Genomic DNA, 56,953 nt, shown 5'->3' with positions numbered 1-56,953 from the left:
GCTCATGCAGGGCTTCTTCTTCAAGCACCGCACAGACCTCACCGGTCTCCCGATGGAGGATTCTGAGGTAAGGGTGTGGACGATCCAGCCAGGCGTCGATCAAATAAGTCATGGTTCTCATCTCCATTGAAGGTGTTTGATGAGAATAATTCTTATTATCGAAATAGCAAGCGCCTATTGGCAGATTGTGATTTTTTCCGGGTAAAGATTGCGTAAGGTCAAAACGGCTGGCGTTTGGCTATTGCGTAGATTTATCGAGGTACGGCGGGGGAGGGTGGAACTCCATCCCACGGCTGGCGCGGGATGGATGACAGCAGAATCAGACTTTTCTGACGAACTCGGATTTGAGTTTCATCGGGCCGATGCCGTCGATCTTGCAGTCGATGTCGTGGTCGCCATCGCACAGGCGGATGTTCTTGACCTTGGTGCCGACCTTGACCACCAGCGAGGTGCCCTTGACCTTGAGGTCCTTGATCACGGTGATGGTGTCGCCGTCCTGCAGGACGTTGCCGACCGAATCTTTCTTTACGGTGTCATCGGCGGCCACTTCGGCTTCGCCACTGGCGGACCACTCGTGGGCGCACTCCGGGCATACCAGTTGGGTACCGTCTTCGTAGGTGTATTCGGAATTGCATTTCGGGCAGGGTGGCAACGTGCTCACTAAGGCTCCTTGGGGTGTGGGTCGCTAAAAGTCGCACATTATATAGGGTTTATCCGTTGGTGGCGCCAAAAGCAAAAAATCGCAGCCCGGCAGCCCTTGTAGGAGCTGCCGAAGGCTGCGATCTCTCGATCTTGCTTCAGCGCTATCAGTGCGTACGCGCGACCGCAAACTCACTCAGTTCAACCAGCGCATCCCGATATTCACTGGCCGGCAGCGCCTCAAGGCACTTGATCGCACGGGCCACGTAATCACGGGCCAGTTGCGCGGTGTACTCCAGCGAGCCCGAGGCCTCCACGGCAATGCGGATGCTTTCCAGGTCTTCGATCCCGCCTTTCTGGATCGCCTGGCGCACCAGTGCAGCCTGTTCCGGCGTGCCTTCACGCATGGTGTAGATCAGCGGCAGGGTCGGCTTGCCTTCGGCCAGGTCGTCGCCGACGTTCTTGCCCAGGGTTTCCGCGTCGCCCTTGTAGTCGAGCAGGTCGTCGACCAGCTGGAATGCCACGCCGAGGTGATCACCGAACGTGCGCAGCGCTTCGCTCTGCTCGGCGGTAGCACCGGCCAGCGCCGCAGCACTGTGGGTCGAAGCCTCGAAGAGCATCGCGGTTTTGCCGCGGATGACTTCCATGTAGGTTTCTTCAGTGGTGCTGGCGTCGCGCACCTTGGACAGTTGCAGCACTTCGCCTTCAGCGATGATGCGCGTGGCCTGGGACAGAATCTTCATCACCGGCATCGAGCCCAGTTCGACCATCATTTCGAACGAGCGCGAGTACAGGAAGTCGCCGACCAGCACGCTCGGGGCGTTGCCCCACATGGCGTTGGCGGTCGAGCGGCCACGGCGCATGCCGGACATGTCGACGACGTCGTCATGCAGCAGGGTCGCGGTGTGCAGGAATTCGATGGTGGCGGCCAACAGGCGCATGTCGTCGCCTTCGCGACCCAGTGCCTTGCCACACAACAACACTAATAAAGGACGCAGACGCTTGCCGCCGGCCGAGGTGATGTAATCGCCGATTTTCGATACCAGCGGTACTCGGGAAGTCAGCTGCTTCTTGATGATGCCGTCGACGGCGCTAAAATCGTCCGCCACCGCGCGGTAGAAAGCTTGGGGTTGCATCAGCGAGAGTCGCTCCAGAAGGGTTGCGCGGCATGCTAGGACCCCCATCCGGACCTGTCAAGGCGCGATGGACGGCTACTTGCAAGCCTGCGGCGCCTTGCGTACAATCGCGCACCCTGAACTTCCTGGGCAGCACCTGCCTTACGCAATTGCAACGGGCCTTCCAGCCTTATGCAGCCATGCCAGCCAATACCTCTTCTTATAAAGAGCTGGGTGAGCAGGATTATCGGAGAAATACCATGTCTTATGCAGTAATCGTTACTGGCGGCAAGCAGTACAAAGTCGCCCCAGGTGAATACCTGAAGATCGAAAAACTGGAAATCGCTACCGGCGAATCCGTTACCTTTGATCGCGTTCTGTTGGTTGCCAATGGCGACGACGTGAATATCGGCGCTCCAGTTGTTGCTGGCGCTACCGTTGTGGCTGAAGTGATCTCCCAAGGTCGTCACGATAAAGTCCGCATCATCAAGTTCCGTCGCCGTAAGCACCACATGAAGCGTATGGGCCACCGCCAGTGGTACACCGAGATCAAAATCACCGGTATTCAGGCTTAATTTCAGCCTAATTCCTCACTAGGAGAATTGACTCATGGCACACAAAAAAGCTGGTGGTAGTACCCGTAACGGTCGCGACTCAGAAGCCAAGCGCCTTGGCGTTAAGATGTATGGCGGCCAGAAAATCATTCCGGGCAACATCATCGTGCGTCAGCGCGGCACCCAATTCCACGCTGGCTACGGCGTTGGCATGGGTAAGGATCACACCCTCTTCGCGAAAATCGAAGGCGTGATCAAGTTTGAAGTAAAAGGCGCGTTCAACCGCCGTTACGTGAGCGTTGTCGCAGCTTAATTGCGCGATCGCTGGAAAAGCCCTGTCTCGCGACGGGGCTTTTTCGTTTGTGGGGTGAGTCTCTTGCAAAACTGTTTGTATGGGCTGTCGGCGTGCGATGCAGGTCGTGTTTTGGGGTCGCTGCGCTCATTTTTGCAAGAGTCTTATGTCTTGATTGTTTTTCGGCTCGTCCGTATGGCGAGAGGCGTTGGTTATGAAGTTTGTTGATGAAGTATCGATTCGCGTAAAGGCTGGTGACGGCGGCAATGGCGCCATGAGTTTCCGTCGGGAAAAATTCATCGAAAACGGTGGCCCAAACGGCGGTGATGGCGGTGATGGCGGTTCCATTTACATGATGGCCGACGAAAACCTCAACACCCTGGTCGACTACCGTTACACCCGGCACTTCGATGCCGAGCGTGGTTCCAACGGCGGCAGCACCGACTGCACCGGTAAAAAAGGCGAAGACCTGATCCTGCGCGTGCCGGTCGGCACCACGGTGATCGACTCCGCTACCCAGGAAGTCATCGGTGACCTGACCAAGGCTGGTCAGAAATTGATGGTTGTGCAGGGCGGCTGGCACGGTCTGGGCAACACCCGTTTCAAATCCAGTACCAACCGTGCACCGCGCCAGACCACGCCGGGCAAGCCGGGTGAGCAGCGCGACCTGAAACTGGAAATGAAAGTGCTGGCTGACGTCGGTCTGCTGGGCTTGCCGAACGCCGGTAAAAGTACCTTTATCCGTTCGGTATCGGCCGCCAAGCCGAAAGTTGCCGACTACCCGTTCACCACGTTGGTGCCGAACCTCGGTGTGGTCAGCGTCGACCGCTGGAAGAGCTTCGTCATTGCCGACATTCCGGGTCTGATCGAAGGTGCTTCCGACGGTGCCGGCCTGGGTATCCGCTTCCTCAAGCACTTGGCGCGTACGCGTCTGCTGCTGCATCTCGTCGATATGGCGCCGCTGGATGACACCAGCGCACCGGATGCGGCTGAGGTGATCGTCAACGAGCTGATCAAGTTCAGCCCGTCCCTGGCGGAGCGTGATCGTTGGTTGGTGCTGAACAAGTGCGACCAGATCCTTGAAGAAGAGCACGATGAGCGCGTCAAGGAAATCGTTGATCGCCTGGAATGGACGGGTCCGGTCTACGTGATCTCGGCCATCGCCAAGATCGGTACCGAGCGCCTGTGCCACGACATCATGCGTTACATGGAAGACCGTGCTGATCGCCTGGCCAATGACCCGGCTTACAAGGAAGAGCTGGCCGATCTCGATCAGCGCATCGAAGACGAAGCTCGCGCGCAACTGCAGGCGCTGGATGACAAGCGTGCGCTGCGTCGCAGCGGCGTGAAGTCGGTCCATGACATCGGCGACGATGATTGGGACGAAGAAGATGTGGATGACGAAGACGGTCCGGAAATCATTTACGTGCGTGACTGATTCGTTGCGATAAACTTGAACGCCGCTCAATCGAGCGGCGTTTTAGTATCTGGAAATCGCAAGTCACAAATAACGTCATGGGCGGCGCTGGGTCGCGCTGCCCTCAAGCTAAGGTTGAAGATGATGCGGAGCAAGGTGACAGGTGCGCAGCGTTGGGTCGTGAAGATCGGCAGCGCTTTGCTGACAGCTGATGGCAAAGGGCTGGATCGCGCGGCAATGAGTGTCTGGGTCGAGCAGATGGTGGCCTTGCATGAGGCTGGCGTCGAATTGGTGCTGGTGTCCTCCGGGGCGGTGGCGGCTGGCATGAGCCGTTTGGGCTGGACCGCACGACCCAGTGCGATGCACGAGCTCCAGGCGGCTGCGGCGATCGGCCAGATGGGCTTGGTGCAGGCGTGGGAATCGAGCTTCGCCGAGCATGGCCGGCACACGGCGCAGATTCTCCTGACTCACGACGATCTGTCCGACCGCAAGCGCTACCTCAATGCTCGCAGTACTCTGCGTGCATTGGTCGAGCTGAAAGTCATCCCGGTCATCAACGAAAACGACACCGTGGTCACCGACGAAATCCGTTTCGGCGACAACGATACGCTGGCGGCGCTGGTGGCCAACCTGGTCGAGGCGGATCTGCTGGTAATCCTGACCGACCGCGACGGCATGTTCGATGCTGATCCGCGCAACAACCCTGATGCGCAACTGATTTACGAAGCGCGCGCCGATGATCCGAGCCTGGATGCGGTGGCGGGCGGTACCGGTGGCTCGTTGGGGCGCGGTGGCATGCAGACCAAGCTGCGCGCGGCGCGTCTGGCGGCGCGTTCCGGTGCGCACACCATCATCGTTGGTGGGCGTCTTGAGCGCGTGCTTGATCGCCTGAAAGCGGGCGAGCGCATCGGCACCTTGCTGTCGCCCGAGCGCGGCATGCTCGCGGCGCGCAAGCAGTGGCTGGCCGGGCATCTGCAAACGCGCGGCACGCTGGTGCTGGATGACGGTGCGGTGTCGGCGCTGTCCAAAGGCAACAAAAGTCTGCTGCCGGTGGGTGTGAAGCTGGTGCAGGGCAGTTTCCGTCGCGGTGAAATGGTGGTCTGCGTGGCGCCGGACGGTCGTGAGATCGCCCGAGGCCTGGCCAACTACAGCGCGCTGGAAGCACAAAAAATCATCGGTCAGTCGTCGGATGCGATTGTCGGTTTGCTGGGTTACATGGCTGAGCCTGAGCTGGTTCACCGTGACAACCTGATCCTGGTTTAAGGAAAACTTGATGCGTGTAGCAAAAGGATTGTTGGGCTTGTTGATGGCGTTGCCATTGCTGGCCTCGGCCGAGGAAATCGGTCAAGTGTCGACAGTGTTCAAGCTCGTCGGGCCAAACGACCGGATCGTGGTCGAAGCTTTTGATGACCCCAAGGTCGAGGGCGTGACCTGCTATCTGTCGCGCGCCAAGACTGGCGGCGTGAAAGGTGGCTTGGGTCTGGCCGAAGATCGTGCAGAAGCCTCCATTGCCTGTCGGCAGGTGGGCGAGATCAAGTTCAGGGGTGAGCTGAAGGACGGCGATGAGGTGTTCAAGGAGCGCACATCGCTGGTGTTCAAGACCATGCAGGTGGTGCGTTTCCTCGACAAGAAGCGCAACACCTTGGTTTACCTGGTCTACAGCGATCGCGTGATTGAGGGTAGCCCGCAGAACGCGGTGACGGCGATTCCGATCCTGCCGTGGGTGCCCGTCCAGCAATAACCCCGCGAAACCAACTGTAGGAGTGAGCCTGCTCCGGGCGGCGTTCCGACGATAGCGGTGTAACAGTCAATAATTGCATCGACTGACACACTGCTATCGTCGGATCGCCGCCCGGAGCAGGCTCACTCCTACATTTTTTTTGCGCTGGATTTACTAAATCACAGGCAATAAAAAACCGACCCTAAGGTCGGTTTTTTAATGACTACGTCGATTAAGCAGCTTCTTTCAGCGCTTTGACGTGGCCATTCAGACGGCTCTTATGACGAGCAGCCTTGTTCTTGTGGATGATGCCTTTATCGGCCATACGGTCGATAACTGGCACAGCCAGAACGTATGCAGCTTGAGCTTTTTCAGCGTCTTTTGCGTCAATGGCTTTAACTACATTCTTGATGTAGGTGCGAACCATGGAACGCAGGCTGGCGTTGTGGCTGCGACGCTTCTCAGCCTGTTTTGCACGTTTTTTGGCGGAAGGTGAGTTGGCCACCGTCGAGCTCCTCGAAAGACTTTTTAGGAAATAGCAAACAAAATAGGCCGCGAATCATGCCGATGAGTTGAAGTCTTGTCAAGGGCACTTGAAACGTTCCGCTAAGTGGTAGGTATAAAGAGGCGGGATATTTATTTCCGGCGCTTGACCTGTAAACTCGCGAGCTTTGGCTCTGTGCTGCTGCGGCGCGGAGTATCGCATAAGTAGGCGCTTAATTCGCCTGCTGTTTATCGACAGGCACAAATTCCCTCAATGAATCTGCTCAAATCGTTGGCCGCCGTCAGCTCTATCACGATGCTTTCCCGGATTCTGGGTTTTGTTCGTGACACGCTTATCGCCCGCACATTCGGCGCCGGGATGGCGACAGACGCCTTCTTTATCGCCTTCAAATTGCCCAATCTGCTGCGAAGAATTTTTGCCGAGGGTGCTTTCTCCCAAGCATTCGTGCCGATTCTGGCCGAATACAAAAGTCAGCAGGGCGAAGAGGCGACCCGTACCTTCATTGCCTACGTATCGGGTCTGCTGACCTTGGTACTGGCGATCGTTACCGCGCTGGGCATGATTGCCGCGCCTTGGGTGATCTGGGCCACGGCCCCCGGTTTTACCGATACACCGGAAAAATTCCAGCTCACCTCTGATCTGTTGCGTGTGACGTTCCCTTATATATTGCTGATCTCGCTGTCGTCGCTGGCGGGCGCGATCCTCAATACCTGGAACCGTTTCTCGGTGCCCGCATTTGTGCCGACCTTGCTTAACGTCAGCATGATCGTGTTTTCGCTGTTCCTGACGCCGTACTTCGATCCTCCGGTCATGGCGCTTGGCTGGGCGGTATTGGTCGGTGGTCTGGCGCAACTGCTTTATCAACTGCCGCACCTGAAAAAGATCGGCATGCTGGTGCTGCCGCGTCTGAACCTGCGCGATACCGGCGTGTGGCGGGTGATGAAGCAGATGTTGCCGGCTATCCTCGGCGTCTCGGTCAGCCAGATTTCGCTAATCATCAACACCATCTTCGCCTCGTTTCTGGTCGCAGGCTCGGTGTCGTGGATGTATTACGCCGACCGTTTGATGGAGTTGCCATCCGGCGTGCTTGGTGTGGCGCTGGGCACGATTTTGCTGCCGACGCTGGCAAAAACCTACGCGAGCAAGGATCGCCACGAATATTCGCGGATTCTCGATTGGGGTCTGCGCCTGTGCTTTGTGTTGGTGCTGCCGTGCTCGCTGGCGTTGGGGATTCTCGCCGAGCCGCTGACCGTTTCGCTGTTCCAGTACGGTCAGTTCAGCGGCTTTGACGCCGAGATGACTCAGCGTGCGCTGATTGCTTATTCTGTCGGCCTGCTCGGGATTATCGTGATCAAAGTGTTGGCGCCGGGCTTTTATGCGCAACAGAACATCAGAACCCCGGTAAAAATCGCAATCTTCACGCTGGTGGTTACTCAGCTGTTCAACTTGGTGCTGATCGGCCCACTGGCTCACGCCGGTCTGGCCTTGGCGATCAGTGCCGGTGCCTGCCTGAACGCCGGACTGCTGTTCTATCAACTGCGCAAGCAGCAGATGTACCAGCCGCAACCGGGTTGGGCCAAGTTCGCTTTCAAACTGGTGGTCGCGGTGGCGGTGATGTCCGTGGTGCTGTTGATCGGCATGCATTTCATGCCGCCATGGGATCAAGGGCACATGCTTGAGCGTTTCCTGCGTCTGGGCGCCTTGGTCGCGGCGGGCGTGGTGTCCTATTTCGGTATGTTGTTGCTGCTCGGTTTCCGCCTGCGCGACTTCAATCGCAAGGCCTTGAGCTAAGGTTTTTCTCTTTATGGATGGGCGCGGGCCGGCAGTTTTGTCGGCTCGTTCACTTTGCGTTACGGTGTTGCCTGTCGTCGGCCGTCGGGTGTGGTTATAATCGACCACTTTATGAGCAAGAAGCGCGTTATGCAGCTGGTTCGAGGCCTCCACAACTTGCGCCCCCAGCATCGGGGCTGCGTCGCCACTATTGGCAACTTTGACGGTGTTCACCGTGGTCACCAGGCTATCCTGGCCCGACTGCGTGAGCGTGCGCTCGAGTTGGGCGTACCCAGCTGCGTGGTGATTTTCGAGCCGCAGCCACGGGAGTTCTTTGCCCCCGAGACCGCGCCGGCACGTCTGGCCCGGTTGCGCGACAAGCTGCAACTGTTGGCCGCCGAAGGCGTCGACCGGGTGTTGTGCCTGGCGTTCAACCAGCGCTTGAGCAAGCTCAGCGCCAGTGAATTCGTTGACACCATCCTCGTCGATGGCCTCGGTGTGCAGCATCTGGAAGTCGGTGATGATTTCCGTTTTGGTTGCGACCGCCTCGGCGATTTCGACTTCCTGCTGCAGGCCGGGCAGATGCACGGTTTTACCGTTGAAGCGGCGCAAACCGTCGAGCTGGACGGCATTCGCGTCAGCAGCACGCAAGTGCGCAACGCCTTGGCTGCCGCCGATTTTGCCTTGGCCGAACGTTTGCTCGGCCGCCCGTACCGCATCGCCGGTCGCGTGTTGCACGGGCAGAAACTGGCCCGGCAACTGGGTACGCCCACTGCCAACATTCAACTCAAGCGTCGTCGTGTGCCGTTCACCGGGGTGTACCTGGTGGATGTCGATATCGACGGCAAGACTTGGCCCGGTGTCGCCAATATCGGCGTACGGCCCACGGTACAAGGTGATGGCAAGGCCCACCTTGAAGTCCATCTTTTAGATTTTGCCGGCGATCTGTATGACCGGCGTTTGACGGTGGTTTTCCACCAAAAGCTGCGTGAAGAGCAGCGCTTCGCCTCCCTGGAGGCATTGAAAACGGCGATCAATGCGGATGTCGCCACCGCCCGTGCACTAGCCGCACCTAGCGCCCATCGCTAATGAAGAGCCTTAAATGACCGACTATAAAGCCACGCTTAACCTTCCGGACACCGCCTTCCCAATGAAGGCCGGCCTGCCACAGCGCGAACCGCAGATCCTGCAGCGCTGGGACAGTATTGGCCTGTACGGAAAGTTGCGCGAGATTGGCAAGGATCGTCCGAAGTTCGTTCTGCATGACGGCCCTCCGTATGCCAACGGCACGATCCATATCGGTCACGCACTGAACAAGATTCTCAAGGACATGATCATCCGCTCGAAGACCCTGTCGGGCTTCGACGCGCCATATGTTCCGGGTTGGGACTGCCATGGCCTGCCGATCGAGCACAAGGTTGAAGTGACCCACGGCAAGAACCTGGGCGCGGACAAGACCCGCGAACTGTGCCGTGCCTACGCCACCGAGCAGATCGAAGGGCAGAAGTCCGAATTCATCCGTCTCGGCGTGCTGGGCGACTGGGCCAACCCGTACAAAACCATGGATTTCAAGAACGAGGCCGGTGAAATCCGCGCCCTCGCTGAAATCGTCAAGGGTGGTTTCGTGTTCAAGGGCCTCAAGCCTGTGAACTGGTGCTTCGACTGCGGTTCTGCCCTGGCTGAAGCGGAAGTCGAGTACGAGAACAAGAAATCCTCGACCATCGATGTCGCTTTTCCTATCGCTGACGAAGCCAAACTGGCTGCCGCGTTCGGTCTGCCGTCGCTGAGCAAACCTGCCTCGATCGTGATCTGGACCACCACCCCGTGGACCATCCCGGCCAACCAGGCTTTGAACGTTCACCCGGAATTCAACTACGCGCTGGTGGATGTCGGCGACAAGTTGCTGGTGCTGGCTGAAGAGCTGGTCGAAGCCTGCCTGGCTCGTTACAGCCTGGAAGGTTCGATCATTGCGACCACCACCGGTAAAGAGCTGGAGCTGATCAACTTCCGTCACCCGTTCTACGACCGTCTGTCGCCGGTCTACCTGGCTGACTACGTTGAACTGGGCGCTGGCACCGGCGTGGTTCACTCCGCTCCGGCCTACGGCGTGGACGACTTCGTGACCTGCAAGAAATACGGCATGGTCAACGACGACATCCTCAATCCAGTACAAAGCAACGGCGTTTACGTGCCGTCGCTGGAATTCTTCGGCGGCCAGTTCATCTGGAAGGCCAACCCGGCCATCGTCGACAAGCTGACCGAAGTCGGTGCGCTGATGCACACCACCGTCATCGAACACAGCTACATGCACTGCTGGCGTCACAAGACCCCGCTGATCTACCGCGCGACCGCGCAGTGGTTCATCGGCATGGACAAAGAGCCAACCAGCGGCGACACCCTGCGTGTGCGCTCGCTCAAAGCCATCGAAAACACCAAGTTCGTCCCGGCCTGGGGCCAGGCGCGTCTGCATTCGATGATCGCCAACCGTCCGGACTGGTGCATCTCGCGTCAGCGCAACTGGGGCGTGCCGATCCCGTTCTTCCTGAACAAGGAAAGCGGCGAACTGCACCCACGCACCGTTGAGCTGATGGAAGAGGTCGCCAAACGCGTTGAAGTCGAAGGCATCGAAGCCTGGTTCAAGATGGACGCTGCCGAGTTGCTCGGCGACGAAGCGCCACTGTACGACAAGATCAGCGACACCCTCGACGTCTGGTTCGATTCGGGTACCACGCACTGGCACGTCCTGCGCGGTTCGCACCCGATGGGCCACGAGAGCGGCCCACGCGCCGATCTGTACCTGGAAGGTTCTGACCAACACCGTGGCTGGTTCCACTCGTCGCTACTGACCGGTTGCGCAATCGACAATCACGCGCCGTACCGCGAACTGCTGACGCACGGTTTCACCGTCGACGAAGCCGGCCGCAAGATGTCCAAATCGCTGGGCAATGTGATTGCGCCGCAGAAAGTCAACGACACCCTCGGCGCCGACATCATGCGTCTGTGGGTCGCTTCGACTGACTACTCGGGTGAAATGGCGGTTTCCGACCAGATCCTGCAACGCAGTGCGGACGCCTATCGTCGTATCCGTAACACCGCGCGCTTCCTGCTCTCGAACCTGAGCGGTTTCAACCCGGCCACCGACATCTTGCCGGCTGAAGAAATGCTCGCGCTGGATCGTTGGGCGGTGGACCGCACCTTGCTGCTGCAACGCGAGCTGCAAGAGCACTACGGCGAATACCGTTTCTGGAACGTCTACTCGAAGATCCACAACTTCTGCGTGCAGGAGCTGGGCGGTTTCTACCTCGACATCATCAAGGACCGTCAGTACACCACTGGCGCCAACAGCAAGGCCCGCCGTTCGGCGCAAACCGCGCTGTTCCATATCTCCGAAGCGCTGGTGCGCTGGATCGCGCCGATCCTTGCCTTCACCGCCGACGAATTGTGGGAATACCTGCCGGGCGAGCGTAACGAGTCGGTGATGCTCAACACCTGGTACGAAGGTCTGACCGAACTGCCGGCCGACGTTGAACTGGGTCGCGACTACTGGGAGCGCGTAATGGCGGTCAAAGTAGCGGTGAACAAGGAAATGGAAATCCAGCGCGCGGCGAAAGCCGTCGGTGGCAACCTGCAAGCCGAAGTCACGCTGTACGCCGAAGACGCGCTGAGCGCCGACCTGGCCAAGCTGAGCAACGAACTGCGCTTCGTCTTGATCACCTCGACCGCCAGCGTTGCGCCTTTTGTTCAGGCACCTGCGGATGCGGTAACCACTGAAGTCAGCGGCCTGAAGCTGAAAATCGTCAAGTCGGCCTTCCCGAAATGCGCCCGTTGCTGGCACTGCCGTGAAGACGTTGGCGTGAATCCGGAGCATCCGGAAATCTGCGGTCGTTGCGTCGACAACATCAGCGGCGCTGGCGAGGTTCGTCACTATGCCTAATGCCGTTGGCCGTTATGGACGGTTGAGCTGGCTCTGGTTGAGCTTGCTGGTTCTGGTCATTGACCAGGCCAGCAAGTTCTACTTCGAAGGCAAGCTCGAAATGTTCCAGCAGATTGTGATCATTCCCGATTACTTCAGCTGGACCCTGGCCTACAACACTGGCGCTGCGTTCAGCTTCCTGGCTGACAGCTCCGGCTGGCAGCGCTGGCTGTTCGCCCTGATCGCGATCGTGGTCAGCGCGGTGCTGGTGGTCTGGCTCAAGCGTCTGGGCCGCAACGAAACCTGGCTGGCCGTCGCTTTGGCGCTGGTGCTGGGTGGCGCGCTGGGCAATCTGTATGACCGCATTGCCCTCGGCCATGTGATCGATTTCATTCTGGTGCACTGGCAGAACCGCTGGTACTTCCCGGCGTTCAACTTTGCTGACAGCGCGATTACTGTTGGCGCGGTGATGCTGGCACTGGACATGTTCAAAACCAAGAAAACCGAAGAGGCCGTTCATGACTGAACAGGTATTGGCTGAGCAACGCATCGGCCAGAACACGGAAGTCACTTTGCACTTTGCATTGCGCCTGGAGAACGGCGACACCGTCGACAGTACGTTCGACAAAGCCCCGGCGACCTTCAAGGTCGGCGACGGCAACCTGCTGCCGGGTTTCGAAGCAGCGCTGTTCGGCTTCAAGGCCGGCGACAAGCGCACGCTGACCGTCGAGCCGGAAAACGCTTTCGGCCAGCCGAACCCGCAGAACGTGCAGATCATCCCGCGTTCGCAGTTCGTCGACATGGAGCTGTCACCGGGTTTGCTGGTGATCTTCAACGATGCGGCCAATACTGAACTGCCGGGCGTGGTGAAAGAGTTCGACGACACGCAAGTGACCATCGACTTCAACCACCCGCTGGCGGGCAAGACGCTGTCCTTTGACGTGGAAATCATCTCCGTCAAAGCGCTATAAAAATGTAGGAGTGAGCCTTTGTGGCGAGGGGATTTATCCCCGTTGGGGTGCGAAGCGCCCCCGAACCAGGCACCGCAATTCTGAATGAATGCGCTGAAAGGTCGGCGACTGCTACGCAGCCGAACGGGGATAAATCCCCTCGCCACAGAGAGCTGATCCCTACAATGGTTTTTCATTGTTTTCGCGCGCAAGACACGAGGCACAGCATGCAAATCAAACTCGCCAACCCCCGTGGCTTCTGCGCCGGCGTGGACCGGGCGATCGAAATCGTCAACCGCGCCCTGGAAGTTTTCGGGCCGCCGATCTATGTGCGCCATGAAGTGGTGCACAACAAGTTCGTCGTTGAAGACCTGCGCAGTCGCGGGGCGATCTTTGTCGAAGAATTGGATCAGGTGCCGGACGACGTTATCGTCATTTTCAGTGCCCACGGCGTTTCCCAGGCCGTACGTACCGAAGCCGCTGGCCGTGGCCTGAAAGTCTTCGATGCCACCTGCCCGCTAGTGACCAAGGTGCACATCGAAGTGGCGAAATACAGCCGCGACGGTCGTGAGTGCATTCTCATCGGCCACGCCGGTCACCCGGAAGTCGAAGGCACCATGGGCCAGTACGACGCCAGCAATGGCGGCGCGATCTACCTCGTCGAAGACGAGAAAGACGTCGCCGAGTTGCAGGTGCATAACCCGGACAAACTCGCCTTTGTTACTCAGACCACGCTGTCGATGGACGACACCAGCCGCGTCATCGATGCGCTGCGTTCGCGTTTCCCGGCCATCGGTGGGCCACGCAAGGACGACATCTGCTACGCCACGCAAAACCGTCAGGACGCGGTCAAGCAACTGGCCGACGAATGCGACGTGGTGTTGGTGGTCGGCAGCCCGAACAGCTCCAACTCCAACCGCTTGCGTGAGCTGGCCGAACGCATGGCCACGCCGGCCTACCTGATCGACGGCGCCGAAGACCTGCAAAAGAGCTGGTTCGACGGTGTCGAGCGGATCGGCATCACCGCCGGCGCTTCCGCGCCGGAAGTATTGGTGCGCGGCGTGATTCAGCAACTGCAGGCCTGGGGCGCAACAGGCGCCGATGAGCTGTCTGGACGCGAAGAGAACATTACGTTCTCGATGCCTAAAGAGCTGCGCGTCCGTTCGATCTGAGGTTTTTCCCCTGCTCGCACAGCGCCTGTCCAGCTTCCTGGCTGGCCAGGCGCACGCGACCGCTCGCAGCCAGCACCACCTGGCGCTGGCTGACCGGCTCGCGGGCCGAGCAAATATGTAAAGTCCCTGCCTGAAATGTCCGTCCGGGCATCAGCGGTTGCCCCAGGCTGCTGAACCTGATGTAACGACTGACCGACCAATTGCCGACAATCGGCACCTTCGCCTCGCTCGCACGCTCGACCAGCAGCGGGTTGTTGGCGTCTTCCGGCCCTTTGCCGCTGACGTCCAGAATGATCCGCCAGCCCTGACCCCAATCGCCGTTGATCCCGTGAATCACCACGCTTTGATTGCGCGTGATGGCCAGCGTGCGCGCACTGCGAATACCGTCGAGCAGCCCCTGTGCGGCTTGATCGCGATGGTTCGATTCGCGCAGCGCAGCAAACGTCGGACTGACCAGCAGCAGAACAATCGCGCCAATCGCCAGTCCCATAAGCAGTTCAATCAGGCTGAACCCCTGTTGCGGCATGAAATCTCCCTCCGTGGAGCGTGATGAACGGCGCAATCCGTGCGCCGGGCAGGGCAAATCAACCGACGCCGGCCGGTTGAATGTTCTAGTTTGTAGAAGCAGGTATAGCCGAGGGCAACGGAGGGCACCGATGGATCTTCGTACAAAAGGTTTCACGCTGATCGAGCTGATGGTCGCGCTCGCGGTGTTTCTGATCCTGATCACCCTGGCCGTGCCGACGTTCACGCGTTCGATACAGAGCAGCAAGGCCGATACCGAAATGGGTGACCTGCAACGGGCAATCAATTTCGCTCGTCTGGAGGCGATCGACCGTGGCACCACTATCCGGCTGCGACCCACTGCCGGCGGCAGCGCATGGACCGGCGAGTTGTCGGTCTACGACAGTACTGGCACTCCGGCGAATGTATTGCGGGTTGTTCCGGCGATGAGCAGCGGCGCCAGTCTGGCGCTAACCTTGGGAGTGACCGCGCTGGATTTCAACAGCCTCGGTGGGCTGTCGGCCGCGACGGCGGTGGTGATCACTTACACGCTGGGTACGCAAAGCAGGACGCTGAACGTGTGTTTGAACGGACGAATTCAATTGAGTGGAATGTGCGGATGAGGGCAGGGAGTGGCAGGGCACAGGAGGGCATGACACTGATCGAAGTGCTGGTGGCGTTGCTGATTCTTACGGTCGGGCTGCTGGGCGCGGCGGCGGTGCAACTGAATGCGCTGAAGTACACCGACAGCTCGCGGATGACCAGCCAGGCGAGTTTCATCGCCTACGACATGATGGACCGCATTCGCGCCAACTCAGGCGCCGACTATACCGTCACGCCACCGACTTCGGGCAACCTCAGCGTCGCGCGCGATCAGGACCTTTACGACTTCACCAGCAACATCGTCGGTTTCGGCGGCCCGACTGCCACTGGCAGCATTACCCTCAATCAGCGCGTGTACACCATCACCATTACCTGGAGCGATGCGCGAGCGGCCAACACCGCCAGCGCTCAACGCAGCTTTGTCCTCAGTAGCCGCGCGGCGGTTGATCCGGTGGCCACGCCATGAAGCGTTGTAACCGGGGATTTGGCCTGATCGAATTGTTGATCGCACTGGCGCTTGGGCTGATTGTGGTGCTGGCCGTCGTGCAGATTTTCATCGCTGCAAAAAATACTTATGTCAGCCAGAACAGCGCCGCCGCGATGCAGGAAGACGCGCGTTTCGTGTTGAGCAAGATGATTCAGGAAATCCGTATGGTCGGCATGTTCGGCTGTCTCGGTACGATTACCGATTCCAGTTCGGCAGGGGACTTCAATGCCTCTCAGCTCACGCCGATCAGTTGGGACAACGCCAATCTCAAACTGACCCTGGTCACCGCTGATATCGGCAGCAGTGGCGGTACACCGACCTGGACGGTGGTCTCCGATTGCCGCAACAACGCAACCGCCTATACCGGACTGCGCGCGGCGGCGAGCGGGCAGATTGCCTTTCCGATTCGCCGCCTAATCTACAGCTACAGCAACAACCAGATTCTCATGGGCACCGGCAGCGGCTCGCCCGCGCAGCAGGTGCTGGTCAACAATGTCAGTGCTTTCAGTGTGATGTTCGGCCTCGCCAGTTCCGCAACGGATGTGGCGGCATCGACCTACAGTGCCAACCCCAGCGATCCGGCGCGCATTCGCAGCGTCCGCCTGAGCCTGACCCTCACCGACCCGAACAATCGGGTGGCCAATCAAACCTTCAATGTGGTTGCCGCTTTGCGCAACCGCTTGCAGTGAGGGCGGGCCGATGAGGATTCCACTCCATCACCGGGCGCAGCACGGCATGGCGTTGTTGGTGTGTCTGGTGTTTCTGTTGTTGCTGACCCTGATCGGTCTGTCGTCGATGCAAAGCGCCAACATGCAGGAAAAAATGGCCGGCAGCGTCAGCCTGCGCAACCAGTCGTTCCAGACCGCCGAGGCGGCGCTGCGGGTCGGTGAAAGCGCTGTGCAACTCGACGGTTATTCGCTGGCAGTGTGCAGCGGCACCACGCAATGCGCGCCGCCGGCAGAGTCTTCGGTGGTCAGCGCTGCGGGGTTCAATTCAACCTCGGGCGTGACCTGGATCGCTACCGCCAATGGCTTCTACGGGGTACAGAACATCGGCACCACGCTGACCGCCGTCAACGTGCCGAGCAACACCTCGGCGACGCTGTATCGGGTAACCGCTGTCGGCATCGCCGGCACTTCGCGTAGTGTTGTGGAGAGTGTCTATGCGAAGTATTGAGCACTGCCGGGCGCTGCTGATCGGCCTGCTGGCGTGCCTCTATCTGGCGGCGCCGGCGTATGCGTTCACACCGTCTGACTCGCCCTTGTTGAGTGCGGCCGCAGTGGCACCGAACGTGATGCTGCTGATCGACGACTCGGGGAGTATGAACAGCATCATCTATGCCGCCGGATTCGATCCGGCCGTCGACCGCACCCCGGCCCGGCAATGCAACGCGCTGCTCGGGTTGTGCCTGAGTTCGTCGACGATCACCGGCGATTCGATATTTCTCTCCAGCCTGCCGACATCAGGATGTTCCGGCGGTGCCTATGCTTTCTACAACAACAGCCTCGCGCCGCTGTGTCTGAAACTGCCGGACCCGGTCGGCAGCGGTAACACGCGTTATTCAGGCGATTACATTGCCTACGTCGTCAGCCTGGCCATCAACAATGGCACCCGCGATTTCACCACCGGGGCGATCCCCAATGATTATCGGATTAACGTCGCGCGCAACGTGTCGACAGCGCTGGTCACCAGCAACCGCACCTTGCGCATTGGTCTGTCGACGTTCAATCCGGTCACCAGCAACAACTCCGGTAATGGCGGCTACATTGCCCGCGCGATCAGCGATCTGGCGCCCGTCTCCGGCAGCGTCACTCAGGCGCAGGCTGATACCAACTACAACGCACTGATCTCATCGATCAACGGTTTGAGCGCCGTGGCCAATACGCCGTTGGCGGAAACCTATTACGAGATTACCCGCTACATGCGCGGCATGGCGCCGTACTACAACAGCACGCCCGCGACCTATACCAGCCCGATTCAGTATCGCTGCCAGAAAAATTACGGCGTAGTGATCACCGACGGCTTGCCGACGTTCGACCGCACTTTCCCTAGCAACGATCCGCTGGGTGGCAGTCGCTTGCCGAACTGGGACGGCGTCAACAATGACGGCAACAACCTCAACGGTGACAACGAGGGCGATACTCTTTACCTGGACGACATCGCCAAGTTCGCCTTCGACATCGACATGCGTTCGACCGGTACCGATGCCGCCGGCAAGAGCTGGAACGCAGTGGATTTTCCCAAGCAGAACATGAACACCTACACCGTCGGGTTCACCGCCGCGAACGACATGCTTTCCGACGCCGCCAGCTACGGGCAGGGCAAGTACTACCAAGCGACCGACAGCACCGGGCTCAATGCCGCATTGTCTTCGGCATTGAGCGACATCACCTCCAAGGCCGGCTCTGGCGGCAGCGGCGTGACCAGCGGCACGACACTGGCCAGCGGCACCAGTTACTTTCAGACCAGTTACGATCCCAAGGACTGGCGCGGCACGATTAAATCCTTCGGTTTTACGGCGGCGGGTGCGGTGAATACGTCGGCGGCGCTCTGGACGACGGACACCACCATTGTGCCCGGCGCCACGGCACCGACTTATCAGTCGTGGAACACCACCAGTAACGCCGCAGTCACCTTGGCCTACGGCAACTTTTCCGCTGCGCAGCAGACCACGCTGAGTCAGGGCTTGCCCACAGGCATCAGCGGGATTGATCTGGTGGAGTGGAGCAAAGGCACCAACAAGGCTGGGCTCAAGGTGCGCAGCGTGTTGCTCGGCGACATCATCAATTCGCCACTGGTGCTGGCGTCGCCCACGGACAAGACCGCTTCCGACCTGTCCGGCGACAGCACGTACAGCGCTTACCTGACCACCAAAGCGGCAAACATGAATGCAAGCCTGGTGGTGAATGCCAATGACGGTTTCGTCAACGTGATCAACGCGGCCAATGGCACCCGGCGTTATGCCTACATGCCTTCCAGTGTGTTGCCGTCGTTGCGGTTGATCGCCGATCCGACCTATATCAACGGCGTCAGCCACAAGTTTCTCGTCGACGGTCAGGTCGGCGTGTTTGATGCCCAGCTCAACAGCGCCTGGAAAACCCTGGCCATCGGCGGTACTGGCGCCGGCGGCAAGTCCTTCTACGCGCTGCAACTGTTCGATGCTTCGGCAGGCAACGTATTGCGAGCGCTCTGGGAAGTCAGTGCGCCGGTCAGCGCCAGCACGGCCAACGCTTTCAATGATCTGGGTTATGCCTATGCGCGCCCGGAAGTGGCACGCTTGTCGGACGGTCGCTGGGCGGCGTTCATTGCCAATGGCTACGGCAGCAACTCCGGAGTCGCGGCGTTATACGTACTGGATGTGCGCGACGGTTCGCTGATCAGGAAAATCGTCATCGACAGCACGGAAACCACCAATGGCCTGTCGTCAGTGAAGCTCAAGGTCAATTCGCAGAATGTGGTGCAGGCCGCTTATGGTGGCGATTTGAAGGGGCGTCTGTGGAAGTTTGACCTCAGTGCCACATCGACGGACAGCTGGGGCGTGGCGTTTTCCGGTAAACCCTTGTTCACCACGGCGGGCGGCGCGACTCAGCCGATCACTGCACAACCGTTGTTGGCGGACAATTCACTCGGCGGCAAGCAGATCTTCATCGGCACTGGCAAATTCAACGAAACGGCGGACAAGACCAACAAGGATCTGCAGGCATTTTATTCAGTGTGGGACGCCGACGGCGGCACGGGGCAGATCACTGTCAGCAGTTTGCAGGCGCAGGCGGTCACCGGGGTGTTTTCTGGCAGCTCCGGACAGTTCATCACCACCACGCAAAATGACACGACGTACCCGGCAGAAAAGGGCTGGTATCTGCCACTGGTGTATAACAACGCGCTGACTGGCGAGCGGGTGATCAATCAGGCCAGCCTGGTACTCGGCCGGATCGTTTTCACCACGGCGAGCGTCGACACCACCGATCCGTGTTCCAGCTTCGGCACCGGCAAACTGGTCGAACTCGATGCGTTCAGCGGTAAGATGCTCAACTACGCGGTGCTCGATACCAACGCCGATGGCGTGGTCGACAGCAACGATACGATTTCCAGCGGCGTGGTGTTTACCGGTGGCATTCCGACCCTGAATGCGATCGTCAACGGCGCCACGCGCAAGATTGTCAACGATTCCAGCGGTGGCATTACCACGCTGGTGGAGAAACCCGGCGGCGGCAGCCGTCGTATCATGTGGCGACAAATACAGTAAGCGAGAGTTTGAGGCATGCGCAGATCCAACCGAGGTTTTACCCTGATCGAAATCATGATCGTGATTGCGATCATCGGCATCGTTATCACCATCGGCTATCCGAGCCTCACCGAGTACGTGAAAAAGGGTCGCCGTGCCGAAGTGGTATCGATGCTCTCGGAGCAGGCACAAACCCTCGAACGGTTTTACACCAAGAACAATGTCTACACCGGCATCACTGGGCTCAGCACAGGGAGCGATTTTTACACCATCACCCCGACGATCACTGACCAGACCTATCTGCTGACGGCAACGCGCAAGGCCGGCTCGGCCATGGCCACCGACAAGTGCGGGGATTTCACCCTGACCAATACCGGTGTCCGAAGCATGAACAACGCGACCACCGGGCTGACCACCAAGGATTGCTGGGGCCGCTGAGGCGCTTTCTTTCGGGCGCCTTTTGCGCCCACTGTCTTTTTTACGGTTGGATCAAACATGACCAGGCAACAGCAAGTGGTGATTGTCGGTGGCGGGGTGATTGGCCTGCTGACCGCCTACAATCTCGCCTCCGAAGTGCGCAGCGTGGTGCTGCTCGATCGTTCGAATCTCGGCCAGGAATCGTCCTGGGCGGGTGGCGGTATCGTTTCGCCGTTGTACCCGTGGCGGTATAGCCCGGCCGTTACCGCGCTGGCGCATTGGTCGCAGGATTTTTATCCACAGCTCGGCGCGCGCCTATTTGCCGACACTGGGGTTGATCCAGAAGTGCACACCACCGGCCTGTACTGGCTGGACCTGGACGATGAGGCCGAGGCGCTGGCCTGGGCCGAGCGGGAAAACCGTCCGCTGCGGGCTGTGGATATCTCGGCGGCGCACGATGCGGTGCCAGTGCTCGGCAGTGGATTCTCGCGGGCGATCTACATGGCGGATGTGGCCAATGTACGCAATCCACGCTTGGTGAAATCGCTGAAGGCAGCGCTGCAGGCCTTGCCGAACGTGACCATTCACGAACAGTGCGAAGTCAGCGGGTTTGTCCGCGAGGGCGCGCGGGTGGTCGGTGTGCAGACGTCCACGGGTGTGATCGAGGGCGATCAGGTGGTGCTGACGGCGGGGGCGTGGAGCGGTGATCTGCTCAAGACGCTGGATCTGACGCTGCCGGTCGAACCGGTCAAAGGCCAGATGATTCTCTACAAGTGCGCGGCGGACTTTTTGCCGAGCATGGTATTGGCCAAAGGACGTTATGCGATCCCGCGCCGCGACGGGCATATCCTGATCGGCAGTACGCTGGAGCACGAAGGCTACGACAAGACGCCGACCGAGGTGGCGCTGGAAAGTCTCAAGGCTTCAGCGGTCGAGTTGTTGCCAGCGTTGGCGGATGCAGAAGTCGTCGGGCATTGGGCGGGGTTGCGTCCGGGCTCTCCCGAGGGGATTCCGTACATTGGCCGGGTGCCGGGGTTTGATGGCTTGTGGTTGAATTGCGGGCATTACCGCAATGGATTGGTGCTGGCGCCGGCGTCGTGCCAGTTGTTTGCCGATGTGATGCTGGGCAGGGCGCCGATTATTGATCCGGCGCCGTATGCGCCTGAGGGCCGGATCTAAAGAAAGATCAAAAGATCGCAGCCTTCGGCAGCTCCTACATTGGAGCGCGTTTCCTGTAGGAGCTGCCGAAGGCTGCGATCTTTTGCGATTTAATCCAGGCCGAGTTTTTTCAACCTGTAGCGCATCGACCGAAACGAAAGACTCAACCGCTGCGCGGCCGCCGTACGATTCCAGCGGGTTTCTTCCAGCGCCTGCAGAATCAGTTTGCGTTCGACGTTCTCCAGATAATCTTCCAGGTTATCGATCTGCGTCAGATCGGCAATGCCGCCTTCCGCCGCGCAATTGCCCTCGCTCAAGCGCAAATCCTCTGCCTCGATCGTGCGGTTTTCACACAGGGTATGTGCCCGCTCAAGCACGTTCTCCAGCTCGCGCACATTTCCGGGAAAGCGATAATTCTTCAGCGCTTCCAACGCCTGTGGATGTAGGCGCGCGGCCGCTTGGCCGCTGTCCTTGGCCAAACGCTTGAGCATATGCGCCGCCAGCACTTCGATGTCATCACGGCGCTCACGCAACGACGGCACGCGCAGTTCGATCACGTTCAAGCGGTAATAGAGATCCTGGCGAAAACGCTCGGCCGCCACTTCGGCGTCGAGGTCCTTGTGCGTGGCGCACAAAATCCGCACATCGACCACGCTTTCCTGCTGCCCGCCGACACTGCGCACGGCTTTCTCCTGGATCGCGCGCAGCAGTTTCACCTGCATCGACAGCGGCAAGTCCGCCACTTCATCGAGAAACAACGTGCCGCCGTGCGCGGCCTGGAATAGCCCCGGTTTGTCTTCGACCGCGCCAGTGAAACTGCCTTTGCGGTGGCCGAAGAATTCGCTTTCCATCAGCTCCGAGGGAATCGCCCCGCAGTTCACCGGTACGAACGGTTGGCTGGCACGTGGACCTTGTTCGTGGATCAGCCGAGCGACCAGTTCTTTGCCGCTGCCGGACTCGCCGCTGATGTAAACCGGTGCCTGACTGCGGGCGAGTTTGTCGATCTGTTTGCGCAGGTTACGCATCGGCTGTGAATCGCCCAGCAGCCGTCGATCAATCGAGGTGCAAACCCCGCCCACGGCCGGCATGCGCAGGGCAGCGCCGACCAGTTCGCGCAGGCGCGTGAGGTCCACCGGTTTGGTAAGGAAGTCGAACGCCCCGGCCTTGAGTGCGTTGATCGCCGTTTCCAGGCTGCCGTACGCGGTGATCATCGCCACGGGCAATTGTGGATAACGCTGCTGAATGTGCTGCACCAGTTCCAGCCCCGTGCCGTCGGGCAGGCGCATGTCGGTCAGGCACAGGTCGAATGACTCACGGTGCAACAGCGCTTGAGCCTCCGCCAGATTGCGGGCGCTGTAGGTGTCGAGTTTCATCCGGCCCAGGGTGATTTCCAGGAGTTCGCGGATATCGGGTTCGTCGTCGACGATAAGGATTTTTTGCCGTGGGCTCGTGTTCAACTTTGTTTCCGTCCGTGAGCAAAGGTGATGCGAAAGCAGCCGCCGCCTTGGCGTGATTGAAAGTCTAGGCGCGCTTGGTTGCTTTCGCACAGCTCACGGGACAGATAAAGCCCAAGGCCGGTGCCCTGGTTGCTGGTGGTGAAGAACGGTTCGAACAGATGGGCCTGTTCTGCGGCAGGTACGCCGGGGCCATTGTCCTGCACTTCAAGTACCGCCAACTGGCTGTCGGTATCGACGAACAGGGACAACCAGACCTCAGCCTGATCGTGCAGCAGGGCGCTGTGGCGCCAGCCGTTGCGCAACAGATTGTCGAGAATTTGCGTGAGCTGGTTGGGGTCCATCAGCGTGGCGAATTCACCCGAGTTGATCCGCAGATGGATCTGCTGGCGCTCGGTGGCCTGTTCGCGGCTTTCGACGACGAAGTTTTCCAGCCACGGCTTGAGATCCAGCCGTTGCGGTGCACTTTGCTGACGGCGGGACAGTTGCAGGACGTTTTCGATGACTCGATTCATGCGCTGGGAGTGATCTTGAATGATCTGCGTCAGACGCCGATCGGCGCTGTCGAGTTCCTCGGATTCACCCAATAGCTGCGCGGCATGACTGATGGCGCCCAGTGGATTGCGAATTTCATGGGAGATGCCGGCAGTCAGGCGCCCGAGCGCGGCAAGCTTCAATTGCTGGGCTTGCTGGGCGACTTGCGCGAGGTCTTCGAGGAACACCAGGGTTTGCTGGTTCGGGCTCTGTTCCAGAGCAATGAAGTTCGGTTGCAGTTCGAGGCCGTTACCGGCGATCTTCAGGCTTTGCGGGCGTAGGGTCGGGTTGTTCATCCACAATTGCAGGCGATCGACCAGCGCCGGTGCGTAGTCGTCGATCAAGTGACCCTGAAGGTGCGTTTGCGCGAGCAAGGTCTGGGCGCTGTGGTTGGCCAGTTGCACCCGTCGTTCTGCGTCGAGCACCAGAATGCCGGTGCGCATGCGTTGCAGGATCAGTGCGTTCAGTGCTTCCAGGCCGACCACTTCGCTGGCGCGCTGCTCGGCCAGTGTTTCGCTGACTTCGAGGCGACGGATCAGCCCTTGCACCAGCAGCGATGCGGCAAAGCATAAGGCGCCGAGCGTGCCGGCCTGCAAGTAATCGTTGGCACTCAACGGGTGGCTGAAACCCAGCAGAAAGCTTGAACCGACAATGCCGAGGGCGCCAATGGCGGCGATCAGCAAGCCAATGCGTCGGCGCAGCAGGGTGTTGCTGATCGCGACCGAAACGATCAGCAGGTTGCCAATCGCGCTGGCGACACCGCCGGCGGCGTAGAACAGGCCGCACAGCAGCAAGACATCAACCAGCGCCAGGCTGAACAGCTGCGCCGGGCGCCGGGTGTTCTCGAGAAACACCACCAGCAAAATGTTCAGCACCAGGTACAGCCAACTGCCGCTGCGCAGCAAGTCGTCGTCGATCGACGTCAGCAGGCGGTTGTCCATGTTGCTGGAGATCAGCAACACCAGGGTGATGCCGACGCTTAATCGGTAGAGATGATAAAGGCGCAGCAGCCGCTGCGCCTGTTTGCTGTCGGCGTGAGTGGCCTCAGCGATCACTGGCGCCCGGGCCTTGCTCGAGGTGAGCCTGGCTGCAATACCACTGTTGTTGAACGCCGAGTGCGCGGTCGCGCGGCAAATGCACACCGCAGTGGGCGCAGCGCACCATCGGCGATGCGTCCTGCTCGCAAGGGGCACGATTGGATTGAGAGGGCGCGGCAGGTGCCTTGAATTTACGCCACAGCCAAATGGCGGCGAAGATCACGGCGATCCAGAACAATAAACGAAGCATGATGAGCGGCTTTTCGACTGATGATCCGGCAGTTTAGCCAAGGACCCGAGCAGCGCACAGGGGATTAAAGCGCGGAAATGAAAAAGGGAGATCCGCAGATCTCCCTTTTCTGTACCGGCGGTGTGATCAGTCGAACACGCCGAAGGTCATGTAGCTGAACCACGAACGGTCAGTGTCGCTCGACTCAGGCTCAGGCTCTTCGATCACGTCGCCGTTTTCGTCTTTAGGCTTGAGCTCGTTCGGGATCGCGTCTTTCGCGTCCTGGAACTGCTTCTGCACGTCCTGGTTGGCGCGGGTCTCGCCTGGTGGCAGCGGTGGACGCGACTCGATCAGACCGAGGGTTGCCTTGCTCAGGAACGAACGGTTGTCGGCTTCGGCAACCCGTGGCACGAACTGGCCGTCTTGCAGGTTCGGGTGATTCGGGTAGTTGAGCTTCAGGGTTTCCAGACTGGTGTTGGCCAGTTCGTCCAGGTGCAGACGCTGGTAAGCCTCAGTCATTACCGCCAGGCCGTCACCGACCGATGGGGTTTCCTGGAAGTTTTCCACTACATAGCGGCCACGGTTGGCAGCAGCGACATACGCCTGACGGGTCAGGTAGTAGTCGGCCACGTGGATTTCGTAGGCTGCCAGCAGGTTGCGCAGGTAGATCATGCGCTGCTTGGCGTCCGGCGCGTAGCGGCTGTTCGGGTAGCGGCTGGTCAGCTGGGCGAACTCGTTGTACGAGTCGCGCGCGGCGCCCGGGTCACGCTTGGTCATGTCCAGCGGCAGGAAGCGCGCCAGCAGGCCAACGTCCTGGTCGAAAGAAGTCAGACCTTTCAAGTAGTACGCGTAATCCACGTTCGGGTGCTGCGGATGCAAACGAATGAAACGCTCGGCGGCGGACTTGGCAGCTTCCGGCTCGGCGTTCTTATAGTTGGCGTAGATCAGCTCCAGCTGTGCCTGATCGGCGTAGCGACCGAACGGATAACGCGACTCCAGAGCCTTCAGCTTGGCTGTGGCGCTGGTGTAGCTGTTGTTGTCCAGGTCAGTCTGAGCCTGCTGATACAGCTCGGCTTCGCTGAGGTTTTCGTCTACGACTTCCTTCGATGAGCAAGCAGCGGTCAATGCGAGGATGGCGATCAGCAGCAGGTGTTTCACTTGCATGGCGGCTTGCGTCCCTATGACGGCCGCTGTCTTGGGCGGGGCCGTCCTGTTATGATGAGCGCCCCGTTGAAAAGCCTCGGGGCAAAAGACGCCGTATTTAACCACAAGCGCGCAGCCGAAACCAAAAGCTGTGCCGACGCACAGTCAGAGCATGTCCGATAAAATTGAACTTCGCGCAGAGGTGCCGTCCGAATTGGGCGGCCAACGCCTCGATCAAGTCGCTGCCCAACTCTTCGCTGAGCACTCTCGCTCGCGCCTTTCCGCCTGGATCAAAGAAGGTCGCCTGACTGTGGACGGGGCGGTCATCCGCCCTCGCGACATCGTGCACGGCGGTGCCATCCTTGAGCTGACTGCCGAGCAGGAAGCCCAGGGCGAGTGGATCGCCCAGGACATCGAGCTCGACATCGTCTACGAAGACGACGACATTCTGGTGATCAACAAGCCCGCGGGCCTGGTGGTACACCCGGCTGCCGGTCACGCCGATGGCACGCTGCTCAACGCCTTGCTGCACCACGTGCCGGACATCATCAATGTCCCGCGCGCCGGCATCGTGCATCGCCTGGACAAGGACACCACCGGTCTGATGGTGGTGGCCAAGACCATTCAGGCGCAGACAAAGCTTGTTACTCAATTGCAGAGTCGCAGCGTCAGCCGCATCTATGAGTGCATCGTGATTGGCGTGGTAACGGCTGGTGGCAAGATCAACGCCCCGATCGGTCGCCACGGCCAGCAGCGCCAGCGCATGGCAGTGATGGAAGGCGGCAAGCCTGCCGTCAGCCACTACCGCGTGCTGGAGCGTTTCCGTTCGCACACCCACGTACGGGTGAAGCTGGAAACCGGTCGTACTCACCAGATTCGCGTACACATGTCGCACATCAACTTCCCGTTGGTCGGCGATCCAGCGTACGGCGGTCGTTTCCGCATTCCGCCAGCCGCTAACCCGACCATGGTTGAATCGCTCAAGCATTTCCCGCGTCAGGCCCTGCACGCGCGCTTTCTTGAACTGGATCATCCGACGACCGGTATACGCATGAGCTGGGAATCGCCGCTGCCAGAAGATTTCGTCTGGCTGCTGACCCTGCTCAAACAGGATCGCGAGGCCTTCATCGGATGAACTGGCTGACGCCGGACTGGCCCGCGCCGGCCAGCGTCAAAGCCTGCGTCACCACCCGCGAGGGCGGTGTCAGCGAGGCGCCGTTCGACAGCCTCAATCTGGGCGATCATGTTGATGATCGTCCCGAGGCTGTTGCCGAGAACCGTCGGCGCCTGACCGATCATTTCTCTATACAGCCTGCCTGGTTGCAGCAAGTGCACGGGATTGCCGTGGCGCATGCTGATCCGGGCATTGTTGCGACCGCCGACGCCAGTTGGACGGCAACGCCCGGTATTGCCTGTGCGGCGATGACGGCGGATTGTTTGCCAGCATTGTTCTGCGATCGTGCTGGCACCCGTGTGGCGGCGGCCCATGCCGGTTGGCGTGGTCTGGCGGCGGGTGTACTTGAAGCGACGCTCGACAGCCTTGATGTTCTGCCCAAAGACGTTTTGGTCTGGCTCGGCCCGGCCATCGGCCCGCAAGCCTTTGAAGTTGGCGCGGAAGTGCGCGAAGTCTTCATTAACCAATTGCCCGCAGCGGCAGACGCCTTTGTACCGAGCCCCAATGCCGGCAAGTTCATGGCTGATATTTATAAGCTGGCGCGCCTGCGTCTGGCTGAACGCGGTGTCACTGCTGTTTATGGTGGCGGTTTCTGCACCGTGACCGATCCGCGCTTCTTCTCCTATCGCCGTGCCTCGCGCACCGGTCGCTTCGCCTCCCTCATCTGGCTCACCCGCTAGACTGTCTGATCTGCATCAACTGCCTGACGCTTGAATCTTGCAGAATCGACCGCATCTATAGCGGTATCTGGCAGGTTTCTTTATTCAGGATGGTTTTTAGGTCCGGCCTGCTCAAAAGGAAGGTGACTTATGCGAATAGACCGTTTAACCAGCAAATTACAGTTGGCCTTGTCCGACGCGCAGTCGTTGGCAGTCGGCCACGATCATCCGGCGATTGAGCCGGCGCACTTGATGCAAGCCATGCTTGAACAGCAGGGTGGTTCGATCAAACCTCTGCTGATGCAGGTGGGCTTCGACGTCAACAGCTTGCGCAAAGAGCTGACCAAAGAGCTCGACCAATTACCGAAAATCCAGAACCCGACCGGCGACGTCAACATGTCGCAGGATCTGGCGCGCCTGCTCAATCAGGCCGATCGCCTGGCCCAGCAGAAGGGCGACCAGTTCATCTCCAGCGAACTGGTGCTGCTCGCGGCGATGGACGAGAACAGCAAGCTCGGCAAGTTGCTGCTCGGCCAGGGCGTGAGCAAGAAAGCCCTGGAAAACGCGATCAACAACCTGCGTGGCGGCGAAGCGGTGAATGACGCCAACCACGAGGAGTCGCGTCAGGCGCTGGATAAATACACCGTCGACCTGACCAAGCGCGCCGAAGACGGCAAGCTCGATCCGGTGATCGGCCGTGACGACGAAATTCGTCGCACCATTCAGGTTCTGCAACGGCGCACCAAGAACAACCCGGTGCTGATCGGTGAACCTGGTGTGGGTAAAACCGCGATCGCCGAAGGTCTGGCGCAGCGCATCATCAACGGCGAAGTGCCGGACGGCCTCAAAGGCAAGCGTCTGCTCTCGCTCGATATGGGCGCGCTGATTGCCGGTGCCAAGTATCGCGGTGAGTTCGAAGAGCGCCTGAAATCGCTGCTCAACGAGCTGTCGAAGCAGGAAGGGCAGATCATTCTGTTCATCGACGAATTGCACACCATGGTCGGCGCCGGTAAGGGCGAAGGCTCGATGGACGCCGGCAACATGCTCAAGCCTGCACTGGCGCGCGGCGAGTTGCACTGCGTTGGCGCGACCACGCTCAACGAGTACCGCCAATATATAGAGAAGGACGCGGCGCTCGAACGACGCTTCCAGAAAGTCCTGGTGGATGAACCGAGCGAAGAAGACACCATCGCCATCCTGCGCGGCCTCAAGGAGCGCTACGAGGTTCACCACAAGGTAGCGATCACCGACGGCGCGATCATTGCGGCGGCCAAGCTCAGCCATCGCTACATCACTGACCGGCAGCTGCCGGACAAGGCCATCGACCTGATTGACGAGGCCGCGAGCCGCATCCGCATGGAAATCGACTCCAAGCCGGAAGTGCTCGATCGTCTGGAGCGTCGCCTGATTCAGTTGAAGGTGGAATCCCAGGCGCTGAAGAAAGAAAGCGATGAAGCAGCGATGAAACGTCTGGAGAAACTCCAGGAAGAAATCGTCCGTCTCGAACGCGAGTATTCCGATCTGGAAGAAATCTGGAACTCGGAAAAAGCCGAGGTGCAGGGTTCTGCACAGATTCAGCAGAAGATCGAACAATCGCGTCAGGAACTGGAGGCGGCACGCCGTAAAGGCGACCTGAACCGCATGGCCGAGTTGCAGTACGGGGTGATCCCGGATCTGGAGCGCAGCCTGCAAATGGTCGATCAGCACGGCAAGAGCGAAAACCAGTTGTTGCGCAGCAAGGTGACTGAGGAAGAGATCGCTGAGGTCGTGTCGAAGTGGACCGGCATCCCCGTGTCGAAAATGCTCGAAGGCGAGCGCGACAAGTTGATGAAGATGGAAAGCCTGTTGCACAAACGGGTGATCGGTCAGGAAGAGGCGGTGGTCGCCGTCGCGAACGCAGTACGGCGTTCGCGCGCCGGGTTGTCCGACCCGAATCGCCCAAGCGGCTCGTTCATGTTCCTCGGCCCGACCGGTGTCGGTAAAACCGAGCTGTGCAAGGCGCTGGCCGAATTCCTCTTTGATACTGAAGAGGCGATGGTGCGGATCGACATGTCCGAGTTCATGGAGAAACATTCCGTGGCGCGTCTGATCGGTGCGCCACCGGGATATGTTGGCTATGAAGAGGGTGGTTACCTGACCGAGGCGGTGCGTCGCAAGCCTTATTCGGTGATCCTGCTGGACGAGGTCGAGAAGGCGCACCCGGATGTGTTCAACATCTTGCTGCAAGTGCTTGAGGATGGTCGCCTGACCGACAGCCACGGCCGTACGGTGGACTTCCGCAACACGGTGATCGTGATGACTTCGAACCTGGGGTCGGTACAGATCCAGGAACTGGTCGGTGATCGTGAAGCGCAGCGTGCTGCGGTAATGGATGCACTGACGTCGCACTTCCGTCCGGAGTTCATCAACCGGGTCGACGAAGTGGTGATCTTCGAGCCGCTGGCGCGGGATCAGATCGCAGGCATTACCGAGATCCAGTTGGGTCGTCTACGTACGCGTCTGGCCGAGCGTGAGCTGAAGCTGGAACTGAGCCCGGAAGCGATGGATAAGCTGATTGCGGTGGGCTACGACCCGGTCTATGGCGCACGTCCGTTGAAGCGTGCGATTCAGCGCTGGATCGAAAACCCGCTGGCGCAATTGATCCTCTCGGGTCATTTCATGCCAGGCGACACGGCAACGGGTGTGGTCGAGAACGACGAAATCGTTTTCAACTAAGCCCAAAGGCCAATGAAAATTGGCAGGCCCCACCTTGTGGGGCCTTTTTTTTCGTTAGGCTGTTGAACTCAAAGGAAAAGGCTTGTAAAGTGCGCCCCGCAGTCAGTCGCCAAGACGGTTTCAACTCACTGAGCTGAAATCTGAAATAAGTTGCAAATCATTAACTTGAAAGCAATTTAGGGGGTTGACAGAGGTGTTCTAGGTTGTAGAATAGCGCGCCTCAGACACACGAACGCAGCGATGCGAACGAGTGACTGGAAGCAGTAAGTTTCACCGTTGTAAATTGAAATATGTAGTTCCGTGATAGCTCAGTCGGTAGAGCAAATGACTGTTAATCATTGGGTCCCAGGTTCGAGTCCTGGTCACGGAGCCAATTTCAAGCCGGGGTATAGCGCAGTCCGGTAGCGCGCCTGCTTTGGGAGCAGGATGTCAGGAGTTCGAATCCCCTTACCCCGACCATTTTTGGGTCGTTAGCTCAGTTGGTAGAGCAGTTGGCTTTTAACCAATTGGTCGTAGGTTCGAATCCCACACGACCCACCATTTTTGAAACCAGTTAACGCTGGGATCGAATCTTAAGATCAGAGGCCAAAAGCGCTGATCGAAGAAGGCGATCTTTGAAAGGTCGCCTTTTTTTTACCGGGGTATAGCGCAGTCCGGTAGCGCGCCTGCTTTGGGAGCAGGATGTCAGGAGTTCGAATCCCCTTACCCCGACCATATTAAAAATCCTCGTATCGAAAGATACGGGGATTTTTTTTGCCTGCGAAAAACTGAGGTCTCATACAAAAGCACTCTTACCACCTGCTGGATTGCGACTTGACCGCTCTTTTTTGAAAGAAAGCATGCGTAACGATCAGATCAGATCAGATCAGAGCTATGAGAATGAGCACTTAACGAGCCAAAGTAGCCGAATCGATTACGTCAAATGCTCCAACGGCGAAAACGTCTCAGATAATCAAAGTTCATTTTCGACAGTGTTTGCAGCCAAGGTAAATCGTCGAAACCCATTGAAGCCATTGTTAATAGGTTGGTTCCAGGGCCGGGGTTCAAAGGGGGAGAAATACTCATTGTAACGTCCACATTGGCTTTGCTTAACTGAGAAGGTAAAACTCCCGGTTCCTCGCCTACCCAGATTTTCCTGACTTTTTGGACGTACGCCGTACGAGTCTCATTGGAAAACGAAGGGAGTACCTTGTTGAGTGGGCGTGTATTGCTGCTCACCAGATCATTCATGCGACGTGAGGTGAGCGATAGATTTTTCAGGTCTGACCCTGGTAGATAACGGATGAGGTTTTCCATTGCACCATCCGGCAGTTTGGCGAGATGGTTCGTTGCAGTGCGTCCAGCCAGTCTGGCAGCACCTGAGGATGAACTGGCAAATCTTGGCACCCCGCCAGCGTTTTGAAGGTTATGCTGCCACCGCCCCACAAAACTCCCGACTTTTGTAATCGTCTTTCCCATCGCCGGCGCTAACGCAACCAACGATGCCGCTACTCCCGTCCCCAACGATATCCAGCCCAGGATTTCCGCTGCTTGTTGATTCCCCGTCACCTCCGCGATAGGGGAGGCGAGGCCCGTGGCTGCAGCCACTGTGCCCAAGGTAACTGTCGTCGCAGCAATAATAACGCCTGGCGTTATTGCACCTAGAACGGCACTGACACCTGCTACGCCGGCTGCTATGGCTCCAGTGACACTCCCAGCGGTAACCGCTGCTGTTACCGCCACAAACGCGGAGGTAACCACCGGAGCAAGAACCCCGAACGATGCCACAATTGCGACGGCTCCGAGTACTACACCAAGTGCCGCCCCAAACCAACTCCAGAAACTGTGCCCATCCGGATCCACTCGATTCACCGGGTCCCCTCCGCAGTATGCATACCGATTCAGTCCCCCATCCCCCAGCGGACTGGCGCTATCAGGGGCGAGGAACAGCATCAGTTGCGGATCGTAAGGTCGGTAACTGCCGGGATGGTAAAGACCCGTTACCACGTCGCGCAGCTCTCCGGCATATCCCACTCGACTTTGTGCTGTTCCGTCATCATCACCGTGATCGGAATAACTCAGCAAACGGTTGGCCCCGTTGTTTTCCAGACGCATTGAGCCCTGACCGTCAGTACCGGTCAGCAGAACGCTGCGGATGGACTGACTCAACCGGCTTTCAGCGAACACTGCATCAGTTGAGCGAACCATCGTCAGCATCGCGCCGTTGGGTGCGCGCTCATTGATCATTTGATCGTTGATATAGAACCGTCGCGCAGTACCTTTGGCTGTTTCCTGTTCGCCCAAACGGCCCAATGGATCGTAGCGATAGAGGCTGCTGGCACCGTTCTCGCTGATTTCGCGCACTCGGCCGTTGGCGTCCCAGGCAAGTTTTCGATAAAGCGTTGCGTTGCGCCACTCCTCTATCAGTCGGCCATTGGCGTCCCACTTCAGTTCTATGTCAGTGTCCTGCACACCGCGATGGGTGATCGCGACGGGGCGATCCGGTGCGACCGGATCGTAGCGGAAGGACATAGTGTTGCGAGTGCCATCGACGAAGGTGGTATCGAGTTTTTGATAACCGTCCAAGGCATTCAGCGTGAACATCTGCTGACTGATACGTTTGCCCGTGCGGGTGTCCAGCGGCGCATCAGGGCCGGTCGCGGTACTTTGCAGCAGGCGACCGCGTTCATCATAGGTGTAGCGTTCTTCGCTGTGCAGCAGGCCATCCAGTTCCCAGCGTCGCAAGGCGACTTTATCGCGGCCGGTGAAGGCCAGCGTTTGCACGGTTTTGCCCTCGGCGTTTTGCCATGTGCGACTCAATTCACGGCCAAAGGAGTCGTAGCTCAGCGACTGCTCCAGGCTGCGATTGTTGGTGCTGTCGATGGTGGTAATGGTATGTATACGGCCGAAATCGTCGTAGGAAAAGTGAACGCTGATGGAGCCGGCCTGCTGCACCTTCGTGCGGCCCCACTGGTCATATTCAATCTGATGCACGGTTCCACCGACATCGGTCAGATGGATGGCGCGTCCTATCAGCGACTGGGCGGCGACGGTGGTGGTGTGCGTTTCGCCAGCCACTGTCCATTGTTCCTTGATCGGTCTTCCCGACGCTGAATACTCCTGCGTGATCATCCCCAAACCACCTTGGATCTTGCTGGGAAAACCCTCAGGCGGACGATACGTGCACACATAACCGCTATCGCCCTGTGGCACCGCTGCAATGAGCGCGTTATCCAGTTTTTTTTCATAGCGGAAATCGATCTGTCTACCATCCGCTTGTGTTGCTGAGGCGGGTGGCAACTGACCCTTCAGGTAGTTGAGCGATTCAGTCTGGCCGCCGGCCTGCAGCTGCACGGATCGCCCGAGGCCATCAAATGTCTGGGTGGCCAGCACTTGCGCGCTGCCGTCGGCAGGCGTGAGGCTAACCATCACTGGATGATCGCCGTCGCTATGCATGGCGTATGCCCAATGCACTACGCTGCCGTCCTCGCGAGTGACGCGATGGGTACGGCCGAACACATCGCGTTCGGTTCGAGTCGTGGTCGTCACGCCATCGGCGATGATCTGATGACTGATTGGCCGGTAGAGACCATCGAATGTCCACTTCTCTACCCGCAAAACGGCACCGGGCTGGCCGTCTGCAATGCGCGGCGCGCGCACGGTGACCTGCTCAATCTCTCCTGCACGATTGCGCACCATCTCGGTTTCCGCCCCACGCTCACCTGTCCGACTCTGCTGCCAGTGCCGGCTGATCAGCGTAATCGGGTCCTGGATCGTGTGCTGGCTGGTGCCGTCCGGTTGATGCTGTGCGCTGATCTGCCCCCAGGCATCGAGATCCTTGCGCGTGGTAAGGCGGATAGGGGATGTCAGGCCGGGTAACCAGTCCTGTACGGTTTCACTGAGCAACTCACCGTCATGGCCGTACACGCCGGACCAGACTTCGCGAAACTGCTGGCCGGTGATGTCGCTGTCCTGACGTTCTTCACGAACAGGCCGGCCGCTGCCATCCAGCAACAGACGACGTTTCTGCCCGGTGATGTCGGTTTCCTCGACCGTCACGGCTTTGTCGCGGTTTTTCCCCGCAGTGATGAAACTACAGAAACTGCTGACCTCGTATTCGGTGCCGGCAGATTCAGTGCGCCGGACAACCCGGCCAAGGGTGTCGTAGGCGTAGGTTGTCGCAACGGCGTCTTCACTCAATTCAATCAGGGTCAAGCCCGTCAACGAATGACGTACTGTATTGCTGATGACGGCGAGCCCGTCATGGCCAGTTAGCGTCTGGGTTTCGTGAAGCCCTTCGGCATCGAACGTGCGAGCGAACGTTGTGGTTGTGGCATAGCCGTTGAGCGTATTGATGCTTTGTATCGGTTGACCGAAAAAAGCACTGGCAGGGTTTAAATCCCAGCCTTGTGTGGTTGTGCCGATTAATTGCTCCGTCGGGCTGGCGAGTACTAAGGCTGTTTCCTCATTGGCTATAAGGTTTTGTACATCATCGATTTGGCGCTTTGGCAGCAGCGCATAGCGCCTGCGTGTTTGGGTAGGTGAGACACCGCCAGTGCCACCACCGGGGACCGGCGCCGGCATCAATGTTGTGCTTTTCACCCAGCGTATGAATTCACGACCGTCATCAGGGCAGCCTTCGCTGCCGCCCAGTGGATAAAATTCCGTGGTTTCAATCCGGCCATCGGCAAAGCGCTTTTGCAGGACGTTGCCGTAATCGTCGTAGTCAGTTTCTTCGCGTACTTCGCGCGGCGGCTGTACGCCGTCTTCATAGCGGGTAACTGTTGCGATCGGTAGTTGGCACCACGCTTCCTGCTGTTCCCAGCTTTTGTCTGGATCATCACCGTAAATCGTCTCGAAAGTAATGACCTTCTGTTCTGCCACGCTTACACCGTCTTGCAGGCGAGTGCTGTGGCGCGTGGTGACTTCTTTGGTTTGCAGGTGGAAGCGGTTCCAGGTGCGCTCGGCGGTGGCCAGGGTTTCGCCTTTCTCGTTCAAAACCGTTTCAATGTTGCTGTATCGGTAGGAGGTCATGCGGTAGAGATTGTCGATACCGTCCTGCCAGCCACCCGGAGGTGCAACATCACCGCCAAGGAAGTTCGAGGTACCGATCCATTTGAATTGGCGATGGATGTCCGGCTGACCGGCGCCGGGCGAATGGCGATGACTAACCACCCTGGGCAACCAGGCAAGCGGCGCACCGGGCGGCAATCGGTGCCCCTGATTGCCTGTGGCGTATTGCACGCTATCTTCGCTGCCCAATGGTCCCAGCACGCGGTTGGGGAATAGCAGACCGCTGTCTTTATCCGTCAGATAATCGAACGTCCAGCGGCTGTCTTCATCGGGCAAGATCAGTTGGGTCAGTTTGCCGTTGACTTGCTGCAGGGTAATCTTCGATTCACTGTCGCTGCCCGGGAACAGGGTAAAGACCACGGCTTCTCGACTCATTGCGACCCGCAACAGGGGAAGCTCCGGCCCGCGCTCATCCCAAATGCTGTCCAGGCCGAACTGATTGTTACCGCGCGGCAGCCATCTGAAAAACGCCTGCCGACCTTGCGGCGAACGCATCTGCACAATCATCGCCAGACCGCTGCGCTCTTGAACTTCCAGCCATTCGGTATCGCCGCTTTTGTGCTCGACGCGGAATACGCGCCCGTTGGTACCCATCTGCCGTACTACGAAACTGCGCAACTTTTGATCATGGAATACCAGCAGTCCGCCATCGGAGAAGTCTGATTTGCGTCGATCCAGACGGTATTGATCACCGGTCAGCAGGCTGAGTCGGTCGGTGTTCAGATCCAGCATCGATACGCCCAACTGCCAGCCCAAACCGAAGCCCATGTCGGTGTGAGAGGCGAGCGGGCTGAAGTGCAAAGACAGACTGACGATAGGGCCGGCGAGGTTGTTGGCTTGCAGGCTCGGGAGTTTGGCGGCGAGGGTGAATTGGCCGGTGCGGCGGTCGACGTCGGTGGTGACATGGCCTATGAAGTTACTGGCTTGAGAGTAAAGTCCTGCGGAAGTTAGCCAGTTATTAATAGTCATTTTATGTCGTGGTAAGCTCATCATAATCACCCGTCTTTGAGAGTTGTGATGGTTTAAGAAAAGTCTTAGTGACCATCACGCCACATAACAACGCAGGAAACTTTTCCCTCTATAGGTCTATTGGCCCCGTACCATCTTCTGGCCACAACTCCTGGAACTATTTCCTTGCCCTCTGGGACAGTAAATGCGGCTCCGACGGGTACTCGGGCAGTTGGCTGGCCAGGGATTGGGTCAATAATTTGATACTCTGCTCCTGCCCCGCTACAGCTATGCAAATTAGCGTAGCTTTCAGTAATAGAGAAAATTACTCCCTCGCGCGGATTTTCCACTGAAAAATAATAGGCTTTATCATTTGGACAGGCAGCCCCTGGATAGAAGCTGTAATGACCATAGACGACAAGGAGTCTACAAAGCAAATTGTTATTGGCTCCGTACAACGCAAGTTGCGAGTAGTTTTTTGTTTCCTTCATTTTGGAAACGTAGGGAGTGCATGAAGATGACAACAAGGCTAAAATTACAGATAAGATTATTTTGTAGCTTGTTGTTTTCATTGAAGCACCTTTAGTTTGAGTAGCTTATAGCTATCCATGGGACGGAAGAGGTTGGCATTTGATTTTTGGCCAAGATCCGAGTTAATGGGGAGCCTGTGTTGTTTTGGCGACTTAACCTTTCGATGTTGCTGTCGATTTTTGTTGAATGGCGATTACGTTGTTATATAAAAAATATCTCTTTTTTTTGCTGTTGATACCTGTCAACTCTGACAGGTGTCAAGTAGGTTTGATTGTGTTAGAAGTACCAGTTGTAGCGTATTGGCGCCCGTCTAGAAGCGTCTTATGGTCAGGAATCGGCTGCAATCAACCCTTAATTTCAGGTGTATGCCATGGACTCGAAATCAAGATTTCAATCGGTCAATAATGCTGTGTCGGTTACTTACCTTCTTGTAGAAGTTGAACCTTTTCAAGGGTATGAAAATGCTCAGGCAAGGGTATTCGCCAATGGCGTACAAAAGTGTGTAGCGCTGATTACCCTCCAAGCCCGCAACAGCAATGGAGAGATCGTTTCTCTTGCAGATGATCTGAATGTAAACATCGTTCCCTATACGTCAGCCTCGGGAAGCTGGAACAGTGATCGCAACCCGCCAGTAACAGGAGTTCTGCCTTTTCCTGAGCAGACTATCGCTTCAACCAACTCTCAATCTCTATCCCGAATGGCAGTCGAACATCCTGATAATACTCAGCAGTTTCGACGATACATCAGCTATACAGGTGTGCCCGACGGCACCGTCAACCAGTTCGCGGCCCAAGTGCAGTTGCCCGGCACAAAATATATTAGTAATCACCGCGATGCGCCTTATGGCGGTGCGGGGCAGAATGGTCGTTTCAACAGCAGCTTTCGTTTGAAAGCCTTAGCACCACCTGTGTACGCGTCCTATAACGGTGGTTTATTGCTGAGCGATCCTGTGGAAGTTTTTAGTGGGCCTCTCGAAGGCTACACGGCGAAAGTGCATAACCGTTATCTCAGTTTGCGCCTGCCAGGCACTTCAACGCCTGTGAATATTCACCCTCAGTCGAGTACGCCTGCCGACTCGTCACTTCACGACAATAAGGCCACCGCATTTGGCGACCCAGGCAGTGCCATTGCGAAAAAGAACGTACCCGCAGGCAATCAACTTGGCCTCTCAATGAATCAGGCGCTAGCGGCCATTCGACAGCCGCGGTCAGGCGCAATTGCTATAGCGGTCGGAATGTATTCACGGGTGTCTGAACTCTTCCCCGTACGGCAAGCCTGTTATTACAGTTCCGGGATGGATGTTTATGGCAACCCGCTACGCTTTGCCGCTACGTTGGCTTCCGAATATCCGCTACGCGATCCTTGGCTTTATCAACTCAGTGTCGAATGGGCTGGCGCTGCGAGCCCTCAGCAGGAAAAACCGCCACTCAGCAGTTGGTTGACACAATTGGCTGTGGTGGTGAGTTCTGCTTCTAATCGCGTCTATCCAAATAGCCGTCAGCAATTGGAAGTCACCGTAGGTATCGAGTCGCTGATGAGTCAAACCGTCAAGCCCGAAGAGCTGGCAAGTGTAAAGCTTATGGTGCGTGATGCCTTTGGCCAGTTCACTGCATTGCCAGAAGGTGACGCCGGGGACGGCGCGTGGTTCTTCCGTCGCGAACGCAATGAGTATCTGGAATATCCAGGAGTGGTCAGCGAGCCTTCATCGGTTCCCCCAGCAGCGGTACATACCCGCACATTTTTTGTATCGGCGAGCAAAAGCGGCAATTCCGGCGGTAATCTGGAAAGACTGTATGTGGGGATTACCCGTCATACCAGTGAGGGCAGTTTTGAATACATTACAGATGGGGAGGAATCCGGCTTTGTATCGAACGTGGAAGTTCGTAAAGCAGAAATTCCCGAGTATCTGGTTGACAACTACACGTTCGAGCGCACGCTGATTTCGGGCAACGGTGATTCGGATACGTTTGTCTGGCAATATGCCCTTGCCGGAGGCGGAGTGCAGCAACCATTGGTGAAGTTTTTGTCCGCGAGTATGACGCCGGTCGGAGTGATTCAGTGGGACGATAGAAGTTCGAATGTCACCCGTGCATCGAACGTCGGTTTTTCATCACCCGGTGGCACAATTTTCCAATATAACCCTGCGATCCAACTGGGGAGTGCCTTCACACCGGTCACCCAAGTCAGCAACCCGAAAAATGGTCATGTCATGTTGGTGTTGCAAGGGGCGAACAACATTCCGTATCACAGCCAGAGTGCGATCAATCATAACGGCCCCTGTGTGCTGAATGCCGTCGATGTCTATGGCAATGATCACCGCTTGCAGATCCGCTTCAAAGACGCTTCACCGTTGGGACGACATGAGTTAGTGCTGTTTTGAAGGAGGGGGCAGAAATAAAGAGGGGAGCGAACCTGTTCGCTCCCCTCATCGGTTTAGTGCAGCTTCAAACGCGGCTCAGTCCCGCGACCAATCTTGCTCCCCAGCATCAGCATCGCCGTGCGGAACGGCCCGTACAGCGCCATCTGGTGCATGCGATACAGCGAGACGTAAAACATCCGCGCCAGCCAGCCTTCGAGCATCACGCTGCCGGTCAGGTTGCCCATCAAGTTACCCACAGCCGAGAAACGCGACAGCGAGATCAGCGAGCCGTAGTCGGTGTACTTGTATTCCGGCAGGGTCTTGCCTTCGATGCGCAGCTTCAGCGACTTGGCCAGCAATGACGCCTGTTGGTGCGCCGCTTGTGCACGCGGCGGCACGTTGCGATCGGTGCCCGGTTGCGGGCAGGCCGCGCAGTCACCGAAAGCGAAGATGTTTTCATCGCGAGTGGTTTTCAGCGTCGGCAGCACTTGCAGTTGATTGATGCGGTTGGTTTCCAGGCCGTCGATGTCCTTGAGGAAACCCGGCGCCCGAATACCGGCGGCCCAGACTTTCAGGCTGGCCTTGATCTCGTTGCCGTCGGCAGTAATCAGACTGTCGGCGGTCACTTCGCTGACCGACGCGTTGGTCATCACATTGACTCCGAGTTTCTCCAGGGTCTTGTGTACCGGCCCGCTGATGCGCTCCGGCAGGGCAGGCAGCACCCGTGGCCCGGCTTCGATCAGGGTGATGTGCATGTTTTCCGGTTTGATTCGATCCAGTCCATACGCCGCCAGCTCATGCGCAGCGTTGTGCAGCTCTGCCGCCAGCTCAACGCCAGTGGCGCCCGCGCCGACGATCGCGACGCTGATCTGCTCGACCACATCGGTTTGCCCGGCGTGTGCACGCAGATAGTGATTGAGCAATTGCTGGTGGAAACGCTCGGCCTGTTTGCGGGTGTCGAGGAACAGGCAGTGCTGCGCCGCGCCCTGGGTGCCGAAATCGTTGGTGGTGCTGCCGACGCTGATCACCAGCGAGTCGTACTGCACTTCCCGCGCTGGCACCAGTTCTACGCCGTTTTCGTCGTAGGTGGCGGCCAGCTGGATTTTTTTCTGTGCGCGATCGAGCCCGCTCATGCGCCCCAACTGGAACTCGAAGTGGTTCCATTTGGCTTGGGCAACATAGTTGAGTTCGTCTTCGGAGGAGTTCAGCGAGCCGGCGGCCACTTCGTGCAGCAGCGGTTTCCAGATGTGCGTCAGGTTGGCGTCGACCAGCATCACGCTGGCGGTGCCGCGCTTGCCCAGGGTCTTACCCAGACGGGTAGCCAACTCCAGACCGCCGGCGCCGCCGCCGACAATAACAATACGATGAGACATAGGGATAACTCGCAAGGTTTTTAAAGGAAATCGGTGCGGTTACCCAAGCGAGCGCCAAGCTGCTCATAGCGTCAGGTAACTGATAAATCGGCTCAACAGGCCCAGACCAATGGTCACTGCCAGCACCAGCACGAGGAGCATCCACGGCCGGAAAGGCCGGCGCTCGACTCGGTGTTGGGACAGTTGCAGGTACTCTTCGACATGCTTTTGGTCTTCGGGGTTCAGGCGGCTGGTCATAATGGCCTCGTCAGGTAGACGTTGCTGAATGTGAACAAGCTACAGCGGTTTTTATCCGGGGTTGAACGGAGCATAGCCGCTGTCCGGAACCGGCTCGACAGACACGCCATCATCGAGGCGAATGATCCCGCTTTGTAACACCCGCGCGGTAATTCCGCCATGCCCGCGCACGGCTTGAAACGTGCCGGGGCCGAGGTTGTTCTGCAAGCGTGCGCAGGGCTGACACCAACCGGTGGTTTCGAAGATGGCCTGGCCGATGCGAAAGCGCCGGCCCTTCAGGCTAAACAAATTGATACCGCTGATAACGAGATTGCGCCGCAGATCTTCAGGCCTGACCGGTTGATCGTCGGCACGGCCCATCAACGCGCTGATCACCGCGAGGTGTTCGAACTGAATCAGCGTCACCTGCCGCGCGTTACGCACGCCGGGCCGGGCGTGATCGCCGGTCAGCCCGGCTTCGAGCCGCGCCTCGACGGCGTCCAGCTCGATCATCGGCCCACGGGATTCGGGGCGCACACCGATCCAGCGCACACGGCCGGTCTGCGGTACGTCGGCAATCAGCTGCTGAAGCGACGTCACAGGCTGATCCCGACGTCGAAGACGATGCTGCGGCCGAGGTTGCTGCGCAGAAAATCCGGCGCATCCGGGTGGGCGAACAGCACGCGGGCGAAGGTCGGGCCGACCAGCGACAGCGAGCGCCAGCCCTGACGCAGATATTCGGTGGGCGGCGGGAAGTGGCTGTTCAAGTCGAGCACTTCGCGTTTAAGGCTGGCGAAGGCAATGATGTCCAGTTCGCCCAGATCCATGCCGCGCTCTTTGTAGTTGTGGGCTTTTTTGCGCAAAGTCGGCGCCAGTCGCATAAGGAATTCATTAGCCGGGATGCGCTTGGGCTTGGCTTCACGGCGCACCAGCTGGCTGAGCGAAAAAGCGCTGCGCCGGCGCTGCAGTTCGTCGCGCCATTCGTCGTTGAGGCGACGGCCTTCATCGAGGACGAAAAACACTTCGAAATTGGCATCACGAAACAAAACGTCCGGCGGCTCGCCGGCCGGCGCGAATTCGTCGGCGCGGTAGGGAATGTTCAGGCCTTGCAGCAGGCGCTGGCAGACCCAACGCTCACGCTCCCATTTGCGGGCATTGGACAGGAATGCGTTGGCCTGCTCGGCCGCGATGGTCAGCAGGCGTAAATAATCTGAGTCATCCATAGGCCCAAGCTTAGCGTTCAAATGCGACAAGCAGAAAGCTTTGCTTGCACCGCCCGTTCACCTCGCCCTTGTAGGAGCTGCCGAAGGCTGCGATCTTTTGACTGTAAAAAGAACAAGATCAAAAGATCGCAGCCTTCGGCAGCTCCTACGGGGGGATGTCGATGGAGGGTGAGGGAGTCATGATTGGGGCTGAACTGCTTTCGACGGCAAGTCTGACATTCGGTTGGCTGATTTACTTGCCGGTGCTGCTTTGGGCGGTCGTGCGGGCGCCGTGGGTCGAGCTGTTCAGTGACAGCCGTCGTCAGCATCTTTTGTTCGGCACGGTGTTCGCGTTGTTTCTGCTGTGGCTGGTGCGCAGGGATTTCGACACCGGCGTGTCTTATCACTTCATCGGCATGACCGCCGTGACATTACTGCTGGACTGGCCGTTGGCGATTGTCGGCGGCCTGGTCGCGCAACTCGGTCTGGTGCTGCTCGGGCGTCAGGATCTGCTGGCACTTGGGGTCAACGGTTCGCTGTTTATTCTGTTGCCGGTGCTGATCACCGAGTGCGTGGCGATTCTGGTCGAGCGTGCGCAACCGCGTAATCCTTTCGTTTATATCTTCTGTTCGGGGTTTCTGGCTGCCGCGTTGTCGGCATTGCTTTGCCTGCTGCTGAGCCTGACGTTGCTCTGGTACGACGGCATCTTTGCCATGCCGGAATGGCTGGAGGATTTCATCGGTTACCTGTGGCTGATCATTTTCCCTGAGGCGTTCATCAACGGCATGGTCATCAGCGCGCTGGTGGTGTTCTGCCCGGAATGGCTGGAGACCTTCAATCGCACGCGCTACCTTTCGGCACCGTGGAAGGACGACGATCCCAAGCCTTGATCCACATCAAACCGACCACGCAGACAAAATCTCATGCTCAGCCAAATCCCTTCAGGAGCTGCGGCATGAGTGTGTACGAGTGGGCGAGGCAGGAAACCCGGCAGAGTCTGGACATGGCGCAAGAGGTCGGGTTTGACCCCGGTTTGAGTTTGCGCGCCTTGCTCAGTGCCGTGGTGCAGCAGAGCAAGGCGGTGCGCAATGCCGAAGACCTGGCTGACGAGTTGCGCTTTCTGGCGGAAAACCTCGACGACGAACAGGACTACGGCTTTATGCGGCCCTGACCGCGATCAGTGGCGCGGATCGAAGTCGCCGGAAAACAGTTCGTCTTCCGCATCCGGTGCCACCGGAATCTTATGTTCTTCCGACGCCCAGGCGCCGAGGTCGATCAGTTTGCAGCGATCGGAACAGAACGGGCGAAACTTGTTTTCAGCGGTGAACTCAACGGGCGCGCCGCAGGTTGGGCATTCAACGGTAGGAATCTGGCTCATGCTTGGCCTCCGGATAAAGTCAGGTAAAAGTGATGCAGACGCTCGACTTCGCTGTGCAGCCAGGCGAGGTCGCGGTCGTTGACCACCACGTCGTCGGCGCGGCTCACGCGGTCTTCACGGCTCGACTGGGCCTTGAGGATCGCCTGAACCTGCTGCTCGCTGGTCTGGTCACGTTGCAAGGTACGTTCGATCTGCAATTGTTGCGGGGCGTCGATCACCAGGATGCGCTGGGTCATCGCGTATTGCCCGGATTCGATCAACAGCGGCGACACCAGAATCGCATAAGGCGATTTTGCCAGTGCCAGGTGATGAGCGATTTCCTCGGCGATCAACGGATGCAGCAAGGCTTCGAGCCAACGCCGCTGCTCTGGAATCTCGAAGATCAGTTTGCGCAAGGCCGCACGGTCCAGCGTGCCGTCAGCTTGTAACACGCCGGGGCCGAAATGCTCGGCAATCTTTGCCAGCGCCGGGCGGCCAGGCTCGACCACCCAACGCGCCGCGTGATCGGCATCCACGACATGAATGCCGAGGTCGATAAAGTGCTGGGCGGCTGCGCTCTTGCCGCTGCCGATGCCGCCGGTCAGGCCGAGAATCCAGGGTTTTTCCACAGGGGTATTCATTTCAAACCGACAAACTGCCAATAGAAGTCGGTTATTTGACCACCCCAGAGCAAGGCAATCCAGCCGGCAATTGCCAGATAGGGGCCGAAGGGGATCGGCGTCGAGGTTTCCTGCCTGCGCAAGCGCAACATAATCACCCCGATAATCGCCCCCACCAGCGACGACAGCAGGATGGTCAGCGGCAGAATCTGCCAGCCGCCCCACGCGCCAAGCAATGCCAGCAGCTTGAAGTCACCGTGGCCGATGCCGTCCTTGCCCGTCAGCAACTTGAACAGCCAGAACACCGACCACAGCGCCATGTAGCCGGCCACCGCGCCCCACAGAGCATCGTGCAACGGCACGAACAGCCCGAAACTGTTGACGATCAATCCCAGCCACAGCAACGGCAGCACCAACACATCGGGCAGCAATTGATGCGCGGTGTCGATCAGGCTCATCGCCAGCAAGCCCCAAGTGAGGAAGATCAGCAGGCACGCCGGCCAGCCAAAACCGAAATGCCAGGCGATGAAGGCCGAGAGCAGCCCACACGCCAGCTCGGTCAGCGGGTAACGTTTGCTGATCGGTGCCGCGCACGCCGAACAGCGCCCGCGCAGCCACAGATAACTGAGCAGCGGAATGTTCTCCCACGGGCGGATGCGGTGCGCGCAGTGCGGGCATTCGGAGTGCGGCAGCATCAGGTTGTAGGTCGGTAGCGGCGGTTCGCCGGGCAGGCCGAGCACGTCGTGAGCCTGCTGGCGCCAATCGCGCTCGAGCATTTTCGGCAAGCGCCAGATCAACACATTGAGAAAGCTGCCGACCACCAGCCCCAACAGCAGCGCGGTGCAGACAAAGGCCAGCGGGTACAGGGCAAACAGTTCGTCGATAGGCATGTCAGATCGCTGAGCCGAGTTGGAAGATCGGCAGGTACATGGCCACCACCAGCCCGCCGACGATCACCCCCAGCACGACCATGATGAATGGCTCCATGAGGCTGGTGAGGTTGTCGACCATGTTATCCACTTCTTCCTCATAGAACCCTGCGACCTTGTCGAGCATCTCGTCGAGTGCGCCGGACTCCTCGCCGATGGCGGTCATCTGCACCGCCATGTTCGGGAACACCCCGGTGGTGCGCATGGCGAAATTCAGCTGCATGCCGGTGGCGACATCCTGGCGAATCCGCAGTACCGCGCGTTTGAACACCACATTGCCGGTGGCGCCGGCCACCGAGTCGAGCGCCTCCACCAATGGCACCCCGGCAGCGAAGGTAGTCGACAGGGTCCGGGCGAAACGGGCGACGGCGGACTTGTACATCAGCGTGCCCACCAGCGGCAACTTCAACAGCCAGGTGTCGCGACGATCGCGCAAAGCCTGGGATTTCTTAAGTCCATGGCGGGTGCCAAAAATCACCACCACCATCAGCCCGAGCAGTGCCCACCACCATTGCTGCATGAATTCCGAAAGGCTGATGACCATCAGCGTGAAGGCCGGCAACTCGGCGCCGAAGCCTTTGAACACCGACTGGAACTGCGGCACCACTTTGACCAGCAGAATCCCGGTGACGACTGCTGCCACCAATACCACGGCCGTGGGGTAGGTCATGGCTTTCTTGATCTTGGCCTTGAGCCGTTCGCTTTTTTCCTTATAGGTGGCGACACGCTCCAGCAAGGTATCGAGGGCGCCGGATTGTTCGCCGGCATCGACCAGATTGCAGTACAACTCGTCGAAGTACTGCGGCTTCTTGCGCAGCGCCGTGGCGAAGCTGTTACCGGCAGCGACCTCCTGTTTCACTTCGTCCACCAGTTTGCGCATGGCCGGGTTTTCGAAGCCTTCGCCAATGATGTCGAACGACTGCAACAACGGCACGCCGGCCTTCATCATGGTCGCCATCTGCCGGGTGAACAGGGCGATGTCCTGGGCCTTGATGCGTTTGCCGAGACTCAGCAAGGACACCGATTTCTTGCGCACCTTGCCCGGGTTGATCCCCTGTTTGCGCAGTTGCGCCTTGACCAGTGCGGGGTTCTGCCCGCTCAACTCACCGGTGATTTTGCTGCCTTTCCTGTCCGTGCCTTCCCAGGCATAGACATTCATTTTCGCTGCCTTGACCGCCATGTTCAGTCCTTGGTGACCCGGTTGATTTCTTCAAGGCTGGTGATGCCTTGCATGGCCTTGTGCAGGCCGGAGGTGCGCAGGTCATCAAAGCCGTCGCGGCGCATTTGACTATCGATTTCCAGCGAGTTGCCTTCGGCCATGATCAGCCGTTGCAGCTCAGGTGTGTTTTTCACCACTTCATAAATCCCCACGCGACCCTTGTATCCGCCGTTGCAATGATCGCAACCGACCGGCTCGTAGATCGTGAAATGGCCGATGCGTTCCTCGGGGAAGCCTTCTTTGATCAGGGTTTCCCGGGGGATCTCGATCGGCCTTTTGCAATGGCTGCAGAGTTTGCGCGCCAGCCGTTGGGCAATGATCAGGCTGACCGAAGTGGCGATGTTGAACCCGGGAATGCCCATGTTATGCAAGCGTGTGAGGGTTTCCGCCGCGCTGTTGGTGTGCAGGGTCGAGAGCACGAGGTGACCGGTTTGCGCTGCCTTTATCGCGATCTCGGCGGTCTCCAGATCGCGAATCTCGCCGACCATGATCACGTCCGGGTCCTGTCGCAGAAACGAGCGCAGGGCCTGGGCAAAGTCGAGCCCTTGCTTGGGATTGACGTTGACCTGGTTGATGCCTTCCATGTTGATCTCCACCGGGTCTTCGGCGGTGGAGATATTGATGTCGACGGTGTTGAGGATATTCAGGCCGGTGTACAGCGACACGGTTTTACCCGAGCCCGTGGGGCCGGTGACCAGAATCATGCCCTGCGGCTGCTTGAGCGCGGCCATGTATAAGTCTTTTTGTGCCGGCTCATAACCGAGGGCGTCAATGCCGATCTGCGCGCTGGACGGGTCGAGAATCCGGATCACCACTTTTTCACCCCACAGCGTGGGTAGCGTGTTGACCCGGAAATCGATCGACTTGCTCTTCGACAGACGCATCTTGATCCGCCCGTCCTGGGGCTTGCGCCGTTCCGAGATGTCGAGGCTGGCCATGACTTTCAGGCGTGCGGCGATGCGTCCCGCCAACTGCACCGGTGGCTTGGCCACTTCGCGCAGGATGCCGTCGGTGCGCATTCGCACCCGGTAGTTTTTTTCGTAGGGTTCGAAGTGCAGGTCGGACGAGCCGCTCTTGATCGCATCCAGCAGCATCTTGTGAACGAAGCGCACCACCGGCGCATCGTCGGCGTCGAGTCCGCCGATGGCGTCCTGTTTGCTGTCGTCGATGGATTCGACATCGAGGCCGTCGAGGTCGACATCGGCCATGTCTTCGATGCCGGAGGCGTGGGTGTCGAAGAATTTTTCGATGGCATCGGTGAGTTTGTCGTCCTCCACCAGAATGGCTTCGGTGCTCAGGCCGGTGCTGAACTGGATATCGTTGATTGCCTGATGATTGCTCGGATCGGAAATGCCGACGAACAGTTTGTTGCCACGCCGCCACAGAGGTAGCGCGTGGTGTTGGCGCACAAGTTTTTCGCTGACAAGGCCTTTGGGCTGGGTTTCCTTGTCGAGGCAGTTGAGGTCGAGAAACGCCATGCCGAAATGCTCCGACGCGATCTCGGCCACCTGCCAGCCTTTCACCAGCTTGTTCTGCACCAGGTAACTGACCAGCGACAGGCGATTGCGCTGGGCTTGCTGCCAGGCTTGCTGGGCACTTTTTTCCGTGAGCAGTTCGGCCTGCACCAATTGCTTGGCCAGACCGCTCAGAGCGATGTCATTCATGGGGATTCCGCACGCTTGCAGTTCATGACTTATAGCCTAGTCAAGTGACAGCGCCAAACACGTCGGGTGCAGGTGACAAAAAGTGTCAGATAGTGCGGTTAGAGGTTGTAGGAAAGGGCGCGGCAGCGGGTGGGCGCCCAATGACTGGGGCCTGAAGGCATTGGCATGGGCTATGCTGCGTCCTTTGCAGATCATGAGATTTCGACTCATGCATGGAGCGTGTCTATGAAAAAACAACAAGGTTTTACTCTGATCGAGCTGCTGATCGTTGTGGCGATCATCGGCATTCTGGCGACCATCGCCTTGCCGCAGTATTCCAAGTATCAGGCGCGGGCCAAGGTCACCGCAGGCATCGCCGAGGCGTCGGCGCTCAAAGTCAATTTCGAGGACGTCATCAATGCCGGGTCGACCGATCCGAGCCTCACCAACGTCAACGCCGGGACCGCCGCGACACAGAATTGCACCTTGACGGCAGCCGGGAAGGTCGCCGATGGGACGGGCACCATTACCTGCACCTTGCTCAACGCGCCGGCGCCGGTATTGGGTCAAACCGTCACCCTGACCCGTAGCGCCACCACCGGCTGGACTTGCAAGTTCTCCGGCTCCAAAGACTACACAACCACCAGTTGCCCTGGGGTGTAACCACACGGCGGCAGTCTGTAGCTGTAGAAAAAATGCCCCGCACTGTCGGGGCATTTTCTATTGTCTGGTGCTTCACAAAAGCTTCAATATTTTCAGCGTGTTAGGAACTTTCCAAAAAACCGTAACTTGCATGTAGATAAACCGGAGGTCATGCAAATTGCATGATTTCGAAAATTTGGCTAATTCATATCTTATTGATTTATAAGGATATTATCGATTTTCAAAAGTTGGCACAGCGTTCGCAACTACCTTGGTAACCCTGCTGACAAGACACGCAGCAGACTTTCCAGAAAAACAGGAGTTACTCGTATGAAGAAGTTCGCTATCACTGCCGCTGCTGCTACCGCGCTGACCCTGACCATGGCTTCCGGCGCATTCGCCCAAACCACTCAGACTGCTCCAATGACTTTGGCTGCTGGTGAAGTTACCCAAGCTAAAGAAGCTACTTCCGATACCTGGATCACCACCAAAGTCAAAGCTGACCTGGTCACCGAAAAAGGCATTCCAGGTACCGACATTAAAGTAGAAACCAACAAAGGCGTTGTGTCGCTGTCGTCGACTACTGCAGTCACCGATTCGCAGAAAGACGTAGCTGTTGCGATCGCCAAGAAAATCAAAGGCGTTAAAGCGGTCTCCGCTGATGGCCTGAAAGCCGAGTAAGGCATGACTTCTCGCCTGGACCGGGAGAAGGCGCGACAGACGGGCCGAGCCATACGTCTGCCGCAACTTTAGAGTTCATGCGAACGGTCACACGGATGTGACCATTACGGGCCCCGACACTTGTATCGGGGCCCGTTCTATTTGTTAGAAGCAAAAGATCGCAGCCTTCGGCAGCTCCTACATTGGAATGTGTTTCCCTGTAGGAGCTGCCGCAGGCTGCGATCTTTTGATCTTTTCAGTGACCGCGTTTCTGCCGCAGGCGATTGCCTTCAAAGCGCAGGTATTGGTACATGCCGTTGCTCGGCCCGTACGTCCATTCCTCGACCTGGAACTCCTCGCGGCGATTGGCGCTGCGTTTGTAGCCCAACACATCGCGGCTGACCGGTTCGCCACACTTTTGCAGGACTTCGCTGGAGCGATCGCCGAGGCTGATCAATTGGCTGCCACAGCGCAGCGTGTCGGACGCCTCGGCATGGCCGGCAGCGAAGCTCAGTGTCAGCGCGGCCAGCCAATGGCGTTTCATCACTCGGCGTCCAGATGCATTTGCGTCACCACGCGGCCATCGCTTTCGGCCTCGCCAAGGTTGGCGTCGATGAAGTACACGCGGTCGTCTGCCAATTGGCCTTTGTCGACCAGATAATCCTTGATGCTGCTGGCACGGTCCTGACCCAACTGACGTAACAGCACATCGCTGCTGCTCCAGAACTGGATCACGCCTTCGCGCATCTTCGCCGTGCGTTCTTCCTTGCCCAGATCTTTCCATTCGGCCGGTGGCTGGGTTTTCAGACGGGTGCGGTAGATGCCTTCAAGCAGCGGACCTTTCTCGCTGTCCGGCACTTGAATCAGAGACGCCTGAGCCGGCACTTTGTCGCCGCGGCGCTGGAGCATTTTGTAGTAGTTGTACTGGTATTCACGCTCCAGACGTTGCTCGGCGAGCAATGGGCCGTCGCTGCTCTTGGCGGCGGTGCCTTCGATTTCCAGGCGCAGCGCCGGACGCTCCTTGAGTGCCTGGGACAGTTTGACCAGCGCGGCTTCGGCATCCTTGCTCAGTTCACTGGAGCCTGGGGCAAACGACACGGTGCCAAGGTCTTCCGACCCACCGCCACTGATCAGTCCGCCAATCATTTTGAAAGGGGCGGCTGCGGCTTTGACGATGAGGTTGCGCAGGGTCTGCCAGACAATCGGCATCACGCTGAACTGCGGATTGTTCAAGTCGCCGGTCACCGGCAGTTCGATGGAGATCTTGCCGTCGACATCCTTGAGCAGGGCAATCGCCAGTTTCAGCGGCAGGCTCACGGCATCCGGGCTGTCGACTTTTTCGCCGAGCTGCAATTGTTCGACCACCACTTTGTTTTCGGCTTTGAGCTGGCCCTTGGTGATCAGGTAATGCAGGTCGAGGTTGAGCCGGCCCTTGCGGATGCGGTAACCGGCAAACTTGCCGGAATACGGGGTCAGGGTGGTCAGCTCGACGCGTTTGAAACTGGTGGCGATGTCGAGGCTGGCCATCGGATCGAACGGATTGACCGCACCCTTGATGGTCACGGGCGCATAACGGTCAACCTTGCCCTTGATGTCGACACTGGCCGGTTTTGCCTGACGGCTGTCGATGGTGCCGATCTGACCGTTGAGTTGCTGCACGGCGGTGGCGAAATTCGGTGTCAGGCTGAAGTCGGCGAAGTTGGCCGAGCCGTCATTGATCGCGATGCCGCCGATGTGAATGCCCAGCGGTTTGTCGTTGCTGGCCGGTTTTGCCGCCGTGGTTTTCGCACCGCTGTCGGCCGGTTGCGGGATCAGCAAGTCGTCGATGTTGGTGGTGCGGTCATCGTTGATCATGAACCGCACATACGGCTGAAACAGGTTGACCTTGTCGATCGACAGGCTGTCGCCGTGTTGATAGTTCAGGCCTTCGACCACCACTTGCTGCCACTTGAGGAAGTCGCGGGTTTTCAGGGTGTCGAGGGTGTGCAGTTGATCGATCTGCGCCCGCCCGGTGACGCTGAGGGCCAGCGGCTCGGTGCTCTTGAGGTTGACCTTCAAGTCACTGCCGAGCATGCCGCTGCGCAGTTCGAGGCGAATGAACGGGTTGATGTAGGACTGCGCGACACGCAGGTCGATGTCCTGGGTTTTCACGTTGAGCTGAGCGTTGACCGGGGCGAGGTTGACCGTGCCGTCGGCGCTGATCTTGCCTTGCTTGCCCAGCCCGCTGTCGAGCTTGAGCTTGAAGGGCGAGCCGTTGAGGCTGTCGAAACCCTCCAGATCGACGTTCAGCGGCGTGATATCCAGCGCCACAGGCGGATTCGCCGAGCGATCAGCCAAATGGACGGTGTAGTTGCGCAATTGCACGTCTTTGAGCAGCACCTGCCAAGGTTTGCTCGGGGCGTTCGGTTCAGCCTTCGGCGAGTCCGCGGCCGCCGGCGTGCTGGCCGGTTCGGCAGCGGCTTTGGCCGCCGGTTTCGATGGCTGGCTGGCGAAGAGTTTCTGCCAGTCCAGTTGACCGTCGGCTTCCAGCGCGGCCCAGGTTTCGAGTTTCTGGCTGCGGATCTTGCCGACTACCACTTGCTGTTTGGCCAGGTCCACGGAGGTTTCGCTGACGTCCAGGCGTTCGAGTTTCGCCAACGGACGCCCGTCTGGGGCCTTGATGGCGAACGGCGCGATGCTGACGGCGACGTTGTTGAGCAGCAGTTCGGTTTCTTTCGACAGATTGAGTTTGTATTCGGTACTGAGACTGATCACGCCGTCTTCGAGTACCAGCGGCACCGAGTCACGCACGTACGGCCAGAAGGCTTTCATCTTGCCGTCGGTGACTTTCAGGGTGCCTTCGGAGGTGAACGGGATCAGGCTGAAGTTACCGCTCCAGTCGATTCGACCGCCGGCCGGGCCGATGGCGACCAGGGTCATGTCGGCGCTGTCTTCGGGCAGGGTGCTGAGGTTTTTCAGCTCGAAGCTCAAGTCGTCGTAAAGGAATTCGATGGGCTCGCTGGGACGTACATCTTGAAAATGCACGACGCCGCCGGCCAGTTTGATGTTGTCGATGCGCAGCGGGAAGGGCTTGGCGTTCGGGTCGGCGGGAACGGGCTCGCTGGCCGGCACCTTGAACAGGCCGAGCAGATTGAGCTTGCCGTCTTTGGCGAAAAGGATCTCGCTCTTGGGTTTGTCCAGTTCGATGTTGGCCAGATGCAGGGCTTTGGTCCACAGACTGTCGATTTGCAAGTCGGCGTACAGACGATCGAAGCCGACCTGTTCCTTGCCCGGCTCGCCAATGACCAGACCCCACAGGGTAACCTCAAGGCTGAACGGGTTGAGCTCGATGCGCTGGATATGCGCAGGCACGGTCGCGTAGTTGGCCAGTTGCTGGTTGGCCACGCGCAGGGCAATGCCCGGCAAAATCAGAAACCCCAGCAGGCTGTAGAGGGCCAGAGCAGTCAACAAGGCGCCAATCGCGCGAATCAATCCTTTGGGCATGTGCGGCTTCATCTGTCTGAATCGGAGTGCCTTGGAGTATGGCACGCGATTCTGGTTCCGAAGTAACAGCCGTGCTGCAGGATTGTTCAGATTCTTCTGTAGGAGCTGCCGAAGGCTGCGATCTTTTGATTTTGTCTTTTTTTAAAACAAGATCAAAAGATCGCAGCCTTCGGCAGCTCCTACAGGGGGGAGTTATAGCTGCAGGATCAGGGTTTTCAGTGGCGGTTGCTGGTCGAGGGACGGGAAGTCGGCGCCTGGGGTCATCACGCTCCATTCGCGTACCGGGCGGCCGGCCTTCTCGGCACAGCGCAGCACTTGCTCGCGCCAGTCGTCCATGCTGACTTTCGCCAGGTTGTTGCAGCAGATCAGCACGCCGTTGTCGGCGGTGGTCAGCAGGGCGGGTTTGAGCAGGCTTTGATAATCGCGTAGCAGGTCGACGGTGCCGAACGCACTCTTGGCCCAGGCCGGTGGGTCGAGCAGCACCAGATCGTATTGACGCTGATCGAGGCGCTGATAGCTCGGCAGTTTCTGCCCACGGCGCTGGCTGATTGGCAGGCCGGCCAACTGGCGGATCGCCGGGAAGTAGTCGGACTGGATGAATTGCATCTCGGGCAACTGCGGATTGAGCAAACCGTTTTCGCGACCGACCGCCAGATTGCCCTCGGCGAAATCGAGGTTACACACCTCACGCGCGCCACCGGCTGCGGCACTGAGGCCCACGCCGCAGGTGTAGGCGAACAGATTGAGCACGGATTTGCCCTTGGCGTGCTCCTTGACCCAACCGCGCGTGTTGCGCAGATCGAGGAACAGCAATGGATCCTGGCCGGCATGTCGCCCGCGTACGCGGTAGTTCAAGCCCCACTCATGGCCGACCAGATCAACCAGTGCGGCGTCGTCGGCTTTATACACGCTGTCTTCGCGATCGATGCGCGAATTGCCGCGCGAGCGATCGTTGTAGACCAGCAGGGTTTCCAGGCCCAACGTTTGATTAACCATGGCATGCAGTTGCAACAGGTGGTCACGCTCCAGCGTCTGGTGGAAACTCTGCACCAGCAGTTGCGGACCGTAGCGGTCGATGGTCAGACCGCCGGCGCCTTCCTGACTGCCGTGGAACAGCCGATAGCAATCGGTGCCCTGGCGGTGCAGCTCGGCCAGCAAATCCTGGCGTTGATCGAGGGCGGCGCGCAGCGCCTGATTCAAGGAAGACATGCATGCGCCTTGCTGGAGAGAATGGGGGCGCGGGAGTTTATCAGCTTGGCGAGCAATCGAGTGGCTACCATCGCGAGCAGGCTCACTCCTACAAGGGAGTTATGTTGCATACGAATCTCCTGTAGGAGTGAGCCAGCTCGCGATGCTTTCAGGTGATCAAACCCATCCGGCGTTTGGCCCGTTGTACCGAGCCGTTGCGCATTGCCCAGCGCAGCAGTGGCGCGCTGCGTCTGACGCTGGCGCGAATCAGTTGGCGTTGCAGCGAACTCTGGCGGACGTCGAGCATGTCGCTGGCCCAGTCCGGCAGCAGATCAATCCCCGCCTTCATCATCAGATCGCCAAACGGTCGCGCCAGAACACTCGGCGCCGGCGCGGCCAGTAACAGGCGCAAGACTTCACGGCTGCGGCCATCGCACAGCAACTGTGGGCGCATGCCTTGCAGATATTCGGCCACAGCCAGCCGCGACTTGGGCACATCGCGTGCGCCCAGACGTTCGGCGACCACGGCGATTTCCGCGTAGTAACGATCCTGATCCGAAACGGACAACTGCGGATTGCGATAGCGCAAATGCGCCGCAAGGAAGTTGCTGACCTCCGCCACATGCACCCACGTCAGTAAGTCCGGATCACTCGCGGCGTAAGGCCGACCATCCGGCGCGGTGCCGACCACTTGCAGGTGAATGGTGCGCACTTTCTCGATCAGCCAGTCGGCATCACGCCTGGAGCCAAACGTGGTGCCGGAGACAAACTGACTGGTGCGGCGCAAACGCCCAAGCATGTCCTGACGAAAATTCGAATGATCCCAAACCCCGGCCAATGCCAAGGGATGCAGCGCCTGTAACAACAATGCGCTGATGCCGCCGATCAACATGCTGCTGAAATCGCCGTGTACTTGCCAACTGACCGAGTCGGGGCCGAACAGGCCGGGGTCACCCTTGGGGTTCTCCAGGTCGAGCTGACCGAGCGACAACCCGGTCAGGCTCATGAGTTGGTGTTCAATGCGACTGCGGATGAATTCCATGAGCACTCAGTGAAGGAGGGCGGGCGCGGCCGGTTGACCGCGCTCGACGGGTTACTGATTGAGGCGCTTGTCGATCAGGCCTTGCACCACGCTCGGATCGGCCAGGGTCGAGGTGTCGCCGAGGCTGTCGAGTTCGTTGCAGGCGATCTTGCGCAGGATGCGCCGCATGATCTTGCCTGAACGGGTTTTCGGCAAGGCCGGGGCCCACTGGATCAGGTCCGGTTTGGCGAAGCTGCCGATTTCCTTGCTGACGTGGGCGAGCAGTTCTTTCTTCAACTCGTCGTTCGGTTCGGTACCGTTCATCGGGGTGACGAAAGCGTAGATCCCCTGACCTTTGACGTCGTGCGGATAACCGACCACGGCGGCCTCGGCAATGCTGTCGTGCAGCACCAGTGCGCTCTCCACTTCGGCAGTGCCGATGCGGTGGCCGGAGACGTTGATCACGTCGTCGATGCGCCCGGTGATCCAGTAATCGCCGTCCTCATCGCGGCGCGCGCCGTCGCCGGTGAAGTAATAGCCGGGGTAAGGTTTGAAATAGGTGTCGACCATCCGCTGCGGGTCGCCATAGACGCTGCGAATTTGCGCCGGCCAACTCGATTTGATCGCCAGCACGCCGCTGCCGGCGCCTTTGATTTCCTTGCCTTGCTCGTCGAGCAGCACCGGTTGCACGCCGAACATCGGCTGCGTGGCGCAACCCGGTTTGATCCGCTGGGCGCTGACCAGCGGGCTGAGCATGATGCCGCCGGTTTCGGTCTGCCACCAGGTATCGACGATGGGGCAACGTTGCTCGCCGACCACGTTGAAATACCATTCCCACGCTTCCGGGTTGATCGGCTCACCGACACTGCCGAGTAATCTGAGGCTGGCGCGCGAGGTTTCCTGCAACGGTTCGGCCCCTTCACGCATCAACGCGCGCAGGGCGGTCGGCGCGGTGTAGAAAATGTTGACCTTGTGTTTATCGATGACCTGCCAGAATCGCGAACTGCTCGGGTAGCTCGGCACGCCTTCGAACATCAATGTGGTCGCGCCATTGGCCAGCGGGCCGTAGACGATGTAGCTGTGGCCGGTAACCCAGCCGACGTCGGCGGTGCACCAGAACACTTCGCCGTCGCGGTAATCGAGCACGTACTTGAAAGTCATCGCCGCTTGCAGCAAGTAGCCACCGGTGGTGTGCAGCACGCCTTTGGGTTTGCCGGTGCTGCCGGAGGTGTAGAGGATAAACAGCGGATCTTCGGCGTCCATCGGCTCCGGCGGGCAATCGTCGCTGACGTCGCGCACGGCCTGGTGATACCAGAGATCGCGGCCCTCGACCCATTCGACTTTGCCCTGCGTACGCTCGACCACTACAACGGTGCTGACGTCCGGGCAACTCTGCAGGGCTTTGTCGACGTTCTGTTTCAGTGGCACGAACTTGCCGCCGCGCACGCCTTCGTCGGCGGTGATCACGGTGCGGCAGTCGGCGTCGAGAATGCGGTCGCGCAGGGAGTCCGGGGAGAAACCGCCGAACACCACCGAATGGACCGCGCCGATCCGCGAGCAGGCAAGCATCGCGTAAGCGGCTTCGGGGATCATCGGCATGTAGATGCACACCCGGTCGCCTTTCTTCACGCCACGGCTTTTCAGCACATTGGCCAGTCGGCAGACATGGTGATGGAGTTTTTTGTAGGTGATTTGTGCCGATTCGGCGGGGTCGTCGCCTTCCCAGAGCAGGGCGGTTTGATCGCCGCGTTGTTCGAGATGGCGGTCGATGCAGTTGTAGCTGACATTCAGTTTGCCCCCGGCAAACCAGGCGGCCTCTCCGGTTTTCAGGTCATAGCGCTGAACGGTCTGCCACGGTGTGCTCCAGTCGAGAAAGCGCGTGGCCTGTTCGGCCCAGAAGGCCGTGGGGTGTTCAATGGATTCGCGGTACAGACGCCGATAGTCTTCCTGACTCAATTGCGCAGCCCGGCGGACGGCATCGGCTTTGGGGAACGTGCTGATATCGAACATGACGGTTCCTTATTCTTGTTGTGCGACAAGAGGGGAGCTGTACGACCCTCGTAGGAGCTGCCGAAGGCTGCGATCTTTTGATCTTGTTTTTTAAGGTCAAGATCAAAAGATCGC

General features: G+C 58.7%; 51 protein-coding genes and 4 tRNA genes (1 of these 55 cut by a window edge). 30 read left to right on the top strand and 25 right to left on the bottom strand.

The window, feature by feature from the left end:
* The 3 genes from PMI37_RS04525 to PMI37_RS04515 form a co-directional block, all read right to left on the bottom strand.
* Positions 1 to 112, bottom strand: partial view of a PA4570 family protein gene (locus tag PMI37_RS04525; RefSeq protein WP_008078558.1) — the 5' portion only. The gene continues 146 nt to the left of window position 1, outside the view; the window shows 112 of its 258 coding nt (coding positions 1-112); its start codon is at positions 110 to 112; its stop codon lies off the left edge, out of view.
* A gap of 207 nt (positions 113 to 319) precedes the next feature.
* Complete coding sequence (locus tag PMI37_RS04520) at positions 320 to 661, bottom strand: zinc ribbon domain-containing protein YjdM (protein ID WP_008078556.1); 342 nt, start codon at positions 659 to 661, stop codon at positions 320 to 322.
* A gap of 145 nt (positions 662 to 806) precedes the next feature.
* Positions 807 to 1,775 carry a polyprenyl synthetase family protein gene (locus PMI37_RS04515; protein ID WP_007909817.1) on the bottom strand — a complete coding sequence of 323 codons (969 nt, stop codon included), beginning with the start codon at positions 1,773 to 1,775 and terminating at the stop codon, positions 807 to 809.
* Positions 1,776 to 2,014: 239 nt separating this feature from the next.
* Here PMI37_RS04515 and rplU point away from each other — a divergent pair, with 239 nt between their 5' ends.
* The 5 genes from rplU (at position 2,015) to PMI37_RS04490 (ending at position 5,758) form a co-directional block, all read left to right on the top strand.
* Complete coding sequence (gene rplU / locus PMI37_RS04510) at positions 2,015 to 2,329, top strand: 50S ribosomal protein L21 (protein WP_003176051.1); 315 nt, start codon at positions 2,015 to 2,017, stop codon at positions 2,327 to 2,329.
* Between the two features lie 34 nt (positions 2,330 to 2,363).
* On the top strand, positions 2,364 to 2,621 hold the full coding sequence (gene rpmA, locus PMI37_RS04505) for a 50S ribosomal protein L27 (RefSeq protein ID WP_003176049.1): 258 nt from the start codon (positions 2,364 to 2,366) through the stop codon (positions 2,619 to 2,621).
* A gap of 193 nt (positions 2,622 to 2,814) precedes the next feature.
* Positions 2,815 to 4,038, top strand: coding sequence for an Obg family GTPase CgtA (cgtA, locus tag PMI37_RS04500; protein ID WP_008078548.1), 1,224 nt, complete (start codon positions 2,815 to 2,817; stop codon positions 4,036 to 4,038).
* 123 nt (positions 4,039 to 4,161) lie between these two features.
* Positions 4,162 to 5,280: a glutamate 5-kinase gene (gene proB, locus PMI37_RS04495; RefSeq protein WP_045122966.1), complete on the top strand. Its 1,119-nt coding sequence runs from the start codon at positions 4,162 to 4,164 to the stop codon at positions 5,278 to 5,280.
* Between the two features lie 10 nt (positions 5,281 to 5,290).
* Positions 5,291 to 5,758, top strand: coding sequence for a CreA family protein (locus PMI37_RS04490; protein WP_008078546.1), 468 nt, complete (start codon positions 5,291 to 5,293; stop codon positions 5,756 to 5,758).
* Positions 5,759 to 5,969: 211 nt separating this feature from the next.
* On the opposite strand, the gene rpsT is transcribed toward PMI37_RS04490, so the two are convergent.
* Positions 5,970 to 6,242 carry a 30S ribosomal protein S20 gene (gene rpsT, locus PMI37_RS04485; RefSeq protein ID WP_003228351.1) on the bottom strand — a complete coding sequence of 91 codons (273 nt, stop codon included), beginning with the start codon at positions 6,240 to 6,242 and terminating at the stop codon, positions 5,970 to 5,972.
* Between the two features lie 252 nt (positions 6,243 to 6,494).
* On the opposite strand from rpsT, the gene murJ reads away from it, so the two are divergent.
* The 6 genes from murJ to ispH all read left to right on the top strand — a co-directional run bounded on the left by murJ (position 6,495) and on the right by ispH (position 14,047).
* Positions 6,495 to 8,033 (top strand): murein biosynthesis integral membrane protein MurJ, encoded by a 1,539-nt coding sequence (gene murJ / locus PMI37_RS04480; protein ID WP_008078545.1) that lies wholly within the window; start codon positions 6,495 to 6,497, stop codon positions 8,031 to 8,033.
* 129 nt (positions 8,034 to 8,162) lie between these two features.
* Complete coding sequence (gene ribF / locus PMI37_RS04475; RefSeq protein WP_008078544.1) at positions 8,163 to 9,101, top strand: bifunctional riboflavin kinase/FAD synthetase; 939 nt, start codon at positions 8,163 to 8,165, stop codon at positions 9,099 to 9,101.
* 13 nt (positions 9,102 to 9,114) lie between these two features.
* Positions 9,115 to 11,946, top strand: a complete 2,832-nt coding sequence (ileS, locus tag PMI37_RS04470; RefSeq protein WP_008078543.1) for an isoleucine--tRNA ligase — start codon at positions 9,115 to 9,117, stop codon at positions 11,944 to 11,946.
* Positions 11,939 to 12,451 (top strand): signal peptidase II, encoded by a 513-nt coding sequence (gene lspA, locus PMI37_RS04465; RefSeq protein ID WP_008078542.1) that lies wholly within the window; start codon positions 11,939 to 11,941, stop codon positions 12,449 to 12,451. Before ileS ends, lspA begins: the two co-directional genes overlap by 8 nt.
* Positions 12,452 to 12,458: 7 nt before the next feature.
* Entirely contained in the window at positions 12,459 to 12,896 is a 438-nt protein-coding gene (fkpB, locus tag PMI37_RS04460; RefSeq protein ID WP_177323297.1) for an FKBP-type peptidyl-prolyl cis-trans isomerase, read from the top strand.
* Positions 12,897 to 13,102: 206 nt separating this feature from the next.
* Positions 13,103 to 14,047, top strand: coding sequence for a 4-hydroxy-3-methylbut-2-enyl diphosphate reductase (gene ispH, locus PMI37_RS04455; RefSeq protein ID WP_008078538.1), 945 nt, complete (start codon positions 13,103 to 13,105; stop codon positions 14,045 to 14,047).
* Here the strand turns inward: ispH and PMI37_RS04450 are convergent.
* Positions 14,019 to 14,573, bottom strand: coding sequence for a GspH/FimT family pseudopilin (locus PMI37_RS04450; RefSeq protein WP_008078536.1), 555 nt, complete (start codon positions 14,571 to 14,573; stop codon positions 14,019 to 14,021). The two genes, ispH and PMI37_RS04450, sit on opposite strands and share 29 nt — an antisense overlap.
* A gap of 130 nt (positions 14,574 to 14,703) precedes the next feature.
* Here PMI37_RS04450 and PMI37_RS04445 point away from each other — a divergent pair, with 130 nt between their 5' ends.
* The 7 genes from PMI37_RS04445 to thiO are packed head-to-tail and all read left to right on the top strand — an operon-like array spanning position 14,704 to position 21,462.
* On the top strand, positions 14,704 to 15,174 hold the full coding sequence (locus tag PMI37_RS04445) for a GspH/FimT family pseudopilin (RefSeq protein ID WP_008078535.1): 471 nt from the start codon (positions 14,704 to 14,706) through the stop codon (positions 15,172 to 15,174).
* Entirely contained in the window at positions 15,171 to 15,620 is a 450-nt protein-coding gene (gene pilV / locus PMI37_RS04440; RefSeq protein WP_008078534.1) for a type IV pilus modification protein PilV, read from the top strand. The genes PMI37_RS04445 and pilV overlap by 4 nt, the downstream gene beginning before the upstream one ends.
* Entirely contained in the window at positions 15,617 to 16,330 is a 714-nt protein-coding gene (locus PMI37_RS04435) for a PilW family protein (protein ID WP_008078533.1), read from the top strand. Before pilV ends, PMI37_RS04435 begins: the two co-directional genes overlap by 4 nt.
* A gap of 10 nt (positions 16,331 to 16,340) precedes the next feature.
* Positions 16,341 to 16,817 (top strand): pilus assembly PilX family protein, encoded by a 477-nt coding sequence (locus tag PMI37_RS04430; protein WP_008078532.1) that lies wholly within the window; start codon positions 16,341 to 16,343, stop codon positions 16,815 to 16,817.
* The gene (locus tag PMI37_RS04425; protein ID WP_008078530.1) at positions 16,804 to 19,887 is read left to right on the top strand and encodes a pilus assembly protein; all 3,084 of its coding nucleotides are present in this window, start codon (positions 16,804 to 16,806) and stop codon (positions 19,885 to 19,887) included. Before PMI37_RS04430 ends, PMI37_RS04425 begins: the two co-directional genes overlap by 14 nt.
* Before the next feature lie 15 nt (positions 19,888 to 19,902).
* Positions 19,903 to 20,304, top strand: coding sequence for a type IV pilin protein (locus tag PMI37_RS04420; protein WP_008078525.1), 402 nt, complete (start codon positions 19,903 to 19,905; stop codon positions 20,302 to 20,304).
* A 57-nt stretch (positions 20,305 to 20,361) separates the two neighbouring features.
* A complete protein-coding gene (gene thiO / locus PMI37_RS04415; RefSeq protein WP_008078523.1) occupies positions 20,362 to 21,462 on the top strand; it encodes a glycine oxidase ThiO in 1,101 nt (366 codons plus the stop codon).
* An 89-nt stretch (positions 21,463 to 21,551) separates the two neighbouring features.
* On the opposite strand, the gene PMI37_RS04410 is transcribed toward thiO, so the two are convergent.
* From PMI37_RS04410 to PMI37_RS04395, 4 genes are all read right to left on the bottom strand, one after another.
* A complete protein-coding gene (locus PMI37_RS04410; protein WP_008078522.1) occupies positions 21,552 to 22,898 on the bottom strand; it encodes a sigma-54-dependent transcriptional regulator in 1,347 nt (448 codons plus the stop codon).
* Positions 22,895 to 24,484, bottom strand: a complete 1,590-nt coding sequence (locus PMI37_RS04405) for a sensor histidine kinase (protein WP_008078520.1) — start codon at positions 24,482 to 24,484, stop codon at positions 22,895 to 22,897. The genes PMI37_RS04410 and PMI37_RS04405 overlap by 4 nt, the downstream gene beginning before the upstream one ends.
* Positions 24,474 to 24,716 carry a PP0621 family protein gene (locus PMI37_RS04400; RefSeq protein WP_045122965.1) on the bottom strand — a complete coding sequence of 81 codons (243 nt, stop codon included), beginning with the start codon at positions 24,714 to 24,716 and terminating at the stop codon, positions 24,474 to 24,476. Before PMI37_RS04400 ends, PMI37_RS04405 begins: the two co-directional genes overlap by 11 nt.
* 126 nt (positions 24,717 to 24,842) lie before the next feature.
* Complete coding sequence (locus tag PMI37_RS04395) at positions 24,843 to 25,859, bottom strand: outer membrane protein assembly factor BamD (protein ID WP_008078517.1); 1,017 nt, start codon at positions 25,857 to 25,859, stop codon at positions 24,843 to 24,845.
* A 151-nt stretch (positions 25,860 to 26,010) separates the two neighbouring features.
* Between PMI37_RS04395 and rluD the strand changes: the two genes are divergently transcribed.
* From rluD to PMI37_RS04360, 7 genes are all read left to right on the top strand, one after another.
* Positions 26,011 to 26,973: a 23S rRNA pseudouridine(1911/1915/1917) synthase RluD gene (gene rluD / locus PMI37_RS04390; protein WP_008078515.1), complete on the top strand. Its 963-nt coding sequence runs from the start codon at positions 26,011 to 26,013 to the stop codon at positions 26,971 to 26,973.
* Positions 26,970 to 27,692, top strand: coding sequence for a peptidoglycan editing factor PgeF (gene pgeF, locus PMI37_RS04385; RefSeq protein WP_008078513.1), 723 nt, complete (start codon positions 26,970 to 26,972; stop codon positions 27,690 to 27,692). The genes rluD and pgeF overlap by 4 nt, the downstream gene beginning before the upstream one ends.
* Before the next feature lie 129 nt (positions 27,693 to 27,821).
* On the top strand, positions 27,822 to 30,386 hold the full coding sequence (gene clpB / locus PMI37_RS04380; RefSeq protein ID WP_007909871.1) for an ATP-dependent chaperone ClpB: 2,565 nt from the start codon (positions 27,822 to 27,824) through the stop codon (positions 30,384 to 30,386).
* Between the two features lie 297 nt (positions 30,387 to 30,683).
* A tRNA-Asn gene (locus tag PMI37_RS04375) sits at positions 30,684 to 30,759 on the top strand.
* A gap of 9 nt (positions 30,760 to 30,768) precedes the next feature.
* Positions 30,769 to 30,845 (top strand) — tRNA-Pro (locus tag PMI37_RS04370).
* Between the two features lie 5 nt (positions 30,846 to 30,850).
* Positions 30,851 to 30,926 (top strand) — tRNA-Lys (locus PMI37_RS04365).
* 97 nt (positions 30,927 to 31,023) lie between these two features.
* Positions 31,024 to 31,100 (top strand) — tRNA-Pro (locus PMI37_RS04360).
* 204 nt (positions 31,101 to 31,304) lie between these two features.
* Here PMI37_RS04360 and PMI37_RS04355 read toward each other — a convergent pair.
* Positions 31,305 to 36,407, bottom strand: coding sequence for an RHS repeat-associated core domain-containing protein (locus tag PMI37_RS04355; protein WP_045122964.1), 5,103 nt, complete (start codon positions 36,405 to 36,407; stop codon positions 31,305 to 31,307).
* Between the two features lie 65 nt (positions 36,408 to 36,472).
* Entirely contained in the window at positions 36,473 to 36,958 is a 486-nt protein-coding gene (locus PMI37_RS31770) for a hypothetical protein (RefSeq protein ID WP_157173060.1), read from the bottom strand.
* Positions 36,959 to 37,287: 329 nt separating this feature from the next.
* On the opposite strand from PMI37_RS31770, the gene PMI37_RS31765 reads away from it, so the two are divergent.
* Positions 37,288 to 39,297 (top strand): hypothetical protein, encoded by a 2,010-nt coding sequence (locus PMI37_RS31765; RefSeq protein WP_008078509.1) that lies wholly within the window; start codon positions 37,288 to 37,290, stop codon positions 39,295 to 39,297.
* A gap of 53 nt (positions 39,298 to 39,350) precedes the next feature.
* Here PMI37_RS31765 and PMI37_RS04345 read toward each other — a convergent pair whose 3' ends face one another.
* From PMI37_RS04345 to PMI37_RS04330, 4 genes are all read right to left on the bottom strand, one after another.
* On the bottom strand, positions 39,351 to 40,649 hold the full coding sequence (locus PMI37_RS04345) for an NAD(P)/FAD-dependent oxidoreductase (RefSeq protein ID WP_008078507.1): 1,299 nt from the start codon (positions 40,647 to 40,649) through the stop codon (positions 39,351 to 39,353).
* Positions 40,650 to 40,712: 63 nt separating this feature from the next.
* Entirely contained in the window at positions 40,713 to 40,886 is a 174-nt protein-coding gene (locus PMI37_RS04340) for a DUF3094 domain-containing protein (RefSeq protein WP_007909875.1), read from the bottom strand.
* A gap of 51 nt (positions 40,887 to 40,937) precedes the next feature.
* Complete coding sequence (locus PMI37_RS04335; protein ID WP_008078505.1) at positions 40,938 to 41,465, bottom strand: MOSC domain-containing protein; 528 nt, start codon at positions 41,463 to 41,465, stop codon at positions 40,938 to 40,940.
* Entirely contained in the window at positions 41,462 to 42,088 is a 627-nt protein-coding gene (locus PMI37_RS04330; protein WP_008078503.1) for a DUF1780 domain-containing protein, read from the bottom strand. Before PMI37_RS04330 ends, PMI37_RS04335 begins: the two co-directional genes overlap by 4 nt.
* Positions 42,089 to 42,267: 179 nt before the next feature.
* Between PMI37_RS04330 and PMI37_RS04325 the strand changes: the two genes are divergently transcribed.
* Positions 42,268 to 42,957, top strand: coding sequence for an energy-coupling factor ABC transporter permease (locus PMI37_RS04325; protein WP_045122962.1), 690 nt, complete (start codon positions 42,268 to 42,270; stop codon positions 42,955 to 42,957).
* 65 nt (positions 42,958 to 43,022) lie between these two features.
* The gene (locus PMI37_RS04320) at positions 43,023 to 43,238 is read left to right on the top strand and encodes a hypothetical protein (protein ID WP_008078491.1); all 216 of its coding nucleotides are present in this window, start codon (positions 43,023 to 43,025) and stop codon (positions 43,236 to 43,238) included.
* A 6-nt stretch (positions 43,239 to 43,244) separates the two neighbouring features.
* Here PMI37_RS04320 and yacG read toward each other — a convergent pair whose 3' ends face one another.
* Genes yacG through pilB form a run of 5 tightly spaced genes read right to left on the bottom strand, consistent with a single transcriptional unit; the run spans position 43,245 to position 47,856 of the window.
* On the bottom strand, positions 43,245 to 43,445 hold the full coding sequence (gene yacG, locus PMI37_RS04315) for a DNA gyrase inhibitor YacG (protein WP_007909902.1): 201 nt from the start codon (positions 43,443 to 43,445) through the stop codon (positions 43,245 to 43,247).
* Complete coding sequence (gene coaE / locus PMI37_RS04310) at positions 43,442 to 44,065, bottom strand: dephospho-CoA kinase (protein WP_008078489.1); 624 nt, start codon at positions 44,063 to 44,065, stop codon at positions 43,442 to 43,444. Before coaE ends, yacG begins: the two co-directional genes overlap by 4 nt.
* Complete coding sequence (locus tag PMI37_RS04305; RefSeq protein ID WP_008078487.1) at positions 44,062 to 44,934, bottom strand: prepilin peptidase; 873 nt, start codon at positions 44,932 to 44,934, stop codon at positions 44,062 to 44,064. Before PMI37_RS04305 ends, coaE begins: the two co-directional genes overlap by 4 nt.
* A 1-nt stretch (position 44,935) precedes the next feature.
* Complete coding sequence (locus PMI37_RS04300) at positions 44,936 to 46,153, bottom strand: type II secretion system F family protein (protein ID WP_008078485.1); 1,218 nt, start codon at positions 46,151 to 46,153, stop codon at positions 44,936 to 44,938.
* A 2-nt stretch (positions 46,154 to 46,155) separates the two neighbouring features.
* Positions 46,156 to 47,856, bottom strand: coding sequence for a type IV-A pilus assembly ATPase PilB (gene pilB / locus PMI37_RS04295; protein ID WP_008078484.1), 1,701 nt, complete (start codon positions 47,854 to 47,856; stop codon positions 46,156 to 46,158).
* Between the two features lie 225 nt (positions 47,857 to 48,081).
* Here pilB and PMI37_RS04290 point away from each other — a divergent pair, with 225 nt between their 5' ends.
* Both PMI37_RS04290 and PMI37_RS04285 read left to right on the top strand, forming a co-directional pair.
* Positions 48,082 to 48,498, top strand: coding sequence for a pilin (locus PMI37_RS04290; protein WP_008078482.1), 417 nt, complete (start codon positions 48,082 to 48,084; stop codon positions 48,496 to 48,498).
* Between the two features lie 309 nt (positions 48,499 to 48,807).
* Positions 48,808 to 49,158 carry a BON domain-containing protein gene (locus tag PMI37_RS04285; RefSeq protein WP_008078478.1) on the top strand — a complete coding sequence of 117 codons (351 nt, stop codon included), beginning with the start codon at positions 48,808 to 48,810 and terminating at the stop codon, positions 49,156 to 49,158.
* A 235-nt stretch (positions 49,159 to 49,393) separates the two neighbouring features.
* Here PMI37_RS04285 and PMI37_RS04280 read toward each other — a convergent pair whose 3' ends face one another.
* The 5 genes from PMI37_RS04280 to acs all read right to left on the bottom strand — a co-directional run bounded on the left by PMI37_RS04280 (position 49,394) and on the right by acs (position 56,839).
* Positions 49,394 to 49,681, bottom strand: a complete 288-nt coding sequence (locus PMI37_RS04280; protein WP_008078477.1) for a DUF2845 domain-containing protein — start codon at positions 49,679 to 49,681, stop codon at positions 49,394 to 49,396.
* Positions 49,681 to 52,632: a DUF748 domain-containing protein gene (locus tag PMI37_RS04275; RefSeq protein WP_008078475.1), complete on the bottom strand. Its 2,952-nt coding sequence runs from the start codon at positions 52,630 to 52,632 to the stop codon at positions 49,681 to 49,683. The genes PMI37_RS04280 and PMI37_RS04275 overlap by 1 nt, the downstream gene beginning before the upstream one ends.
* Positions 52,633 to 52,812: 180 nt before the next feature.
* On the bottom strand, positions 52,813 to 53,829 hold the full coding sequence (locus PMI37_RS04270; RefSeq protein WP_008078470.1) for a class I SAM-dependent rRNA methyltransferase: 1,017 nt from the start codon (positions 53,827 to 53,829) through the stop codon (positions 52,813 to 52,815).
* Positions 53,830 to 53,977: 148 nt separating this feature from the next.
* The gene (locus PMI37_RS04265; protein WP_008078468.1) at positions 53,978 to 54,850 is read right to left on the bottom strand and encodes an oxygenase MpaB family protein; all 873 of its coding nucleotides are present in this window, start codon (positions 54,848 to 54,850) and stop codon (positions 53,978 to 53,980) included.
* A gap of 51 nt (positions 54,851 to 54,901) precedes the next feature.
* Complete coding sequence (gene acs, locus PMI37_RS04260) at positions 54,902 to 56,839, bottom strand: acetate--CoA ligase (protein WP_008078466.1); 1,938 nt, start codon at positions 56,837 to 56,839, stop codon at positions 54,902 to 54,904.
* Positions 56,840 to 56,953: the final 114 nt, after the last annotated feature.

The sequence above is a fragment of the Pseudomonas sp. GM80 genome, from assembly GCF_000282515.1.
Lineage (GTDB): Bacteria > Pseudomonadota > Gammaproteobacteria > Pseudomonadales > Pseudomonadaceae > Aquipseudomonas.
This window is presented reverse-complemented; position numbering and strand designations above follow the sequence as displayed.

Coding starts and splice junctions, on each gene's coding strand:
- PMI37_RS04305 (WP_008078487.1), bottom strand. CDS start 44,934: ATGCCTATCGACGAACTGTTTGCCCTGTACCCGCTGGCCTTTGTCTGC.
- PMI37_RS04445 (WP_008078535.1), top strand. CDS start 14,704: ATGGATCTTCGTACAAAAGGTTTCACGCTGATCGAGCTGATGGTCGCG.
- coaE (WP_008078489.1), bottom strand. CDS start 44,065: ATGAATACCCCTGTGGAAAAACCCTGGATTCTCGGCCTGACCGGCGGC.
- PMI37_RS04265 (WP_008078468.1), bottom strand. CDS start 54,850: ATGGAATTCATCCGCAGTCGCATTGAACACCAACTCATGAGCCTGACC.
- rpmA (WP_003176049.1), top strand. CDS start 2,364: ATGGCACACAAAAAAGCTGGTGGTAGTACCCGTAACGGTCGCGACTCA.
- PMI37_RS04300 (WP_008078485.1), bottom strand. CDS start 46,153: ATGGCGGTCAAGGCAGCGAAAATGAATGTCTATGCCTGGGAAGGCACG.
- ileS (WP_008078543.1), top strand. CDS start 9,115: ATGACCGACTATAAAGCCACGCTTAACCTTCCGGACACCGCCTTCCCA.
- PMI37_RS04275 (WP_008078475.1), bottom strand. CDS start 52,632: ATGAAGCCGCACATGCCCAAAGGATTGATTCGCGCGATTGGCGCCTTG.
- PMI37_RS04345 (WP_008078507.1), bottom strand. CDS start 40,649: ATGTCTCATCGTATTGTTATTGTCGGCGGCGGCGCCGGCGGTCTGGAG.
- PMI37_RS04400 (WP_045122965.1), bottom strand. CDS start 24,716: ATGCTTCGTTTATTGTTCTGGATCGCCGTGATCTTCGCCGCCATTTGG.
- ispH (WP_008078538.1), top strand. CDS start 13,103: ATGCAAATCAAACTCGCCAACCCCCGTGGCTTCTGCGCCGGCGTGGAC.
- rluD (WP_008078515.1), top strand. CDS start 26,011: ATGTCCGATAAAATTGAACTTCGCGCAGAGGTGCCGTCCGAATTGGGC.
- PMI37_RS04290 (WP_008078482.1), top strand. CDS start 48,082: ATGAAAAAACAACAAGGTTTTACTCTGATCGAGCTGCTGATCGTTGTG.
- clpB (WP_007909871.1), top strand. CDS start 27,822: ATGCGAATAGACCGTTTAACCAGCAAATTACAGTTGGCCTTGTCCGAC.
- yacG (WP_007909902.1), bottom strand. CDS start 43,445: ATGAGCCAGATTCCTACCGTTGAATGCCCAACCTGCGGCGCGCCCGTT.
- cgtA (WP_008078548.1), top strand. CDS start 2,815: ATGAAGTTTGTTGATGAAGTATCGATTCGCGTAAAGGCTGGTGACGGC.
- PMI37_RS04395 (WP_008078517.1), bottom strand. CDS start 25,859: ATGCAAGTGAAACACCTGCTGCTGATCGCCATCCTCGCATTGACCGCT.
- PMI37_RS04340 (WP_007909875.1), bottom strand. CDS start 40,886: ATGACCAGCCGCCTGAACCCCGAAGACCAAAAGCATGTCGAAGAGTAC.
- PMI37_RS04355 (WP_045122964.1), bottom strand. CDS start 36,407: ATGACTATTAATAACTGGCTAACTTCCGCAGGACTTTACTCTCAAGCC.
- PMI37_RS04330 (WP_008078503.1), bottom strand. CDS start 42,088: ATGGATGACTCAGATTATTTACGCCTGCTGACCATCGCGGCCGAGCAG.
- PMI37_RS04435 (WP_008078533.1), top strand. CDS start 15,617: ATGAAGCGTTGTAACCGGGGATTTGGCCTGATCGAATTGTTGATCGCA.
- PMI37_RS04420 (WP_008078525.1), top strand. CDS start 19,903: ATGCGCAGATCCAACCGAGGTTTTACCCTGATCGAAATCATGATCGTG.
- murJ (WP_008078545.1), top strand. CDS start 6,495: ATGAATCTGCTCAAATCGTTGGCCGCCGTCAGCTCTATCACGATGCTT.
- lspA (WP_008078542.1), top strand. CDS start 11,939: ATGCCTAATGCCGTTGGCCGTTATGGACGGTTGAGCTGGCTCTGGTTG.
- thiO (WP_008078523.1), top strand. CDS start 20,362: ATGACCAGGCAACAGCAAGTGGTGATTGTCGGTGGCGGGGTGATTGGC.
- PMI37_RS04270 (WP_008078470.1), bottom strand. CDS start 53,829: ATGTCTTCCTTGAATCAGGCGCTGCGCGCCGCCCTCGATCAACGCCAG.
- PMI37_RS04280 (WP_008078477.1), bottom strand. CDS start 49,681: ATGAAACGCCATTGGCTGGCCGCGCTGACACTGAGCTTCGCTGCCGGC.
- acs (WP_008078466.1), bottom strand. CDS start 56,839: ATGTTCGATATCAGCACGTTCCCCAAAGCCGATGCCGTCCGCCGGGCT.
- PMI37_RS04325 (WP_045122962.1), top strand. CDS start 42,268: ATGATTGGGGCTGAACTGCTTTCGACGGCAAGTCTGACATTCGGTTGG.
- ribF (WP_008078544.1), top strand. CDS start 8,163: ATGCAGCTGGTTCGAGGCCTCCACAACTTGCGCCCCCAGCATCGGGGC.
- PMI37_RS31765 (WP_008078509.1), top strand. CDS start 37,288: ATGGACTCGAAATCAAGATTTCAATCGGTCAATAATGCTGTGTCGGTT.
- PMI37_RS04490 (WP_008078546.1), top strand. CDS start 5,291: ATGCGTGTAGCAAAAGGATTGTTGGGCTTGTTGATGGCGTTGCCATTG.
- PMI37_RS04515 (WP_007909817.1), bottom strand. CDS start 1,775: ATGCAACCCCAAGCTTTCTACCGCGCGGTGGCGGACGATTTTAGCGCC.
- PMI37_RS04430 (WP_008078532.1), top strand. CDS start 16,341: ATGAGGATTCCACTCCATCACCGGGCGCAGCACGGCATGGCGTTGTTG.
- PMI37_RS04285 (WP_008078478.1), top strand. CDS start 48,808: ATGAAGAAGTTCGCTATCACTGCCGCTGCTGCTACCGCGCTGACCCTG.
- proB (WP_045122966.1), top strand. CDS start 4,162: ATGCGGAGCAAGGTGACAGGTGCGCAGCGTTGGGTCGTGAAGATCGGC.
- pilV (WP_008078534.1), top strand. CDS start 15,171: ATGAGGGCAGGGAGTGGCAGGGCACAGGAGGGCATGACACTGATCGAA.
- PMI37_RS04425 (WP_008078530.1), top strand. CDS start 16,804: ATGCGAAGTATTGAGCACTGCCGGGCGCTGCTGATCGGCCTGCTGGCG.
- PMI37_RS04450 (WP_008078536.1), bottom strand. CDS start 14,573: ATGCCGCAACAGGGGTTCAGCCTGATTGAACTGCTTATGGGACTGGCG.
- pgeF (WP_008078513.1), top strand. CDS start 26,970: ATGAACTGGCTGACGCCGGACTGGCCCGCGCCGGCCAGCGTCAAAGCC.
- rplU (WP_003176051.1), top strand. CDS start 2,015: ATGTCTTATGCAGTAATCGTTACTGGCGGCAAGCAGTACAAAGTCGCC.
- PMI37_RS04320 (WP_008078491.1), top strand. CDS start 43,023: ATGAGTGTGTACGAGTGGGCGAGGCAGGAAACCCGGCAGAGTCTGGAC.
- PMI37_RS31770 (WP_157173060.1), bottom strand. CDS start 36,958: ATGAAAACAACAAGCTACAAAATAATCTTATCTGTAATTTTAGCCTTG.
- pilB (WP_008078484.1), bottom strand. CDS start 47,856: ATGAATGACATCGCTCTGAGCGGTCTGGCCAAGCAATTGGTGCAGGCC.